The sequence below is a fragment of the Marinobacter sp. EVN1 genome, assembly GCF_000475375.1.
Classification (GTDB): domain Bacteria; phylum Pseudomonadota; class Gammaproteobacteria; order Pseudomonadales; family Oleiphilaceae; genus Marinobacter; species Marinobacter nauticus.
Genome location: NZ_AXCB01000034.1, coordinates 57,672 through 114,670, shown reverse-complemented (window position 1 = coordinate 114,670; position 56,999 = coordinate 57,672). Strand labels below are relative to the sequence as shown.

48 protein-coding genes (2 of these 48 cut by a window edge) are annotated in these 56,999 nt (G+C 58.9%); 27 read left to right on the top strand and 21 right to left on the bottom strand.

What is annotated here, in order from left to right; all coding sequences use genetic code 11:
• Together Q674_RS34440 and Q674_RS34435 are read right to left on the bottom strand one after the other, a co-directional pair.
• Positions 1 to 536, bottom strand: the beginning of a protein-coding gene (locus Q674_RS34440) for an isovaleryl-CoA dehydrogenase (protein ID WP_014420930.1). It extends 631 nt beyond the left edge of the window; the window shows 536 of its 1,167 coding nt (coding positions 1–536); the start codon lies at positions 534 to 536; its stop codon lies beyond the left edge, outside the window.
• Between the two features lie 51 nt (positions 537 to 587).
• On the bottom strand, positions 588 to 1,031 hold the full coding sequence (locus tag Q674_RS34435) for a MerR family transcriptional regulator (RefSeq protein ID WP_011785591.1): 444 nt from the start codon (positions 1,029 to 1,031) through the stop codon (positions 588 to 590).
• A gap of 117 nt (positions 1,032 to 1,148) precedes the next feature.
• Here Q674_RS34435 and Q674_RS34430 point away from each other — a divergent pair, with 117 nt between their 5' ends.
• The 3 genes from Q674_RS34430 (at position 1,149) to Q674_RS34420 (ending at position 4,510) form a co-directional block, all read left to right on the top strand.
• The gene (locus Q674_RS34430) at positions 1,149 to 1,910 is read left to right on the top strand and encodes a 3-hydroxyacyl-CoA dehydrogenase (protein WP_023009356.1); all 762 of its coding nucleotides are present in this window, start codon (positions 1,149 to 1,151) and stop codon (positions 1,908 to 1,910) included.
• Between the two features lie 77 nt (positions 1,911 to 1,987).
• A complete protein-coding gene (locus Q674_RS34425) occupies positions 1,988 to 3,136 on the top strand; it encodes an acyl-CoA dehydrogenase family protein (RefSeq protein ID WP_023009355.1) in 1,149 nt (382 codons plus the stop codon).
• A gap of 192 nt (positions 3,137 to 3,328) precedes the next feature.
• Entirely contained in the window at positions 3,329 to 4,510 is a 1,182-nt protein-coding gene (locus tag Q674_RS34420) for an acetyl-CoA C-acyltransferase (protein ID WP_023009354.1), read from the top strand.
• 160 nt (positions 4,511 to 4,670) lie between these two features.
• Here Q674_RS34420 and Q674_RS34415 read toward each other — a convergent pair whose 3' ends face one another.
• Positions 4,671 to 6,587, bottom strand: coding sequence for a sigma 54-interacting transcriptional regulator (locus Q674_RS34415; RefSeq protein WP_023009353.1), 1,917 nt, complete (start codon positions 6,585 to 6,587; stop codon positions 4,671 to 4,673).
• Between the two features lie 302 nt (positions 6,588 to 6,889).
• Here Q674_RS34415 and Q674_RS34410 point away from each other — a divergent pair, with 302 nt between their 5' ends.
• From Q674_RS34410 to cynS, 4 genes are read left to right on the top strand one after another with little or no spacing between them, the layout of a single operon-like run.
• A complete protein-coding gene (locus tag Q674_RS34410; protein WP_014420935.1) occupies positions 6,890 to 8,311 on the top strand; it encodes an ABC transporter substrate-binding protein in 1,422 nt (473 codons plus the stop codon).
• A gap of 2 nt (positions 8,312 to 8,313) precedes the next feature.
• Positions 8,314 to 9,141, top strand: coding sequence for a nitrate ABC transporter permease (ntrB, locus tag Q674_RS34405; protein WP_014420936.1), 828 nt, complete (start codon positions 8,314 to 8,316; stop codon positions 9,139 to 9,141).
• Between the two features lie 55 nt (positions 9,142 to 9,196).
• Positions 9,197 to 10,105, top strand: coding sequence for an ABC transporter ATP-binding protein (locus Q674_RS34400; RefSeq protein ID WP_023009352.1), 909 nt, complete (start codon positions 9,197 to 9,199; stop codon positions 10,103 to 10,105).
• Between the two features lie 27 nt (positions 10,106 to 10,132).
• A complete protein-coding gene (gene cynS / locus Q674_RS34395) occupies positions 10,133 to 10,576 on the top strand; it encodes a cyanase (RefSeq protein WP_014420938.1) in 444 nt (147 codons plus the stop codon).
• A gap of 324 nt (positions 10,577 to 10,900) precedes the next feature.
• Here cynS and ilvD read toward each other — a convergent pair whose 3' ends face one another.
• Genes ilvD through ilvG form a run of 3 tightly spaced genes read right to left on the bottom strand, consistent with a single transcriptional unit; the run spans position 10,901 to position 14,571 of the window.
• Entirely contained in the window at positions 10,901 to 12,577 is a 1,677-nt protein-coding gene (gene ilvD, locus Q674_RS34390; protein ID WP_023009351.1) for a dihydroxy-acid dehydratase, read from the bottom strand.
• Between the two features lie 21 nt (positions 12,578 to 12,598).
• Complete coding sequence (locus Q674_RS34385; RefSeq protein ID WP_011785586.1) at positions 12,599 to 12,877, bottom strand: ACT domain-containing protein; 279 nt, start codon at positions 12,875 to 12,877, stop codon at positions 12,599 to 12,601.
• Positions 12,874 to 14,571, bottom strand: coding sequence for an acetolactate synthase 2 catalytic subunit (ilvG, locus tag Q674_RS34380; RefSeq protein WP_023009350.1), 1,698 nt, complete (start codon positions 14,569 to 14,571; stop codon positions 12,874 to 12,876). Before ilvG ends, Q674_RS34385 begins: the two co-directional genes overlap by 4 nt.
• A 332-nt stretch (positions 14,572 to 14,903) precedes the next feature.
• Here ilvG and Q674_RS34375 point away from each other — a divergent pair, with 332 nt between their 5' ends.
• Complete coding sequence (locus tag Q674_RS34375) at positions 14,904 to 15,986, top strand: efflux RND transporter periplasmic adaptor subunit (protein ID WP_031210255.1); 1,083 nt, start codon at positions 14,904 to 14,906, stop codon at positions 15,984 to 15,986.
• A gap of 5 nt (positions 15,987 to 15,991) precedes the next feature.
• Positions 15,992 to 19,081: an efflux RND transporter permease subunit gene (locus tag Q674_RS34370; protein ID WP_023009348.1), complete on the top strand. Its 3,090-nt coding sequence runs from the start codon at positions 15,992 to 15,994 to the stop codon at positions 19,079 to 19,081.
• On the opposite strand, the gene Q674_RS34365 is transcribed toward Q674_RS34370, so the two are convergent.
• Complete coding sequence (locus Q674_RS34365; protein WP_023009347.1) at positions 19,075 to 20,700, bottom strand: methyl-accepting chemotaxis protein; 1,626 nt, start codon at positions 20,698 to 20,700, stop codon at positions 19,075 to 19,077. The genes Q674_RS34370 and Q674_RS34365 overlap by 7 nt on opposite strands.
• A gap of 92 nt (positions 20,701 to 20,792) precedes the next feature.
• On the opposite strand from Q674_RS34365, the gene Q674_RS34360 reads away from it, so the two are divergent.
• A complete protein-coding gene (locus Q674_RS34360; RefSeq protein ID WP_023009346.1) occupies positions 20,793 to 21,521 on the top strand; it encodes a pseudouridine synthase in 729 nt (242 codons plus the stop codon).
• A 151-nt stretch (positions 21,522 to 21,672) separates the two neighbouring features.
• On the top strand, positions 21,673 to 23,547 hold the full coding sequence (locus Q674_RS34355) for a diguanylate cyclase (RefSeq protein WP_023009345.1): 1,875 nt from the start codon (positions 21,673 to 21,675) through the stop codon (positions 23,545 to 23,547).
• On the opposite strand, the gene Q674_RS34350 is transcribed toward Q674_RS34355, so the two are convergent.
• The gene (locus Q674_RS34350) at positions 23,538 to 24,983 is read right to left on the bottom strand and encodes an amidase (protein WP_023009344.1); all 1,446 of its coding nucleotides are present in this window, start codon (positions 24,981 to 24,983) and stop codon (positions 23,538 to 23,540) included. The two genes, Q674_RS34355 and Q674_RS34350, sit on opposite strands and share 10 nt — an antisense overlap.
• A 188-nt stretch (positions 24,984 to 25,171) precedes the next feature.
• Here Q674_RS34350 and Q674_RS34345 point away from each other — a divergent pair, with 188 nt between their 5' ends.
• Positions 25,172 to 25,780 carry a methyltransferase family protein gene (locus Q674_RS34345; protein WP_023009343.1) on the top strand — a complete coding sequence of 203 codons (609 nt, stop codon included), beginning with the start codon at positions 25,172 to 25,174 and terminating at the stop codon, positions 25,778 to 25,780.
• Between the two features lie 9 nt (positions 25,781 to 25,789).
• On the opposite strand, the gene djlA is transcribed toward Q674_RS34345, so the two are convergent.
• Positions 25,790 to 26,572, bottom strand: a complete 783-nt coding sequence (djlA, locus tag Q674_RS34340) for a co-chaperone DjlA (RefSeq protein WP_011785578.1) — start codon at positions 26,570 to 26,572, stop codon at positions 25,790 to 25,792.
• Between the two features lie 49 nt (positions 26,573 to 26,621).
• Positions 26,622 to 29,438, bottom strand: coding sequence for an HD domain-containing phosphohydrolase (locus Q674_RS34335; RefSeq protein WP_031210253.1), 2,817 nt, complete (start codon positions 29,436 to 29,438; stop codon positions 26,622 to 26,624).
• Positions 29,439 to 29,528: 90 nt separating this feature from the next.
• Between Q674_RS34335 and alkB the strand changes: the two genes are divergently transcribed.
• Complete coding sequence (gene alkB / locus Q674_RS34330; RefSeq protein ID WP_023009341.1) at positions 29,529 to 30,179, top strand: DNA oxidative demethylase AlkB; 651 nt, start codon at positions 29,529 to 29,531, stop codon at positions 30,177 to 30,179.
• 4 nt (positions 30,180 to 30,183) lie between these two features.
• Here alkB and Q674_RS34325 read toward each other — a convergent pair whose 3' ends face one another.
• Complete coding sequence (locus Q674_RS34325) at positions 30,184 to 31,464, bottom strand: MgtC/SapB family protein (protein ID WP_023009340.1); 1,281 nt, start codon at positions 31,462 to 31,464, stop codon at positions 30,184 to 30,186.
• A 169-nt stretch (positions 31,465 to 31,633) separates the two neighbouring features.
• Here Q674_RS34325 and Q674_RS34320 point away from each other — a divergent pair, with 169 nt between their 5' ends.
• From Q674_RS34320 to Q674_RS34310, 3 genes are all read left to right on the top strand, one after another.
• Positions 31,634 to 33,121, top strand: a complete 1,488-nt coding sequence (locus Q674_RS34320; protein ID WP_011785574.1) for a SulP family inorganic anion transporter — start codon at positions 31,634 to 31,636, stop codon at positions 33,119 to 33,121.
• A 1-nt stretch (position 33,122) separates the two neighbouring features.
• Positions 33,123 to 34,061, top strand: a complete 939-nt coding sequence (locus Q674_RS34315) for a universal stress protein (protein WP_023009339.1) — start codon at positions 33,123 to 33,125, stop codon at positions 34,059 to 34,061.
• Between the two features lie 109 nt (positions 34,062 to 34,170).
• Positions 34,171 to 35,622, top strand: a complete 1,452-nt coding sequence (locus Q674_RS34310) for a phospholipase D family protein (RefSeq protein ID WP_023009338.1) — start codon at positions 34,171 to 34,173, stop codon at positions 35,620 to 35,622.
• Positions 35,623 to 35,628: 6 nt separating this feature from the next.
• Here the strand turns inward: Q674_RS34310 and Q674_RS34305 are convergent, their stop codons facing one another.
• The 3 genes from Q674_RS34305 to Q674_RS34295 are packed head-to-tail and all read right to left on the bottom strand — an operon-like array spanning position 35,629 to position 37,976.
• Complete coding sequence (locus Q674_RS34305; RefSeq protein ID WP_023009337.1) at positions 35,629 to 36,819, bottom strand: NAD(P)/FAD-dependent oxidoreductase; 1,191 nt, start codon at positions 36,817 to 36,819, stop codon at positions 35,629 to 35,631.
• 45 nt (positions 36,820 to 36,864) lie between these two features.
• Positions 36,865 to 37,674, bottom strand: a complete 810-nt coding sequence (locus tag Q674_RS34300; RefSeq protein ID WP_023009336.1) for a PhzF family phenazine biosynthesis protein — start codon at positions 37,672 to 37,674, stop codon at positions 36,865 to 36,867.
• The gene (locus Q674_RS34295) at positions 37,671 to 37,976 is read right to left on the bottom strand and encodes a hypothetical protein (protein WP_023009335.1); all 306 of its coding nucleotides are present in this window, start codon (positions 37,974 to 37,976) and stop codon (positions 37,671 to 37,673) included. The genes Q674_RS34300 and Q674_RS34295 overlap by 4 nt, the downstream gene beginning before the upstream one ends.
• A 205-nt stretch (positions 37,977 to 38,181) precedes the next feature.
• Here Q674_RS34295 and Q674_RS34290 point away from each other — a divergent pair, with 205 nt between their 5' ends.
• Positions 38,182 to 39,597, top strand: a complete 1,416-nt coding sequence (locus Q674_RS34290) for a PLP-dependent aminotransferase family protein (RefSeq protein WP_023009334.1) — start codon at positions 38,182 to 38,184, stop codon at positions 39,595 to 39,597.
• Here Q674_RS34290 and Q674_RS34285 read toward each other — a convergent pair.
• Together Q674_RS34285 and Q674_RS34280 are read right to left on the bottom strand one after the other, a co-directional pair.
• Positions 39,585 to 40,235 (bottom strand): response regulator transcription factor, encoded by a 651-nt coding sequence (locus Q674_RS34285; protein WP_014420959.1) that lies wholly within the window; start codon positions 40,233 to 40,235, stop codon positions 39,585 to 39,587. The genes Q674_RS34290 and Q674_RS34285 overlap by 13 nt on opposite strands.
• A complete protein-coding gene (locus tag Q674_RS34280) occupies positions 40,235 to 41,746 on the bottom strand; it encodes a PAS domain S-box protein (RefSeq protein WP_023009333.1) in 1,512 nt (503 codons plus the stop codon). The genes Q674_RS34285 and Q674_RS34280 overlap by 1 nt, the downstream gene beginning before the upstream one ends.
• A gap of 148 nt (positions 41,747 to 41,894) precedes the next feature.
• Here Q674_RS34280 and Q674_RS34275 point away from each other — a divergent pair, with 148 nt between their 5' ends.
• The 5 genes from Q674_RS34275 to Q674_RS34255 all read left to right on the top strand — a co-directional run bounded on the left by Q674_RS34275 (position 41,895) and on the right by Q674_RS34255 (position 48,285).
• Entirely contained in the window at positions 41,895 to 43,523 is a 1,629-nt protein-coding gene (locus Q674_RS34275) for an acyl-CoA synthetase (protein WP_022990962.1), read from the top strand.
• 93 nt (positions 43,524 to 43,616) lie between these two features.
• Positions 43,617 to 44,993, top strand: a complete 1,377-nt coding sequence (locus Q674_RS34270; RefSeq protein WP_023009332.1) for a solute carrier family 23 protein — start codon at positions 43,617 to 43,619, stop codon at positions 44,991 to 44,993.
• A 241-nt stretch (positions 44,994 to 45,234) separates the two neighbouring features.
• On the top strand, positions 45,235 to 46,053 hold the full coding sequence (locus Q674_RS34265) for a metal-dependent hydrolase (RefSeq protein WP_011785563.1): 819 nt from the start codon (positions 45,235 to 45,237) through the stop codon (positions 46,051 to 46,053).
• Between the two features lie 117 nt (positions 46,054 to 46,170).
• Positions 46,171 to 47,121: a DegV family protein gene (locus Q674_RS34260; protein WP_011785562.1), complete on the top strand. Its 951-nt coding sequence runs from the start codon at positions 46,171 to 46,173 to the stop codon at positions 47,119 to 47,121.
• Between the two features lie 129 nt (positions 47,122 to 47,250).
• Positions 47,251 to 48,285 carry a hypothetical protein gene (locus Q674_RS34255; RefSeq protein ID WP_023009331.1) on the top strand — a complete coding sequence of 345 codons (1,035 nt, stop codon included), beginning with the start codon at positions 47,251 to 47,253 and terminating at the stop codon, positions 48,283 to 48,285.
• Between the two features lie 74 nt (positions 48,286 to 48,359).
• Here the strand turns inward: Q674_RS34255 and fdxA are convergent, their stop codons facing one another.
• The 4 genes from fdxA to Q674_RS34235 all read right to left on the bottom strand — a co-directional run bounded on the left by fdxA (position 48,360) and on the right by Q674_RS34235 (position 52,907).
• Positions 48,360 to 48,683: a ferredoxin FdxA gene (fdxA, locus tag Q674_RS34250; RefSeq protein WP_023009330.1), complete on the bottom strand. Its 324-nt coding sequence runs from the start codon at positions 48,681 to 48,683 to the stop codon at positions 48,360 to 48,362.
• Between the two features lie 163 nt (positions 48,684 to 48,846).
• Complete coding sequence (gene mutS / locus Q674_RS34245; protein ID WP_023009329.1) at positions 48,847 to 51,471, bottom strand: DNA mismatch repair protein MutS; 2,625 nt, start codon at positions 51,469 to 51,471, stop codon at positions 48,847 to 48,849.
• A gap of 111 nt (positions 51,472 to 51,582) precedes the next feature.
• Positions 51,583 to 52,206: a TIGR04282 family arsenosugar biosynthesis glycosyltransferase gene (locus Q674_RS34240; RefSeq protein WP_023009328.1), complete on the bottom strand. Its 624-nt coding sequence runs from the start codon at positions 52,204 to 52,206 to the stop codon at positions 51,583 to 51,585.
• Complete coding sequence (locus tag Q674_RS34235) at positions 52,203 to 52,907, bottom strand: TIGR04283 family arsenosugar biosynthesis glycosyltransferase (protein WP_023009327.1); 705 nt, start codon at positions 52,905 to 52,907, stop codon at positions 52,203 to 52,205. The genes Q674_RS34240 and Q674_RS34235 overlap by 4 nt, the downstream gene beginning before the upstream one ends.
• A gap of 73 nt (positions 52,908 to 52,980) precedes the next feature.
• Here Q674_RS34235 and Q674_RS34230 point away from each other — a divergent pair, with 73 nt between their 5' ends.
• The 4 genes from Q674_RS34230 to Q674_RS34215 all read left to right on the top strand — a co-directional run bounded on the left by Q674_RS34230 (position 52,981) and on the right by Q674_RS34215 (position 56,314).
• Entirely contained in the window at positions 52,981 to 54,081 is a 1,101-nt protein-coding gene (locus Q674_RS34230) for an FAD-dependent oxidoreductase (protein ID WP_023009326.1), read from the top strand.
• Positions 54,082 to 54,118: 37 nt separating this feature from the next.
• Positions 54,119 to 54,619 (top strand): nicotinamide-nucleotide amidohydrolase family protein, encoded by a 501-nt coding sequence (locus tag Q674_RS34225; RefSeq protein ID WP_023009325.1) that lies wholly within the window; start codon positions 54,119 to 54,121, stop codon positions 54,617 to 54,619.
• 157 nt (positions 54,620 to 54,776) lie between these two features.
• Entirely contained in the window at positions 54,777 to 55,820 is a 1,044-nt protein-coding gene (recA, locus tag Q674_RS34220) for a recombinase RecA (protein ID WP_011785554.1), read from the top strand.
• A 32-nt stretch (positions 55,821 to 55,852) separates the two neighbouring features.
• Positions 55,853 to 56,314 carry a flavodoxin family protein gene (locus Q674_RS34215; RefSeq protein WP_023009324.1) on the top strand — a complete coding sequence of 154 codons (462 nt, stop codon included), beginning with the start codon at positions 55,853 to 55,855 and terminating at the stop codon, positions 56,312 to 56,314.
• Here Q674_RS34215 and Q674_RS34210 read toward each other — a convergent pair whose 3' ends face one another.
• Complete coding sequence (locus Q674_RS34210) at positions 56,315 to 56,692, bottom strand: PilZ domain-containing protein (RefSeq protein ID WP_031210250.1); 378 nt, start codon at positions 56,690 to 56,692, stop codon at positions 56,315 to 56,317.
• Positions 56,693 to 56,930: 238 nt separating this feature from the next.
• Here Q674_RS34210 and Q674_RS34205 point away from each other — a divergent pair, with 238 nt between their 5' ends.
• On the top strand, positions 56,931 to 56,999 hold the start of the coding sequence (locus Q674_RS34205) for a Lon protease family protein (RefSeq protein WP_011785551.1). Its footprint extends 2,340 nt past the window's final position; 69 of the gene's 2,409 nt are visible here — the first part of the coding sequence; it begins with the start codon at positions 56,931 to 56,933; the stop codon falls past the right edge of the window.

Genomic DNA, 56,999 nt, shown 5'->3' with positions numbered 1-56,999 from the left:
GTCTTGGCGTAGATAACGTAAGTGTGTGCGTCCGGACCGTTGGTGATCCACATCTTGTTGCCGTTGAGGACGTAGTGGTCGCCTTCGTCGCGGGCGTGGAGTTTCATGGAAATTACGTCGGAGCCGGCGTTGGGTTCGGACATGGCCAGGGCGCCGATGTGTTCACCGGTGACCAGCTTGGGCAGGTATTTCTGCTTCTGTTCTTCGGTGCCATTGCGGTGAATCTGGTTCACGCACAGGTTGGAGTGGGCACCGTAAGAGAGGCCAACGGAGGCCGAGGCGCGGCTGATTTCTTCCATGGCGATGACGTGGGCCACATAGCCCATGTCGGAGCCGCCGTACTCTTCGCTGACGGTAATGCCCAGCAGGCCCATGTCGCCCAGTTTGCGCCACAGGTCCATGGGGAATTCGTTGTTTTTGTCGATTTCCTCGGCCCGCGGGGCGATTTCGGTGGCGGCGAAGTTGTTCACCTGTTCCCGGAGCATGTCCAGGGTCTCGCCGAGGCCGAAATTGAGCTCTGAGTACTGTGATTTCATCGTTTGCTACCTTTTTGTTTTTAACGTCGGGTATCCGTTGGCTGCCAGGTGCTATTTGCTGACAGCGGTTTCTTTGGTGTTCGTCGTCAGGCCCTGCTCTTCCTTTTTCTTCTGCAGTTCGGTCAGGGCCTCGCGGCACCGTGCTTCGGCGGTGTCCATTTCCATCTCTGCCATGGCGATGTCTTCTTTCTGCTGTTCCAGCTGTTCCCGTCTTGCGCTGAGGATTTCCAGCATCTTCAGCAGCTGCTTTTCATTGCCGGTCAGCGTTTCGTCCCAGAGGTCGAACAGTTCTTTCGTTTCGGCCAGGGAAAAGCCCATGCGCTTGCCCCGGAGAATCAGCTTCAAGCGAACGCGGTCCTTGGTGCTGAAGATCCGGGTTTGCCCGCGCCGGGTGGGCTTGAGCAGCCCCTGGTCTTCATAGAACCGGATGCTCCGGGTGGTTACATCGAACTCCTGGGAAAGCTCGCTGATGCTGAAAGTTCGTTTTTCGCTCATGACGGATTTCCTTTTTTCACCAAGGTTAGTTAAAGTTTACGTAAACGTAAAGTGTTTTTGTGGTCCGAATGAATACCCGCGGATCAGACTTCGATCATTGTTAATAAGGAGTACCCGATGGAATTCCAGAATGTGCCGGCAATTGTAACAGGCGGTGCCTCCGGTCTGGGTGAGGGCGCTGCCCGTGCTCTAGCGGCGGCTGGCTGCAAGGTTGCGATTCTTGATGTGAACAAGGAGCAGGGCGAAAAGGTTGCGGCTGAGCTCGGCGGCATCTTTCTGCATTGCGATGTGACTTCGGCCGACAGTGCTGAGGCTGCTGTCAGTGCTGCGCGAGAGGCTCACGGCCCCTGCGGTGTCGCCGTGAACTGCGCGGGTATTGCGCCGGCGGCCAAGATTCTGGGCCGTGAGGGTGTGATGCCGCTGGAGAGCTTTAGCAAGGTGGTCCAGGTTAATCTGATCGGCACCTTCAATATCCTGCGGCTGGCGGCTGCCGATATGGCGCAACGGGAACCGAACGCTGACGGCGAGCGCGGTGTCATCATCAATACCGCTTCGGTTGCTGCCTACGAAGGCCAGATTGGCCAGGCGGCTTACAGCGCATCCAAAGGCGGTGTGGTGTCCCTGACCCTGCAGGCGGCCCGCGAGCTGGCCCGTGAAGGGATTCGGGTAAATACCATTGCTCCTGGCCTGTTTATGACACCAATGCTGGCGGGTATGCCCGAGGAAGTGCAGGACAGCCTTGCAGCCACGCTGCCGTTCCCGAAACGCCTCGGTAAACCGGAAGAGTTCGGGATGATGGTGGACCAGATGGTGCGCAACCCGATTCTTAATGGCGAAGTCATCCGGCTTGATTGTGCCCTGCGGATGGCGCCAAAGTGAGATTGAAATAACCTGCCAAAAGCAGGTTTCTGTAATGGTGTTCGCCAAAAGCGAACCGGTAACTACAGGTGAGTGATATGACTAACCCTGTCGATCAGGAAGAACTGGCTCTTTTCCGGGAGTCTGTGATCAAGGCTCTGGAAACCGAAGTGGCCCCGCATTACGAGGCCTGGGAGAAAAGCGGCATTGTGCCACGGGAGCTTTGGAACACTCTGGGCGATGCAGGCATGCTGTGTGTCGATGTGCCGGAAGACTGCGGCGGCTGCGGTGCACCCTTCCAGTACTCGGTCGTGGTGGGTGAGGAGCTTGCCCGGCTGGGATTCGGTGCGCTTTCCACCAACGTGATGGTGCATTCCGACATTGTCGCGCCCTATCTCAGCCATATCGGCAATGAAGAGCAGAAACAGCAGTGGCTGCCGAAGATGGTATCAGGTGAGGCGGTAGGCGCCATCGCCATGACCGAGCCGGGCGCCGGCAGCGACTTGCAGGCCATGCGCACCAGCGCTGTGAAAGACGGCGACGACTACATCCTCAATGGCTCCAAGACCTTCATCACCAACGGCCAACACGCCGATTTGGTCATCGTCGCCGCCAAAACCGATCCCAAAGCCGGAGCCAAAGGGATCAGCCTGTTCCTGGTCGATACGTCGCTGCCAGGATTCAGCAAAGGCCGGAACCTGGACAAGATTGGCCAGCACTCTGGCGATACCTCTGAACTGTTTTTCTCCGACATGCGCATACCTGCCTCGGCGTTGCTGGGCGAGGAAGGCCAGGGTTTCGTTTACCTGATGCGCGAGCTGCCCCGAGAGCGACTGGTGATCGGAGCGCTGGGTGTGGCAGCGGCCCGGGGCTCGCTGGACATGACCATCCAGTATGCCCAGGAGCGTGAGCTGTTTGGCCAGAAGCTCAGCCAGTTGCAGAACACACGCTTCGAAATTGCCCGCATGGAAACGGATTACCGCATCAACAAAGCGTTTGTGGACCAGTGCATTCGGGAATACGAAGAGGGCAAATTGGATGCCCCCACGGCGTCCATGGCCAAGTACAGCGCTACCGAGATGCAGTGTCGTGTTGCTGATGGCTGTTTGCAGCTGTTTGGCGGCTACGGCTACACCACGGAGTACCCGATTTCCAGGAACTTTATTGATGCCCGGGTGCAGCGGATTTATGGCGGCACGTCGGAAGTAATGAAGGAAATCATTGCCCGGTCGGTACTCGGAAGATAGTACCTCCTGAATCCAGCGCTAATTCTTTTTGAATGCGACTGAAATGTATGGGGTTCGAGCAGGGGGGTACCTTTCCGGGACCGTCAAAAGCCATGGATGGCTTTTGTCGAGCGTACAGGGATGTATTCACAGCGTGTCTCGGAAAGGTATCCCCCTGATCGAACCTGACTCCCAACATGGAGACCAGATTCAATGAACAACAATGACATCGTTATAGCAGGCTCCGCCCGAACCCCCATGGGCGGAATGATGGGCTCCCTGAGCTCGGTACGTTCACCGGACCTGGGCGCCGTCGCCATAAAGGCCGCCATTGAGGGCTCTGGCCTTCAGCCGGCAGACATCCAGGAAGTGGTCATGGGCTGCGTATTGCCCGGCGGCTTGGGCCAGGCGCCGGCGCGTCAGGCCTCGAGGGCCTCTGGCATCCCGGACAGCTCCGGCTGCACCACCATCAACAAAATGTGCGGCTCCGGCATGCAGGCCGTCATCATGGCCCACGACCAGATCAAAGCTGGCACCAATAACATCATGATCGCCGGCGGCATGGAAAACATGAGCCAGGCACCGTACCTGTTGCCGAAAGCCCGTGCCGGCATGCGCATGGGCCATGGCCAGGTACTCGACAGCATGTTCCTGGACGGTCTGGAGGATGCCTACGAGGGTGGGCTGATGGGCGTCTTCGCGCAGCGCACGGCTGACAAATTCGACATCACCCGCCAGGCCATGGATGAATTCGCCATCGGCTCCCTGCAGAAATCCCTGGCGGCCATCGAAAACGGCTGGTTCCGGGACGAAATCGTATCGGTAACGGTCCCGGGCCGGGGCGGTGACACCGAAGTGGATACCGATGAACAGCCGGGCAACGCCAAACCGGAGAAAATTCCACATCTCAAACCCGCGTTCGCCAGGGACGGTTCTGTCACCGCCGCCACCTCCAGCTCCATCAGTGATGGAGCTTCCGCGCTGGTACTGGCCTCCGCTGCCGAAGCCGATGCCCGGGGCCTGACCCCGCAGGCCCGCATCGTGGCGCATGCGACTCACGCCCGTTTACCGGCTGAATTCACCCTCGCGCCTATCGGTTCCATCGAAAAGGTGCTGAAGAAAGCAGGCTGGAGTGTGGATGATGTGGATCTGTTCGAGATCAACGAAGCCTTTGCCGTGGTCACCCTGGCCGCGATCAATGAGCTGAAGCTTCCTGCGGAGAAGGTCAACGTGCACGGCGGTGCCTGTGCACTGGGGCATCCGATTGGTTCCTCCGGCTCCCGGATCATCGTCACCCTGATCAATGCGCTGAAACAGCGTGGGCTTAAGCGTGGTGTAGCCTCGCTCTGCATCGGTGGTGGTGAAGCCACGGCTGTGGCTATTGAACTGATCTGATTTGGTTTACTGTTTCTCGTAGCCTTCCGGTTTTGGGGCGGGCTTGCGGGGTGGCCGGTGGATTTGTCTTGGAAAAAGAACTCGCTTCGCTCAGACACCTTTTTCCGGCGAAAAATCTACCGGCCACCCCGCGCCGAGATACTCTGGCGGGTTAGCAGGGTTAAAGATCCCTTTCCTGAAATTGTCGCGGTTCGATCTTCAACTTTTTCAGGCGTGAGGACAGGGTGGTCGGTTTGACACCCAGCAGCGCGGCGGCGCCATCGTCGCCGAACACCCGGCCGCCACTGATTTTCAGGGCTCGTCTCAGGTTGTTTGTCTCAAGCTCCCTGAGTTCGTGCTCTGTCATCAGTTCACCGTCGAAATGTCTGGCTGGCGGCATGGGTTCCAGCGTGTGTCTGGCGACAGAATCCGGACCCTGCAGGTCCAGATCCAGCCGGCCATCGGCTGTGATCACCTGACGTTCAATAACGTTTTCCAGCTCCCGAACATTGCCTGGCCACGGGTAAGCTTTGAGCGTTTCCACGTCCCGCTCCCGGAGTGCCAGCGGTGGCCGGTTGAATTTCTGGCACGCCCGGTTCAGAAACTCCTGGGCGAGAATGGGAATGTCCTCGATACGTCGGCGCAACGGCACCGACTCAATAGGGAACACATTCAGGCGAAAGTACAGATCCTCCCGGAAGTTCTTGTCCCGGACCTCGGTTTTCAGGTCGCGGTTGGTGGCGGCAATGACACGAACGTCCACGGCTCGGGTGTGGTTTTCCCCCACGCGTTCGAACTGTTGATCCTGCAAGACCCGCAGCAGCTTGCCCTGGAGCTCCAGTGGGATCTCGCCCACTTCATCCAGAAAAAGGGTACCCCCATCGGCGAGCTCGAAGCGACCAACCCGGTCACTGACGGCTCCGGTAAAGGCACCCTTTACATGGCCAAAGAACTCACTCTCAAACAGATCCTTGGGAATCGCTGCGCAGTTTACCCGGATCAGGGGGCGATCCCTCCGGCTGCTTGACTGATGAATGGCCCGGGCAATGAGTTCCTTGCCGGTACCGGATTCCCCGGTGATCAACACGTTGGCATCGGTTGGGGCGACCATTCCGATTCTGCGCACGATGGCTTTGATAGCATCGCTCTGGCCTAAAATTTCGTGAAAGTGGTATTCCGCACTGAGTTCTTCCTGAAGGTAGGCGTTTTCCATTTCCAGACGGTGTTTCAGGGTTTCCACTTCCTCCAGTGCTTTTTGCAATTCCTTCTGAGTCTCAAGCCGGGCAGAGATATCGCGAAACACCACCACGGCACCAACCGGGTGGCCATTGTCTATAATGGGCGTGCTGGTGTATTCCACCGGAAAGCCGGTGCCATCCTTGCGCCAGAACCAGTCCTCGCCAACCCGTTTTACACTGGCATCCCGAAACGCGGCATAGATAGGGCATTCTTTCAGTGGGAAGATGCTACCGTCTTCGTGGGAGTGGTGCACCACCCGGTGAATCACCCTTCCCATCAGCTCGTCAATGCGCCAGCCCAGCATGCGTTCCGCTGCCGGGTTGGCAAAGGTCGTCCGTCCCTCGGCATCCACCCCGTAAATGCCTTCGCCCACCGCGTGCAGGATCAACTGGTTTTCCCGCTCCATGTCCTTGAACAGTTCTTCTACCCGCCGCCATTCCAGCAGGCCACCCCGGTGGTAGTGGTTGGCGTCGTGTCGTTCCCGCAAGGTGCGCAGCTGGCGCCGGTCCCGAAGCAGTAGCAGGAGGCTCTGGGATTCGGCTTCACCCACCCGTGAGGAAGAAATCTCCAGCTCCACGTTGCGCCCATCCCGATGCTGCAGGATGAAATCCCGGCTCCAGCCATGACTGCGAAACAGGGTTTCCTCGGTAAAGGCGATGAGCTGAGGCCGCTGGTCGGTGAACAGGTGGGTACAGGGAGTACCAATCAGAGACTGTCTGTCGGTTCCGGCCAGCCGCCCCATGGCGCTGTTGGCAGCGATGATGAGATCGCGCCCGGCATCCACCAGCAGCGCCGCCTCCGGCAGGTGGTCAATCCAGCTGGTGGTACTGGTGGATGTTATCGCGGCTTTGATTGTCATCGGGTTGTCCTTTCTCTGGCCTGACAGAGACAGAACAAACCTTGTGCCAACTCTGAAATTTCGTAGTGGAGGCTACGAAATATCGTTAATTACGAAAGTTCGTAATTGGCAGGAAGCACCGAAGAAAAATAAAAGCAATATAAAACAAGGTGTTAAATATTTTTTTGGGGTTGGCACAAACCCTGCGATATCTCCTCCAGAACGTGTTGTCGGCCCGGGAGCAGATTCTCTCCGGGAGCCGAGCCACCACTTTACTGCACCGCAAGAGTGCATAAACGACCCGTACTTCAGGAGAGTGCCCCATGACGACAAAGAGCCTTGGTAATCCGTTTGATGGAGACAAATCGCTGATCCACGCCAAAACCTGTGGCTGCCCGGACTGTAAGCCCGGCCAGGACGCCCCGGCAATTTCGCTGGACCTAAAATCTTCCGTCAGCAGGCAGGATGCATCGGAGGCGCCACTGAATTCAGAAGAGATGATGGACCGAGCCATCGAGAGCGCCGTTGTCCGCTCCGTATTCGGCCACAACGACCACAGCCGCCGCAGCTTCATGAAAATGATGGGTGCGGGCACCGCCGCCGCGCTGCTGGGCAGCGTGTTCCCCATGGACAAGGCCAAGGCTGCGGTTAAGGAATCCCTCGGCAAGCTTGAGAAGACCAAACTGAACGTCGGCTTTGTACCCATTACCTGCGCCACGCCGATCATCATGGCTCACCCCATGGGCTTCTATGAGCGCTACGGCCTGGACGTGACCGTGACCAAGACCGCGGGCTGGGCGGTGGCCCGGGACAAGTCCCTGGCCGGTGAATACGACGCGTCCCATATGCTCACCCCAATGCCCCTGGCCATGACCATGGGTGCCGGTTCCACACCGGAACCGTTCATCATGCCGGCGGTGGAGAACATCAACGGCCAGGCCATCGTGCTGCACGTGGACCACAAGGACAAACGCGATCCCAAGCAGTGGAAGGGCTTCAAGTTCGGCGTGCCGTTCGAATACTCCATGCACAACTTCCTGCTGCGTTACTACCTGGCCGAGAACGGTATCGACCCGGACAAGGACGTGCAGATCCGAGTGGTTCCGCCACCCGAGATGGTGGCCAACCTGCGTGCCGGTAACCTCGATGGCTACCTGTCACCGGACCCGTTCAACCAGCGTGCCGTGTGGGAGAAGGTGGGCTTCATTCACATGCTTACCAAGGATATCTGGGAAGGCCACCCCTGCTGCGCCTTCGCCTGCAGCCAGCAGTTTGCGACTCAGAATCCGAATACCTATGGAGCCCTGCTGCGCGCCATCATTGATGCCACCCAATACTCCAACAACCCTGAAAACCGAAAGGAAATTTCCGAAGCCATCGCGCCCAAGAACTACCTGAACCAGCCGGTCCCGGTAATACAGCAGGTGCTGACCGGGTACTACGCGGACGGCCTGGGCGAGGTGAAGAATGTGCCGGATCGCATCGATTTCGATCCGTTCCCCTGGCATTCCATGGGTGTGTGGATCCTCACCCAGATGAAGCGCTGGGGCTACATCGAGGGCGACGTGGATTACAAGGGCATCGCCGAGCAGGTCTACCTGGCTGGAGAAACCGGCAAGCTCATGGAGGAGATGGGCTACAGCGCGCCGGACAAGACCTACAAGACCCACACCATCATGGGCAAGACTTTTGATCCGGACAGCGCGGAAGAGTATGCCCGCAGTTTTGCCATCGGGAGGGTATAACCATGGCTTCCCTGAACATACGGGCGGCGTTGCTGTCGGTGTCGTTCCTGATTGTGGCCCTGGGGCTATGGGAAATGGCAACCCAGCCGCCGGAAGCCCAGACCGGAATGAGCGAATACGAAATGCTCATGGGTGGCGCCGACCAGGAATCCCGGGTACCGCCACCTTCAGCGGTGATCAAGCTGGCTTGGGCCGAGCTGTCGAATCCGTTCTACGACGCCGGCGCCAACGACAAGGGTATCGGCATCCAGCTCGCTTATTCGGTGTACCGGGTACTTACCGGCTACCTGGCGGCCATGGCCATCGCCTTGCCCCTGGGGTTCCTGATCGGTATGTCTCCGCTGATGTACAAGGCCCTGAACCCCTACATCCAGGTTTTGCGGCCGATTTCGCCGCTGGCCTGGATGCCCCTGGCCCTGTTCATCATCCAGGACTCGGACGCCTCGGCCATCTTCGTGATCTTCATCTGCTCGATCTGGCCGATGCTGCTTAACACCGCCTTTGGTGTGGCCAATGTCCGGCAGGATTGGGTGAACGTGGCCAGAACCCACGAACTGGGGCCGATCAAAACCGCGTTAACCGTGATTCTGCCGGCGGCCGCGCCCACCATCCTGACCGGCATGCGCATCTCCATCGGTATTGCCTGGCTGGTCATCGTGGCGGCGGAAATGCTTGTGGGCGGCACCGGCATTGGCTACTACGTGTGGAACGAGTGGAACAACCTGGATCTGGCCAGTGTGATCTTCTCCATCCTGATGATCGGGGTGGTGGGCATGCTGCTGGACCTCGCCCTGGGCAAGGCCCAGAAATTGGTGGAGTACAAAGAATGAGCGGCCCGGCACCGGCCGCCGATGCCGGCCTCAACCCTCCGAACGGAGACCTGTTATGAGTAAACCATTCCTGGAAGTAGATGGCCTGTCCAAAGTCTATCCGGATGGCCAGGGCGGTGAACTGACCGTCTTCGAGGATATCCGCTTTGCCCTGGAGAAAGGCGAGTTCGTCTGCATCATCGGCCACTCCGGCTGCGGCAAATCCACCATCCTGAACGTGCTGGCTGGCCTGGACGAAGCCAGCGCCGGCAACGTGGTGATGAACGGCAAGGAAGTAAAGGGCCCGGGCCTGGAGCGCGGCGTGGTGTTTCAGAACTACAGCCTGCTGCCCTGGAAAACCGCCCTGAACAACATCGTATTTGCGGTGAAAGCCCGTTGGCCCGGCTGGTCCAAGGAAAAGGTGCGGGAGCACAGCGAGCGCTACCTGAAAATGGTGGGCCTGGAGCACGCCATGAACCGCAAGCCCTCACAGCTCTCAGGCGGCATGCGCCAACGAGTGAGCATCGCCCGGGCCTTCGCTACCCAGCCGGAACTCCTGCTGCTGGATGAACCCTTCGGCGCGCTGGATGCCCTTACGCGAGGAGTGATTCAGGATGAACTGGTGAAGATCTGGGAAGAAACCCGCCAGACCGTGTTCATGATCACCCACGATGTTGATGAAGCCATTCTCCTGTCCGACCGCATCTTTCTGATGTCCAACGGCCCCAATGCTCGCATCGCCGAGAGTGTGAAAGTGGACATCCCGCATCCGCGGGCGCGGGCCACCATTTTCCAGAACCCGGCTTACCACAAGACCCGGGACTACCTGGTTGACTTCCTGGTCAACCGAAGCGGCTCGGCCCTGCCGGAACAAGACGGCAGCCCGAAAGTTGTCGAGCCTGCCAAAGGTACCGCTCAGCCGGAACCGTCGGCGGCCGAACCTGAAACCGAATCCGAAACTGCCGCTCGTGCGGTGAATGCCTGACGTTAAAAGTGAAGAGAGGAACCAACCATGATGAACAAAGAACTGATGACCGCAAAAATCCTTGAAGCCAAAGTTGCCAAGGGCATGACCTGGGAAGCGATTGCCGAGGCAGTGGGGCTGTCGCCGGTGTTCACCACCTCTGCGGCTCTCGGGATGAACAGCCTCACCGAGGACAAGGCTTTCGCCCTCTGCGAAACCCTCGGCCTCGACAAGCCGGTAGCCGAAGCTCTGCAGGTCTGCCCCAAAAAAGCGTGGGATGGCGCTGTTCCCCAAGACCCGCTGATCTATCGCCTGTATGAAGTGGTAGGCGTGTATGGCGATACCATGAAAGCGCTGATTCACGAGAAGTTCGGGGATGGCATCATGAGTGCCATTGACTTCACCATGGACATTGAGAAGGAAGAGAATCCGAAGGGCGACCGGGTGGTGGTTACCATGAACGGGAAGTTTCTGCCTTATAAGGCCTGGTAGTCGTCGGACTTTGAGTTTGCCTCGTTCCTAGCCTTCTGGCTGCGGGGCGGCCGGTGGATTTGTCTTGGAAAAAGAACTCGCTTCGCTCAGACACCTTTTTCCGGCGAAAAACCCACCAACCACCCCGCGCCGACGGGCACTACGGGTAACGCAGTGATGTCTTTCAAAAAGGCTATATCTGTTCTGCACGTCGGTAGGGGGGTATGGGGTATTTTTCTGACAGGAAAAAGGTGTCTGAGCGAAGCGAGTTCTTTTTCCCGAAGAAAAATACCCCATACCCGCCGTACCTGCCCCATAACATCAAGGCTGCGAGCCCAACCCTAACTACGGCAAGTCGGTAACGGCCCCCGTAGATGCGGAACTCACCACACGGGCATACTTGGCCAGCACGCCCCGGGTAAATCTGGGTTCCGGTGGCGTCCAGGCTTTGCGCCGTTTTTCCATTTCCGCGTCAGAGATTTCCAGCACAATCGAGTTGCTCACGGCATCAATGGTAATGGTGTCGCCGTCTTCTACCAGCGCAATTGGCCCGCCCACGGCGGCCTCAGGTGTGATGTGGCCAACCACAAAACCATGGCTGCCACCGGAGAAGCGGCCGTCGGTAATCAAGGCTACATCGCTGCCCAGGCCTTTGCCCATAATCGCCGAGGTGGGGCTGAGCATTTCCCGCATGCCAGGCCCGCCCTTCGGGCCTTCGTATCGAATCACCAGCACGTCGCCAGCGACCACGGTGCCATTCAGGATTCGCTCCTGGGCTTCCTCTTCAGAGTGAAACACTCGGGCTCGACCGGAAAAATGCGTGCCTTCCTTACCGGTGATTTTCGCTACCGAGCCTTCCGGAGCCAGGTTGCCATAGAGAATGCGTAGATGACTGTCGGCTTTGATCGGGTTGTCGAAGGCGTGGATGATCTGCTGGCCTTCGGGGTAGGGCACCACGGTCTCGAGGTTCTCTGCCAGGGTCTTGCCGGTCACCGTGAGGCAGTCCCCATGCAGCAGCCCCTGGTCGAGCAGCATCTTCATTAGCGGTTGAATGCCACCAATGGCCACCAGCTCGGACATCATGTAGTGGCCGGAGGGGCGAAGGTCTGCCAGGACCGGTACCTGTTTGCCGATGCGTACGAAATCGTCCAGTGACAGCTCCACTCCCACCGTACTGGCCATACCCAGAAGGTGAAGCACGGCGTTGGTGGAACCGCCCAGCGCGATCACCACGGTGATGGCGTTCTCGAACGCTTCCCGGGTCATGATGTCGGAGGGCTTGATATCGGCTTCGAGCAGTTTCAGCACCGCGGCGCCTGCGGCTTCGCAATCCGCCAGTTTGCTGTCGGAAACGGCGTTCTGGGCGGAGCTGCCTGGCAGGCTCATGCCCATGGCCTCAATGGCGGAGGCCATGGTGTTGGCGGTGTACATCCCGCCACAGGAGCCTGGGCCGGGAATGGCGGTTTCCTCGATCTGTTTGACTTCGATCAGCTCCATGTTGCCGCGGGCATGGGCGCCCACTGCCTCGAACACGGAGATGATGTCGGTATGGTTTTCGCCGGGCATGATGGTTCCGCCGTAAACGAAGACCGAGGGCCGGTTCAGCCGGGCCAGGCCCATCATGCAGCCGGGCATATTCTTGTCGCAGCCACCGATGGCGACCAGTCCGTCGAAGCCCTCACAACCGGCCACGGTCTCAATGGAATCGGCAATCACCTCGCGCGACACCAGAGAATATTTCATGCCCTCGGTGCCGTTGGCGATGCCATCAGAGATGGTGATGGTGTTGAAGATCAGGCTCTTGCCCCCGGCTCCGTCGGCACCCTTGGCGGCCTCCCGGGCCAGGCCGTCAATGTGCATGTTGCAGGGCGTGAGGTTGCTCCAGGTGGAGGCAATGCCAATCTGAGGTTTTCGGAAATCCTCGTCGGTAAAACCTACCGCCCGGAGCATAGCCCGGCTGGCGGATTTATTGATCCCGTCTACCACCGGTGCCGAGTGTCGGCGTCGTTTATCGGTTGTCATGCGTTATCCCTCTCCGTCGTTTCAAGCCGATCGCGACCGTGCCATGGTATCGGAGACCAGTTCAACTCCGGCAACGGTATGCAGTTTCTCCAGCTGAGATTGAAGCATAGCAACTGGCCGGGAACCCTCCAGCGTGAGGGCAATGTCGAGGGTATCGCCAGTTGATTCCATGGCCATCCTGGAAATCCGGAAGCCGCGCACCCGCACCACCCGGCACAGCCGCTCCAGAGCTGCCGCTTCCTGGTTCATGCGGCAATTCAGGGTATATCGTTGACTGGCGCTTTCATGATTCGGCTTCATGCTACCTGCTCCTTGCGGCTGTTCGTTTTACGGGGTTCGTCAATCATTTCCTTGTTGCTGGCGCCGGCTTTGACGATGGGCCAGACGTTCTCTTCACGACTGATGGCAACGTGCAGCAGCATCGGGCCGTTGTACGCCAGAATGGTTTCGATGCCGCGGCGGATCTGGTCGGTCCGCTCAATGTGTAGGGCCGGGATATCGAACGCCCGGGCCATGGCGACAAAGTCCGGATTGTCGTCCAGATCGATCTGGCTCTCGCGGTTGTTGTAGAACAGTTCCTGTTGCTGACGAACCATGCCCAGGCACTGGTTGTCCAGAATGATCAGCTTCAACGGCAGGTTGTAGCGCCGTATGGTGGCCAGTTCCTGAGCGTTCATCATGAACGAACCATCACCGGTCACGTTGATGACGGTGCGCGTTCGGTCCGAGAACTGGGCGCCGATGGCCGCCGGAAGCCCGAAGCCCATGGTGCCCAGGCCTCCGCTGGTCAGGTGGTGGCGTGGATGGGCGAACTGGTAATACTGGGCAACCCACATCTGGTGCTGGCCAACATCGCAGGCGATGACGGTGTCGTCGCCGGTGATGCCGGAAAGCTGACGGATGAATGCGGGGCCGGTAATGGGTGCCAACGGTTCCTCGTTATCTGCGGCGCGAAAGCCTCCGGTGGTATGCCAGGTGCGGCATTGTTTCTGCCAGGCGTCGATAGCCAGTGGCTCAGCCGCAATGGCATCGGTCAATGCCGCCAGAATGGCGTTCAGGTCACCACGCAGAGACAGGTCTGCCGGCCGCAGTTTGTTGATCTCGGCGGCATCGGCATCAATATGGATCATCCGGGCATTAGGCGCGAACCCGTCCAGCTTGCCGGTGGCTCGGTCATCCAGCCGGGCACCGATCACGAACAGGAGGTCGCACTCGTCAACCGCCTTGTTGGCCGCCCGGGAACCGTGCATGCCGAGCATGCCCAGATCATTCGGGTTGTTTCGGCCGGCGTTGCCAATGCCTTTGAGGGTAACGACGCCCGGCAGCCCCGAGACTTCGGCAAAGGTACGAAAACGGTCTTCGGCTCCGGCCAGAGACACACCACCACCGCTGTAAAGCAGGGGCCGCCTGGCTGATCTCAGCATGGCCAGGGCCGGGCCGATCTCCGGGCAATCCGCTGGCGGTGCCTCGGTGCAGGCCGGGGCTGAAGCCTTAATCTCGGACAACAGAATGTCTTTGGGAATATCAATCCACACCGGCCCGGGGCGGCCAGCCTGGGCCAGGTCGATGGCGTCCTCCAGAATGCCCGGCAAGTCTTCGGGGTCGTCCACCAGGTAGCTGTGTTTGACGATGCCCAGGGTCATGCCAAGGATGTCGGTTTCCTGAAAGGCGTCGGTACCAATCAATCCGGAGGGGACCTGCCCGGTGATCACCAGCAGGGGGATGGAATCCATGTAGGCATTGGCAACGCCAGTGATCAGGTTGGTGGCGCCGGGGCCGGAGGTGGCAATACAAACTCCCAGTTGGCCACTGGCCCGGGCGTAACCGTCTGCCGCCAGGGCACAGGCCTGTTCGTGGCGGCACAGCACATGCTCCACACCCACGTCATCCACCAGCGCGTCATACAGGGGCATGATGCAGCCACCCGGATACCCGAAAACCGTGCTGATGTTATGGCGGTGGAACGCTGCAAGAATGTGCTGTGAGCCGTTCATGGTCGTTTTTCCCTTTTTCTTTGCCGCAAAAAAGAAACCCCCGGGACCTTGCGGTGCCGGGGGTTTCTGGTGTCGTTGTCAGGTTGTCGCTATCTCACCCGCTTGTCCACGCAAAAGCCCCCGGACGGTACCACGACCACCAGGACTAGCTTCACAAGGACCATAACTGCGTTGAGATTCATGAAATCGACAATCTGCTCTGAATTGAGTTGAACAATGCGTGTAGAATCTAACCCACGTTTTCAGGCGGATGCAAGGGCTTATTTCCGGAAATTCAACCGGTGCCGGCTTTTTCGCTTTCTCAAACCAAATCTGTTCACGGCGAGTGGTGCATGACAAGAGCAAAATGGAGCTCCCTGGGATTATCCCTTCTGGTCATCGTCTTATTGGTTGTATGGATGGCAACGGGTGAGGTAAAAGTCGCCAGTGAAGAGGCGCCGGAGGCGCCGGCTTCCGAACAGGTATCTGTCACCCGGGTTGAGGTAACACCGGTCAGCGCGCGGGCTTATCAGCCAGCCCTGAAGCTTCAGGGCCAACTGGAACCCTGGCAGTCGGTTCAGGTCAGTGCCCGCGTGGCTGGTACTGTTGAGCAACTGAACGTTGAGCTGGGGCAGCAGGTGAAAGCGGGTACGGTGCTTGCGACCTTGTCGACGGATGGTCGGGACACGGTGGTACAGCGCTGGCAGGCCAGTATTCGCAAGTTGGAAGCGGATCTGGCCGCCGCCCGGAAGCTGCGTTCCAGCAATCTGGCCGCCGATACTGAAATACTGCGTCTGCAGAGTGAACTCGCCGCGGCTCGAGCAGAACTCGCTGCGGCTGAACTGGCGCTGAATCACCTCAAGCCCATCGCACCGTTTGATGCCACTGTGAATCGTCGCGAAGTGGACGAAGGCAGTCTGGTGCAGGTGGGAACGCCCCTGTTTGAGCTGGTACAGATAGACCGCCTGAAAGCCACCGGACAGATCCCGCAACAATCGGCGGCGCTGGTTCAACCGGGGCAGGCCGTCGATATACAACTGCTGGACGGCTCCCGGCTGGCCGGCGTTGTCAGTTTTGTGGCCAGCGCTGCCAATTCGGACACCCGAAGTTTTGCGGTGGAAGTGGTGGTGGAGAATCCTGAATTGAAGCGGGCTGCGGGCGGCTCTGCCAGCCTGAGTATTCAACTGCCGGAACAACAGGCCACCTTCATATCGCCGGCTTATCTGGGGCTGGATGACGATGGCCGGCCCGGCGTGAAGTATGTCGATGCCGATAATCGAGTGGTGTTTGAGACCGTGCGGCTGCTGAGCGTCTCGACCGACGGTGCCTGGGTTGCCGGCTTGCCGCCGGAGATCCGCCTGATTACCCGGGGCGCCGGATTTGTCTCGCCGGGTGAGCAGGTGCGCCCTGTTGATACCTCAGACCAGCGGGGCTGACCGTCATGCGAGCTTTGATTGCCGCGGCCATGGACCGAAGCCGCACCACGCTGTTGTTGTTCCTGTTCCTGCTGTTGGGCGGTATGGCGGCCTACCAGGTGATTCCCAAGGAATCCAATCCGGACGTCACCATCCCGATGATCTATGTCTCGATGACGCTTGAAGGCATCAGCCCGGAAGACGCTGAGCGCCTGCTGGTCCGGCCCATGGAGCAGGAGCTGCGCTCGCTGGAAGGCATCAAGGAAATGCGGGGTACCGCCTCAGAAGGCCATGCCTCGGTGATGCTTGAATTCGACGCCGGTTTCGATCCGGACAAGGCCCTGCAGGATGTCCGGGAGAAGGTGGATACCGCCCGCAGCAAGCTACCCCAGGAAGCCGACGAACCCCGGGTCAATGAAATCAACGTGTCGCTGTTCCCGGTGTTGTCGGTAGGCCTGTCCGGTCCGCTGTCGGAACGCGAGCTGATTACCATTGCGCGCCGACTTCAGGATGCCATCGAAGCCATTCCCGAAGTGCTGGAGGTGGAAATTGGCGGCGACCGGGAGGATCTGCTGGAGATCGTGGTGGATCCCCAGGTGCTGGAAAGCTACGGCATCGATTTTGATCAGTTGGCCTCCCTGGTTACCCGGAACAACCAGCTGGTGGCTGCCGGCTCACTGGACACGGGTAATGGTCGGATGGCGCTGAAAGTGCCGGGAGTAATCGAAACCATCGAAGATGTGATGTCGATGCCTGTTAAGGTAGACGGCGACACTGTGGTTACCTTCGGTGATGTGGCCATGCTGCAGCGCACCTTCAAAGACCCGACCGGCTTCGCCCGCATCAACGGGGAGCCAGCCTTGGTACTGGAAGTTTCCAAGCGCTCGGGCGCCAACATTATTGAAACCATTGAGCAGATTCGCACCCTGATTGATGAGGCCCGGCCCCGGTTGCCGGAGACCCTCGATATCCGCTTCATCATGGACCAGTCCGAGGAAGTGCGCGATATCCTCTCGGATCTGCTCAACAACGTGCTGACTGCCATTGTGCTGGTAATCATCGTGGTGATCGCGGCCATGGGCCCACGATCAGCTGTGCTGGTGGGGCTCACCATCCCCGGGGCGTTTCTGACCGGCATCCTGGTGATCTGGAGCATGGGCCTGACGCTCAATATCGTCGTGCTGTTCAGCCTGATCCTCGTGGCGGGCATGCTGGTGGATGGCGCCATTGTGGTGTCTGAGCTGGCAGACCGGAATCTGTCGGACGGGCAGCCGGTCAAAGCCGCCTGGGTGGAAGCAGCCTCGCGCATGGCCTGGCCGGTTATTGCCTCCACGGCGACGACGCTTGCGGTCTTCGTGCCGCTGCTGTTCTGGCCCGGAGTGGTGGGCGAATTCATGAAATACCTGCCGATGACCGTGTTGATCTGCCTGATTGCTTCGCTGGCCATGGCGCTGGTTTTCCTCCCGGTTTTGGGTGGCGTGAGCGGTGGTCGCCGGCACCACGAGGATGCCAGTGAAGGGCGTTTCATGCGGGGCTACCGACAGGTGCTGGCCGCTCTTCTGCAGCGCCCGGGCCTGACCTTGCTCGGCACCCTGATGGTGATTGTTGTGATCTACGCCGCCTATGGGCGCTTTAACCATGGTGTCGAGTTTTTCCCGAGTGTCGAGCCCGAGTCGGCCCAGGTTCAGGTGCGGGCTCGTGGCGATCTTTCGGTGTGGGAACGGGATGCCATTGTGCGTGAAGTGGAGTCTCAGCTGCAGAATATGCCGGAGGTAAAGGCCCTGTATGCGCGCTCCATGGTGACCGCCAGCTCCCAGATGGCTCCGGATGTGATCGGCGTTCTGCAGTTCCAGTTCACGGACTGGTACACCCGCCGCACTGCCACGGATATTCTGGAAGACTTTCGGGAACGTACGGCAGATATCGCCGGTATTGAACTGGAGTTCCGCAAGCAGGAGGGTGGCCCGGCTGAAGGCAAGCCCATCGAGCTGCAGGTCAGCAGTATGGACAGCACACAGCTGGATGGCTATGTCGACAGCATTGAGAACCGCATGCGCGAACTCGGTGGTTTTGTCGATATTGAAGACGACCGGAGCCTGCCCGGGATCGAGTGGCGCCTGAATGTGGATCGTGAGGCGGCCGCTCGATTCGGTACCGATGTGTTGAGCATCGGCAGTGCGGTTCGGCTGGTAACCAATGGCCTGGTGCTGGCCACCTACCGGCCGGAAGATGTTCGCGATGAGGTGGACATTGCGGTGCGGGTGCCCAACAACTGGCGGGAGCTGGATCACCTGGAGCGCCAGACACTGAACACCCCTCGCGGTCAGGTGCCGCTGTCGGAATTCGTGGACCTGGAGCCAGGCGACAAGACCGGCTCAATCGTGCGGGTTGATGGCCAGCGCACGATCACCATCAAATCGGATATTGCGCCGGGCAGGCGAATGGACGAGCTGCTGCGGACCCTGCAGGCTGAGATGCCTGAGCCACCGGAAGGGGTGAGCGTGCGCTTTGCCGGCGAAAACGAGGATCAGCAGCAGGCCGCCAACTTCCTGACCTCCGCTTTTCTGGTTGCGGTTGGCCTGATGTTGCTGATTCTGGTGACCCAGTTCAATTCTCTTTACCAGACCCTTCTGATCCTGTCGGCGATTGTATTGTCCACCGCCGGAGTGCTGCTGGGCTTGCTGTTTTCCGGTCAGTCTTTCGGCGTGGTGATGGTGGGCATGGGCATTATTGCGCTGGCGGGTATTGTGGTGAACAACAACATCATCCTGATCGATACCTTCAACCAGATGAAGCGGGAGGGCAAAGCCGCCTACGAGGCCGCCCTGGAGACCGGATGTCTGCGTTTCCGGCCGGTGTTGCTGACGGCCATCACCACAATCCTTGGGCTTACCCCCATGGTGTTGGGGGTAAATGTGAATCTGTTGGAGCCATCATTGGGGCTAGGTGCGCCATCCACTCAGTGGTGGACGCAGCTGTCCAGCGCCATTGCAGGCGGCCTGGCCTTTGCGACGCTGCTCACTCTATTACTGACGCCGGCTTTGCTGGTTCTGGGAGAACGCACCGGCCAGCGGGTCAGGGGGCTGGTCCGGCGCATTTCACAGCGTGATCAGTAGCGGATTCGCCCAGCCAACTCCTGGGCCTTCCGGGCCATAGCCTCGAGCTCCGGAACCGTGCGCAGGTTCTGCTCTGCGGCATCGTGCATGGCTTCGGATATTTCGGCCACTTCTGTGACATTTCGGTTGATGTCTTCGCTGACACTGGTCTGCTCTTCAGCGGCGGTGGCCACCTGCGTTGTGGCGTCGTTTACCTTGATCATCCTCTGGGTAATGTCTGCCAGTGTGGTTCGTACTGCATCCACGGATTCGCTGCTCTCTTTGGCGACCACCTCAGAGGCCTGCATGTACTCTGTGGCGTCCCGGGAGCCATTCTGAATGGAGGCAATGATCTCATCTATTTCCACGGTGGCGTCCTGAGTTTTGGCTGCCAGGTTGCGAACCTCATCGGCAACGACCGCAAAACCCCTCCCGGCTTCTCCAGCTCTGGCAGCCTCTATTGCGGCGTTGAGCGCCAGTAGATTGGTCTGGTCGGCAATTTCCCGGATTACCCGCATGACGTCGCCGACCTGTTGGCCGCTTTTGGCCAGTTCAGCAACGGTGGCCGCGGAACTGCGGATCTGATCGGTCAATCGATTCATGCTGGCAACCGCCTGGTTGATCTGTTCGTCGGCGTGTCGCGTCTGGTTAGCGGTTTCGTCCACCTGGCTGGCAACAGAACTTGCGTGCTGTGCGACGTCCTGAGCGGTGGCTGACATCTCGTTCATCGCCGTAGCTATCTGGTCAATGCGTTGGTGCGCTTTGTCAGACTGAGAGGACACTGCGTCGGCGTTGGACCGAATCATCGCTCCGGTGTCGGCCAGCTGAGACGCGTTGTGTTGCATCATTTCGCCGGTTTCCCGCAGGAACCGGTGCAGGGTTCGGGCGGTGTCCGCCAGTCGACCCAGCTCGTCCGGGCGTTTCAGGGTTACCGGGTCTGTCAGGTCGCCCTCACCAATTCTGCTCAGTTTGGCAATCAGCTCCTGGGTCGGACGTACCACGGATGTCACCAGAACACCAAGACAGGCCAGCGTGCCCATCACGATGGCAGCGAGCAGCAAGCCACCCATCAGCCAGGTGGTTTCCGTTGCGCTGTCCCGCAATTCGCCGGAGTGGGAGACGGCCACGTCACGAATTTTGTTGGCCGCCTGCTCAATCAGTTGCGCGGGTTCACGATCAATTCCGGTCACCGCTTCATCGCCCTCGGTATGATCGTACCCCGAGGCCACGAAATCCTGGTATCCCGTCCGGTACGCTTCGCCCATCCGTTGATGGGCGGCCCTGAACCGGTCCATCAGCGCGCGGGCTTCCTGATCAGCGATTCTTGGGATCAATTGGTCCAGCTGTTGTTGGATACTGGACTCGGTCTTCTGGAACCGTTGCCAGTATTTATCGCGCTGGGCATCGTCGGCGCCGCGAATCAGGACGTTCTTCCATTCCTGAACCTGTGTCTTGAAATCGCTGAGAATGTCTTGCGCTTGCAGGGCCAGGACAATCTCATCACTGATCAGGTGCTCGTATTCATCCTGGCTGGAGAGTGATCGGTTGAAGTAAATGCCTGCAACAATCGCAATCAGAAGGTTGGAGACCACGATGATGGTAAGGATCCGGTTAAGGATGCTTTTGTTGTACCAGCGCATGGGCGGGGTCCTGTAAGATGCTAGGGATAATGGAGTATCGTGGCGGCCTCTGGCGGGCTGCCTGACTGGTTTATCGGCCGACATTTTATATTATGAACCCGCTCACAGAAATTTATCGTGATTCCCAGCTTCTGGTGGTTCACAAACCGGCCGGGTTGCTTATGCATCGCAGCCCGATTGACCGCCATGAGACGGAATTCGCGTTGCAGTACGCCCGTTCTATGAACGGCGGAGCGCATGTCTATCCGGTGCATCGGCTGGACCGGCCGACCTCTGGCATCGTTTTGTTCGCCAGGGATCAGGCAACGGCGAGGGTACTGGGGCTTGCAATGATGGCGGGCGAATTCAAGAAGACCTACCTTGCGTTGGTTCGAGGCTGGACGCCGGAACAGGGCGTGATCGATCATCCACTCCGGGAAGAGCCCGAAGACCGCCGATTGAAGGGAGAAGAACAGCCCGTCCGGCCGGCCCTGACTCGCTACCGTTGCATCGCCACCACGGAGTTGCCGGTCTCTATTGAGCGTTACCCCACCAGTCGTTACAGCCTGGTGGAGCTGAAGCCCGAAACCGGCCGGAAACATCAGCTCCGGCGGCACATGAAGCATATTAGTCATCCGATTATCGGGGATGCCAATCACGGGCGTGGCCGGCACAACCGGTATTTTGCTGAACGGTTCGGCTATGGGCGGTTGATGTTAGCGGCCACTGAGCTGGAACTTTCACACCCGGCCACCGGGGAAGTCCTGCGGTTCTCTGCCCCTCCCGAGGAGAGCTTCCGAACTGTGCTGGAAATATTTGAACAGGATACGGTGACGGGTTAAGGGCCGACGCCAGCCAGATCGGACAACTTGTGTAGCTTTTTATGTCAATTTGCGACAAATAGTACTTTCAGCAGACGTTGTCGCTACCTTGGTGCATACTCAGTCGTAAGCTTATAACAAATAACAAGTGCGTTTGACGCCCGAGAGTGCTATGCCACGGCTTTTTGTCTTCCTGACGCTGTTCTTTTATTTGGTGCTCCCTTCCATTGCCCATGCAGATGCCGGAGAGTGGGGGCCCTTTTCAAAACGCCTTGAGCTTTCACGGTTCGTCGATTACTGGAAGGAAACAGGGGCGCCATCGGTTGCTGACATACGGAACCTTCCGGACCAGGCCTGGACCCGAAACGGCAGTGACAGTGTCAGTCTGGGGTATGGCGAGGACATCTACTGGTTTCGGGTAAAGCTCACCAACACGCTTAAATCGGAAGCCAGTAATTTTCTGGAGATCGGTTATCCCGTCCTGGACCATATTGAGATCTACCGTGAGGTCAGGGGGAAGCTCCTCGAACCGCTGATCCTTGGGGATAAGCGTCCTTTCTACGATCGGCCGATCCACCACCGCAATTTCATTGTCCCGCTGGTGATGCCCGCGGAATCGTCCACAACGGTTTATCTTCGGGTGGACACCACCAGCTCTATGCAGGTGCCCATGACGCTCTGGGAGCAGGATGCCTTCTACGCGGCCGAACAGGCCCGTAGCCTGTTTGAGGGAATCTACTACGGCATCGTCCTGGTGATGATGCTTTACAACCTTTTCGTCTTCATGGCCGTGGGAGAGCGCAGTTTTCTCTACTACGTTGGCTATATTGCGGCGATGCCACTTTTCCTGGCGTCACTGCACGGTGTGGCGTTCCAGTACCTCTGGCCTGAGGCGACCTGGTGGAACGACCAATCCATTATTGTGTTCCTGAATCTGGTGGTGCTGTTCGGGGGAGCCTTCAGTATTCGCTTCATCAGTGTGACAAGAAAAAACCACCCGTGGCTGAACCGGTGGACGATGGCGATGATCATGACGGCCGGTCTGCTTGCCCTGGCGGGCCTTCTGATTCCCTACAGGCTGATGATTCTTCCGACCATTCTGGTTGCCTTTGTGGGATGCTCCACCATGCTTATGCTGAGTGTGGTGCGCTGGCTGAAGCGTGACCCAGCTGCCCGGTATTACACGGTGGCCTGGGTGTTTATGCTGTTCGGGGGCATCGTATTGGCGCTGAGCAAATTTACCATGCTGCCAAGGAACCTGCTGACTGAGAATGCCACTCAGGTTGGCTCGGCCCTTGGTGTGATTCTGTTATCACTTGCGCTGGCTGACAGGCTGAACCGGGAGAAGAAGAAGTCGTTTGCGGCCCAGCAGAAGTTATTGCGTGAGGAACGCAAAGCTCGACTGGCCCAGGAAAAATCGTTGCGTGTTCAGCAAGAGGCTAATGCTCTGTTGGAGGAGAGGGTGCAGGAGCGGACCCGTGACCTGGAATCCCTGAACGAACAACTACTGGAACTGAGTGCGACGGATCCCCTTACCGGACTCAAAAACCGGGGGCACTTTGACAAAAAGTTTCAGGCTGACGTGGTCCATGCCTATCGGTTTGAGGAGACGCTGTCGCTGCTGGTGGTAGATATTGATCACTTCAAGAGCTTTAACGATACCTACGGCCATCTGGTGGGCGATGACTGCCTGAAAATGGTCGCCGACTGCATCAAACGGCACGTCACCCGGCCGCAGGATCTGGCCGCCCGGTATGGCGGCGAGGAGTTTGTCGTCCTGTTGCCGGACACCCCGGAAGCCGGAGCTGTTCGGGTCGCCGAGAGAATCCGCGAGGAGATTCAGAAAACAGCTTTCCGGGTCTCGGATCAGGTACTTCATCTCACCGTCAGTATTGGTGTTTGCAGCTGCGCGCCCGCCCGGGCGGACGCCACCAAAGCGTTGTTTGCCTGCGCCGATGACGCGCTTTACCAGGCCAAGGCGGAGGGTCGTAACCGGGTAATTTCAAATACCCAGGCCGGGCGGGACCACGCAGTCTGTCAGGCCTGATTTGACCGGGCTGCCTGGTTAAGGGTTGGCCAGGGGTGGTTGGCTTCCAGCGCGTAGGCAATCTCGAGCAGCGTGCGCTCATCGCCATGCCGACCCATAAACTGCACCGAAATAGGCAGGTGCTGACTGCTTTCCCCCATAGGTAAGGCGATAGCCGGAGCACCAGTGGCGTTGGCCAGCGGCGTAAAACTCACATAGCGGGTCAGACGTTCGAACAGGGTATCGAAAGGTACGCCGGGGCTTAGATGGCCGAGCGGCGGTGTGGTATGTCCCAGGACGGGGGTCAGCACCGCGTCATAATCATTCATGTGCCTCTGATAGTCGTGCCAGGAGCGTTTCAGCCGCCAGATGACAGCGGGCAGGCGCCAGAACTGGCGGCGGAACATTTTGTCCAGGCCATTGGTCAGACCGTCCACTCGGGATTTGTCGAAATCCGGGTGATAGAGCTTCTTACCGCGGGCTTTTACACCGAACGCGAGCATCCCCCAGTAAAGCGCAAAGTCATCCGGAAATGAGCTGGCGACCGGCACATCCATGGGCTCGATAATGTGCCCCAGCTTTTCCAGGTAGCGGGCCGTCTGCTCCACCGTTTGCCGGGTTTCCGGGTCGGTGGGGTGGCCGTTGATGGAGTCCAGCACCAGGCCAATGCGCAACTGTCGGCCAGAGGGGCCCTGCACATGCCCGATGGCGGGTAGTTTCCGGTTCCTGAACCAGGACTCGGCGTACGCCAGGAAGCCGGCGGTATCGCGCACTGAACGCGTGACGACACCATCACTGATGATGTTGACGGGCAAATCCCGGGCGGCATCATTGTCCACTACGCGCCCCCTCGTCGGCTTCAGGCCCACCAATCCGCAACAGGCCGCCGGTATCCGGATAGAGCCGCCACCGTCATTGGCGTGGGCAATGGGCACCACGCCGGCTGCCACCAGGGCGGCAGCGCCGCCGGAGGAAGCGCCACAGGAATAGTCCAGGCTCCATGGGTTGCGTGTCGGGTCTCCCTGGGCGGGCTCAGTTGAGGCGTTAAAACCGAATTCCGGCAGTGTGGACTTGCCCAGGCAAATAAAGCCCTGGGCCAGCATCTGTTCGGCAAAAGGGCTGGTTCTTTTCGCCACCCGGGGCGTGACAGCCTGTGAGCCGTGCCCGGTGGGCAAACCCTCAACGTCCGTGTTGTCCTTGATATAGGTAGGCACACCGGCAAAGGGGCCAGTCTGGGCGCCCGGTCGCTGGCTCTGTGTCAGCGCTGGCTGATAACGTTCGGCCACCACACCATTGATCACCGGCGCCGCCAGCTGTGCCCGCTCAATCGCCGCCGCCGTCACTTCCTGCGCCGAAACCTCGCCTGAACGAATCCGTTCAGCAAGTGCGGTAGCGTCGTTGTCGGCCATCGCGTCGTTGCGGAAACAATGGAAGCGGGTACTGGGTGGCTGATTCATGGCGGCTCCTGAAAGCAAAAACAGAGGCTTACTAACATAACCCAGGCTTAAACGTGACGATATGTCATTTCAGGTATGGCGTCACAAAATGGGTGCAAAATATGGCAGCAAAGGATTGATCGGTGTCTCTTTCAATGCAGCCTCAAGCACAGTAAGCTGTTTGCCAACCTACTGAACCAGAATGAATAATGGATCTGATCGAGCCTGCTGTCCGGGTTTTTCTCGGCGTTTTTTTCCTGATGATTGGTCTGCAGTTTGCGGCCCGTACGCTCGGCCTGTATTCACGATTAGGCTTCTCTCACATCAACTATGGCAGGGCCGGTACGGCTACCTGGTGGCATCGCCACACCTTTAACCTGTTCCGGGCTGCGATTCTGCTGGTTTGCCTGGCCAGGATCTGGGTTGATCTGGACGCCTGGCTGGGCGTTTTCCCCCTGCTGTACCACTGGCCGGTGTTACTGGCCGGGGCTGTGCTTCTGCTGGTTTCCTACACCGCCGTGAACTATCTGCAGGCCTACATGCATGAGGACTGGCGTTCCGGCATTGATGACCAGCATGGCAGTGGGCACCTTCTGACCGATGGACCTTTTGGTCGCAGCCGGAACCCGCTGTTTCTGGCGGTGATGACGGGGCAGTTGGGGTTCTTTCTGGCGTTGCCCAGCGTGTTTTCGCTGGTGTGCCTGGTGACTGGCGTGCTGGTGATCATGCGCCAGGCCAGGGAGGAAGAGAAAGCCCTGGCCAGGCGTTTTGATGAACAGTACGAGGCCTATTGCAAACGGGTGCCCCGCTGGTTCTGACTGTCGGGTTCAGGATGCTTTGTTCCGCGCTTCCTTGATCACGTCGTAAGCGTGGCTGATTTCACGGGTTCGTTCTTCCGCCATTTCCCGCATACTTTCCGGCAAGCCGCGTCCGGCGAGTTTGTCCGGGTGGTTTTCACTCATCAGTTTGCGGTAAGCGCGCTTGATCTCGGCGTCTGAGGCCTCTGGCGAGACGCCAAGAACCTTGTAGGCATCATCGATCTGCTGGCTGCTGGAATAATTGCGGGTACCGCCCGCCTGGCCGGCATGGGCGCCACGCAGCATAGCTTCAAGCTGGTCGACCTGACTTTCCGGCAGCCCCAGCCCACGGGCGATACGAACCAGCATTTCGTGCTCGGCCGGATGCACCTGCCCGTCTGCGGCAACCGCAGACACCTGTACCTGCAGAAACATCTGCAACAGTACCGGCTGGCGGCCGGAAGCCTGCATGAAGCGCTGGAGTTCGGCGTCCAGGTCGAAGTCCGATGCTTTACCACGGTTGAACGCTTCCTTGGCCATGGCTTTCTGGGATTCGTTCAGGCGAAAGCGAACGAACATGGCCTCTGCCATCTGAATCTCATCCCGTGAGACCACACCATCGGCCTTGCACAGGGCGCCCATCACCGCGAACACGGATTCAATGAAACCGGCCTGCAGCCCCTGAAGCTTGCCCAGCAGTCGGCTTTTCATGCGCTGGAACAGGAACGCACCAATGGCTGCGCCAACCAGAAAGCCGGGGAATCGACCAAAGGCATAACCGATCAGACCGCCAAAAATGATTGCGAACAGCATTCTCTATCCTTCGTTGAGTAAACAGTCCTGAGAATATACGTGTTTTTGGTCAGGGCTTCATGAACAGGCTTTCATCCACGGCATCAATCTGCTCGGCCTTCAGGTGCTGGGCGCCGTAGCGCCGATAGGTTCCGGAGCGTACGAAGAGCAGGAATACGTCCCGGTCTATATGGCCCTGTCTGGTCATTTTATCCATGATGTTCAGCGCTTCAGACAGTGTCTTGCCCTGCTTGTAAGGGCGATCCACGGCGGTCAGCGCCTCGAAGATGTCAGCCACGGCCATGATTTTCTCGGGAATGCTCATGTCCTCACCGCTCAGGCCGAAGGGGTAGCCCTTGCCGTCCACACGCTCGTGGTGAGTGCCGGCCAGCCGGGGCACACGGGCCAGACGGTCTGGCAGGGGCAGGGCATCCAGCATGCAGATGGTCTGCACGATGTGTTCGTTGATACGGAAGCGCTCTTCTTCCGTCAGGGTGCCGTACTGGATGGTCAGATTGTGGAGTTCTCCCCGGTTGTAGGCATACTCAGGCAGCTTCATGTCAAAGCCCCAGAGATTGCGCGGGTCGTCCCGCTGGACCGGAGGCACCCGGTCGCCCCAGGTGCGAATATGCCAGGGTTTGTCTGCCAGCAGTGGCTCTGTGGCGGGCAGTGCCGCTTCCGGAGAATCCGCCAGGGCTTGCTGCTCATCGCCGGAGAGGCCCAGCCGGTCACTGAAATGGCGTTGCCAGGTCTGGGCTCCGATCTGGCGAATGCGCGCTACATCCTCGTCCGACATGGACTCACTGCCCACATTGGCGTTTGCCAGGAAGCCAAAGTCAGCCTGCAGTTTTGCCTGGGCCTCATCTCTGTAACGGGCAGCCTGGGTCGGGTCTTCTCCATTCAGGCAGGCTTGAAGGTAACGGACCTCGGCATCCCGGTGCAGGATTTCAAAGCGGGCCCGGATTTCGTGGATGCGGTTGTAGATGGTTTCCAGCTTTACGGCTTTGTCGACCACATATTCCGGGCTGGTGATCTTGCCGCAGTCGTGCAACCAGGCCGCCAGGTGAAATTCGTAACGTTCGTCTTCGTTCATGCGGAAATGGGCAAAAGGCCCTTCCGATGCCTGCTCTGCCACCTCCGTGATCATCTGGGCGAGCTTGGGCACCCGCTCGCAATGGCCGCCGGTGTAGGGCGACTTGGCATCAATGGCGCTGGCCACCAGGCGGATAAACCCATCGAGCAGGGCCTGCTGGCTTTCGATCAGTTCACGGGTTTCGATGGCAACTGCGGCGGAGCCGGCAATTTCATCCACGAAAACAATCAGGTCATCACTGAGGTGGGTGTGGTCGCCCACTTCCATCTCGATGATCAATGCACCAATGAGTTTCTTGCGTCGATTACGCAGGATGGCAAACACCGGGTGGCCGGATATGTGGTTTCTGAGCTGTCGAATGATCTCGTTATCGTCTGCCGCCTGGTTGATGGCTGGCAGGCTGGCGGGCAGTTCAAGTCCGCGGTTAACAGCCAGGTCGAGCTTATGTTCATGGCTGCTGTACAGGTAAATCGCGCCCCGTTCCTGGCTGACGATGGCGATGATCTGATCAAGAATGTCGCGTAACAACTGGTTCAGATCCTGGCCCCGGTTGAGCACCGTGGCGATGTTCTGGAAGCTTCGGATGGTGCGGGCCATGTCATCCAGGGCAATGCTGAGTTCCGAGGCTTCCCGGATATGGGACTCCGAGCGGATTGGCGTGTCAAAGCGGAAGCGGGAGAGGCTGCTGACCCGGTCGGTCAGGCGTTCAAGGGGTTTGCCCACCTGGCGCCCCATAAACCAGCCAAGTATCAACAGCAGAAGCGCTATGGCGCCGGCGATCGCGGTCTGGCGGGCAAGGGCAGCCCAGACATCGGCCAGCAGTTCATCCGAGGGAATGGCGACAACTACGGAGAGTGCTTCATCGGGCAGGGTTCCAAGTTGCTCGGCCATGCCATACCAGTCACGGCCCTGCTGACGAAAGCGGCGGATTTCCCGGTTGGTGCCCGGCTCAAGCACCTGGCGGATCACGGCATCGGGTTCGGTGTTACCGTCGGCGTCTGCAAGGAGTTCCCCGGAAGCGCTGACAATGGCCAGCCGGCTTCCTGCGGTCTGTTTCAGTTCCGCCAGTTGCGAGCCCAGGTCGGTCACGGTGACATCAACACCCAGCACGGTACCCGGGATACTGGCGGCCCTCTGAGACAGGGTCAGCCCGGTTTCCTGGGTGGTGAAAAACACATAAGGCGCTGATAGCTGGAGCGAATCTCCGGCCCTGGCTGCCTGATACCAGGGGCGCTGGCGGGGATCATAGTCGTAATCCGGCAGCGAGCGGCGTTCGAGCAGTTCCAGGTCGCTGTTATAGAATTGCCAGATGCCCTTGCGCAGGTTGCCCTGGTATTCCAGGCTTTGCAGCAGATAGCGACTGGTTGCGGGGGCGTCCGGAAACTGGAGTGAGCCCGAACTGCGAATCTTACGGAACAGGAAAAAATCGCCATTGTCATAGCCTGCGTATACCGCACTGACAATATCGCTGCTGGTGAGCACATCGGCAATCACCGGCAGGCGTTGCAGTCGTTGCTCAAGGGTGGAACTCTGGGTGAGTGGGTCGTGCCGCAACAAGGCCAGCGCCGTAGCCGGCGGTTGGGTAATGGCATTGATACGATCGTCCACGCTGAGAGCCAGCTGTCGGGCAGTGGCGGCGGCAGCGGTGACCTTGGCCTGTTCCATGCCCCGATAACTCTGGGCCACCAGTGTGATGGCCAGTATCAGCATTCCCAGGGTGATGGCAGACGCAATCAGGAATGCCAGTGATACCCGGGCGGTCTGTTTGTTGTGTGGCGGTTTTGTCTGTCTCACAGCGTCGGGATCCAACGACGGATGAAGGGTTCTCTAAGTGTAGACGCTCTGCGGGCGTTATTCTGATTTCAGAAGATAAACGGGTGGCTTATGACGCCAGATCTGTTTTCCGGGTTGAATGATCAACCGACAGTGGAAGCCTTTGACGAGGGTGTGGTTGTGCTACGGCGCCATGCCGTGAAGCACCAGCAGGCCTTGATGCGAGATATAGATCAGGTGACGCGACTCGCGCCGTTCCGCCATATGAAAACGCCGGGTGGCCATCAGATGTCGGCCGCCATGACCTGTTGCGGCCCCCTGGGGTGGGTGACTGACGAGACAGGGTATCGCTACCAGCCCCAGGATCCGTTATCCGGGCTTCGGTGGCCGGCTATGCCCGATAGCTTTGTCTCATTGGCCCGCAAGTCGGCCCAGGAAGCGGGATTTCCCGGCTTTGACCCGGATGCCTGCCTGATTAATCGCTATCAGCCAGGGGCCAAAATGGGACTGCATCAGGATAAGAATGAAAAAGACTTTGCCTGGCCCATTGTGTCGGTGTCCCTGGGGCTGCCCATTGTGTTTCAGCTTGGTGGACTCAAGCGCAGCGACCGCCCCGCGCGTATTCTGCTGGAACATGGTGATGTGGTGGTCTGGGGCGGCCCGGCCCGTTTGCGTTACCACGGCGTTCTGACTCTGAAAGCCGGTGAACACCCGGTGACCGGCTCGGCCCGCTACAATCTGACCTTCCGTAAGGCTGGCTGATACCTCATTGCAGCCAGGCGACCAACAGGCCTGCGGCCAGAGATAACACCATCGGGCCAGCCACCAGCAGACCGGTTTGTCGGTTGCCGATACTCCAGGCGATGCCCGATTTCACCAGATTATTCACCGCTGCCGCGATGACAATCCCCAGCACGGCTGCATCCATGCCCAGGCCATCGTTGGACATCCGGGTAAGAGACAGGGTGATGGCATCGACATCCGCCACGCCAGAGGTGGCGGCCAGGGCGTAAATGCCGACATCGCCAAAGGCATTCTTGAGGAATTCCCCCAGTAACAGAATGGCGGTCAGCAAGAAACCGAACACCAGTGCGGAAGAGAGATCCAGCGGGTTCTGGTTCATGGTGGGCTGGCTCACCTGCAGTTGCCGGGCGTTGCGGCGCCAAATGATCAGCGCGGGCACGTAGAGGAGGGTGGTCATCATGGCGACCGGCCAGATCAGGCTGGCCAGCAGTGCCTTGTTGATGACCAGGCAATAAACCAGAATCCGGGGGAACATGGTGCCGCAGGCAATCAGGATGCCGGCAGCAAACTGCGGGCTGAAGTCGGGATTTTTCGCCGATTGCCGGGCGAAGTGCAGGCTCAGGGCGGTAGATGAACTCAGCCCGGCAAACAGGCTGGTGAACAGAATGCCTTTGCGGGCTCCGGCCACCCGGATGGCAAAGTAACCGACAAATGAGATGGAGGCGATCATCACCACCATCCACCAGATTTCCCGGGGGTTGAGCACGCCACCCGGGCCCATGGCCTCGTTTGGCAGCAGAGGCAGCATCACCACCGAGATCAAAAGCAGTTTAAGGGCAGCGTCGAGTTCGCTGGCCTGAAGCTTGTGCACCCAGCCGTGGATTTCTTCCTTGTTGTCCAGAATGATGGCGGTGACCACCGCAGCAGCGGTGGCGATCACCGGATCCACCGCCACGGCAACAGCGCCGAAACAGAAGGTCAGCAACATGCCGACCATGCCGGTAATGCTGAAATTGCGGATGTGTTCCAGGCGCTCGCTGTAGGCCACCAGCCCCATGGCCACTACACTGAGTAGCAATACCGGAAAGGCCCAGGGGGTAATCTGCTCCGACAATACGGCGGCAATACCGCCCAACAGCCCGACCAGTGAGAAGGTGCGGATACCGGCAATGCGTTCCCCGGATTTCTGCTCCCGGGCATCCCAGCCCCGCTCCAGGCCAATGATGGCCCCGAGCAGCAAGGCCACGGCCAGATTGATGGTGGTCTGGTTGGCGTTTAGGAACTGGCTTGCTACATCATCCATGTACTTGTCACCACAAAGATTATTTAAACGCATTCTAGGCAATTAGCGGCCCCGGCGGCACCCCCGGTCTGTCTGGATAGCCAGTCTGGCCATACTTTCAGGACGGTTTCTGGTACCCTTCGCGGCCCCGATCTGATATCCCCAGGAATTGAAAGCGACACCCCTGACCATGACAAACGCACTCAAGCAGAACTGGTTTTCGAACATCCGTGGCGACTTACTCGCCGGAACCGTGGTTGCGCTGGCACTGATTCCGGAGGCGATTGCCTTCTCTATCATTGCCGGGGTTGACCCGAAAGTGGGCTTGTATGCCTCCTTCTGTATTGCCGTGATTATTGCCTTTGTAGGTGGCCGCCCGGGAATGATCTCGGCGGCCACCGGCGCCATGGCGCTGCTGATGGTGACGCTGGTCAAAGAGCATGGCCTGCAATACCTGCTGGCGGCAACCCTGCTGACCGGTGTGATCCAGATTGCCGCCGGCTACCTGAAACTGGGCGGCTTGATGCGGTTTGTATCCCGTTCAGTGGTGACCGGTTTCGTGAACGCTCTGGCCATCCTGATTTTTATGGCCCAGTTGCCGGAACTCACCAATGTGACCTGGCATGTCTACGCCATGACCGCCGCTGGTCTGGCTATTATCTATCTCTTCCCGCTGATACCCACTGTGGGCAAGTTGATTCCGTCTCCGCTGGTTTGCATCGTCGGTTTGACCATTGTCTCCATGGTTATGGGGCTGGATATTCGTACCGTAGGTGATATGGGTGAATTGCCGGATACCTTGCCGATTTTTCTGTGGCCAGACGTACCGCTGACGCTGGAAACCCTGATGATCATCCTGCCCTATTCACTCGGTCTTGCCGTGGTAGGGCTGCTGGAATCCTTGATGACGGCGACGATTGTCGATGATCTTACGGACACGACCAGCGACCGTAACCGCGAGTGCAAGGGCCAGGGCATTGCCAATATCGGTTCCGGCTTGCTGGGCGGCATGGCAGGCTGCGCGATGATCGGTCAGTCCATCATCAACGTGAAATCCGGTGGTCGCACACGTTTATCCACGCTCACGGCCGGTGTCTTTCTGCTGATTCTGGTGCTTGTGCTCGACAAGTGGCTGGTGCAGATTCCGATGGCCGCCCTGGTGGCCGTGATGATTATGGTCTCCATCGGTACCTTTAGCTGGGATTCCATCCGTAATCTCAGGGAGCATCCATTGTCTACCAATATCGTGATGCTGGTTACGGTCATTGTGGTCGTCGCCACCCACAACCTGGCTTTCGGCGTGCTGGCCGGTGTCCTGCTGGCGGCCCTGTTCTTCGCCAACAAGGTTGGCCATTACATGCTGGTGACCTCCGAGCTGGACGAGGCAACAGACACCCGTCGCTATACCGTGGTGGGCCAGGTGTTTTTCAGTTCCTCGGAAAAATTCCTGGAATCCTTTGACTTCAAGGAAGCGGTGGACAATGTTGTGATAGACCTCAGCCGCGCGCACTTCTGGGACATTACCGCCGTTGGCGCGTTGGACAAGGCAGTGATCAAATTCCGCCGTGAGGGTGCGGATGTGGAAGTGATTGGCCTGAATGAGGCCAGTGCCACCATCGTTGACCGCTTCGGGGTGCACGACAAGCCCGACGCCGTTGACCAGCTGATGGGGCACTGATATGACTCAGACCAAAGAAAACTCTGACATTCGCAGCAATAATAACAGCCAGAATCAGGCGCAAGGCGAGGCAGCTATGACGGCAGACAAGTTGAGAATTGTGGCGTGTATTGACGGTTCCCGGGCCGCCCCTGCAGTGTGCGACTTTGCCTCCTGGGCCAGCCGCCACATGGACACGCCGCTGATGCTGCTGCATGTTCTGGATGAAGAACGGTATCCGGCCGAGCCGGATCTGGCTGGCAGCATCGGCCTTGGCAGCCGCGAGCATTTGCTGGATGAGCTGGCGGAGCTGGACCGTAAGCGCTCCAAGCTTGCCCTGGAGCATGGCCACCACATGCTGGACGAAGCAGAGGCCAGGGTAAAAACTGCGGGTATTGGCGAGACGGTCAAGCGCCAGCGCCATGACAACCTGGCCGAGGCCCTGACCGCGCTGGAAAAAGAAACCCGGCTATTTGTGATGGGGTTGCACGGTGAAAGCAGTTCCGATCGCGATGTGCACATCGGTAGCCAGCTTGAGACCGTGATCCGTAGTGTGCATCGTCCGATTCTACTGGTGCCAGATGAATACAGCGAGCCGAAAAGTGCCATGGTGGCCTTTGATGGTTCCGCGACCGCCTTCAAGGGCATTGAGATGATTGCGGCCAGCCCGGTGTTACGGGGCATGCCTTTGCACCTGGTGATGGTTGGAGCCGACACGGCCGATCGTTGGGAGCAACTGAAAAAAGCGGAAAAAATGCTGGAAGGCCTCGGTGTTGAGATCACGCTGGCTATCCGCGCTGGCGATGTGGAGCCCACGCTGCACGCCTATCAGGAAGAGCACAGCATCGACATTCTGGTGATGGGGGCTTACGGCCACTCGCGAATCCGCCAGTTTCTGGTGGGCAGTACAACAACCACCATGCTGAAAACCGCGCACAAGCCGCTGGTTATTCTCAGATAAGGAGCAACCATTGCTCACAGGCAGCCGAGAGGGGAAGCCGATGATCAGAAGGTTATTGCCCCTGATATCCCTGGTTGTCCTTGCTGGCTGTGCAGGAGGGATCAAGCCGATGGAACACGGGCTGGCAATACCGGTCGCCTCGGAGCCAGACGCTTTTCTGCAGGCACAGAGCGAAGAGCGGGTCGGCGCCGGGTTGCCGGCGGTAAAACTGCTGAACACAGGCCAGGATGCCTTTCTGGCCCGGGCCGCACTGATCGAGACTGCCAGCCAGCGCATCGACGCCCAGTATTACATCTGGAACGACGATGACAGCGGCCGCTACCTGGCCAGCCGCTTGGTTGCGGCCGCGGATCGCGGAGTGGTGATTCGCCTGCTGCTGGACGATATAAACGTCGCTGGCAAGGAATCCCTGTTCGCCCTCCTGGATGCCCATGCCAATATCCGCGTGCGTATTTTCAACCCATCCCGGTCCCGGGATGGCTTTGGCCGCTGGCTCTCGTTTATCACTGACTTTGATCGCATCAACCGGCGCATGCACAACAAAACCTTTGTGGTGGACGGTCTTGTGGGTATTGCCGGGGGCAGGAACATCGGGGATGAGTACTTCGATCAGCATCCGACACTGAACTTCCGGGATCGCGATGTTCTGGTGCTGGGGCCGTTGGCGGGGGACATGACCGTCAATTTCGAGGCCTACTGGGACAGTCCCTGGACTTTGCCGCTGGTAGAGCTTTATCCCAAGCCTGAACAGGCACAACCGAAGCTCAGCGTCCTGATTAAATCTGCCGCCTCGCGGCATTACCAGATCGAGCCACCAGGAAACCGGCAAACGGCAAGAAGCTATCTGGAGACTTTGTTTGCCAACACCGTTTCTGCACCCGCCGAACTGGTGTTTGATCCGCCTCCCGAAGACCCGGATGCACCCGCAGAGGCTCCCCAGCGAACCGCACAAACCCTGTATGAACTGGTAGAGGACGCTCGCTCCGAGATTTTGATTGAATCGGCGTATCTGATCCTCACCGACAACCAGCTGAAAGCGGTTGACGGAATTGGCAACGGTCGCCTGGAGGTCGCTGCACTGACCAACTCCCTGGCGACGAATGATCTGGTGACCAATCATTCGGGTTATGCCCGCTGGCGCCGGGCGATGCTGGAACAGGGTATTGAGCTGCACGAATTGCGACCGGATGCCCCTGCCTGCCAACGTTGGGTGGCCGCGAGCGCGGCCTGTGACGGCGGTGAGGTAAGCCTTCATTCCAAAGCGGTGGTGTTTGATCGGGAAACCCTGTTTATCGGTTCCTTTAACGTGAATCTGCGTTCCATTTATCTCAATGGTGAGACGGTGCTGGTGATCAAAAGCCCGGAGCTCGCCGGTGCCGTGGCGGACGATATCCGTTACGCCATGGAGCCCCGGAACAGCTGGCGGGTTGAGCTGAATGGCCAGGATGAACTGGTCTGGCGGTCAGAGGGGCAGGAGGTGCAGCACGAGCCGGAGGTGGGTTTCTGGCGCCGGGCCATGTCGCGGATGCTGTCTTGGCTGCCTATCGAGAAGTACCTGTAGCGGCGCTCAGGCCTCGTTGCCGGCAGCGACACCAGACGCCCAGGCCCACTGGAAATTGTGACCACCCAGGTGCCCGGTCACGTCCACCACTTCGCCAATAAAGAACAGATTCGGCCGATCCAGAACCGCCATGGTTTTGGAAGAGAGTTGGCGTGTATCAACTCCGCCCAAGGTCACTTCTGCGGTTCGATAACCCTCGGTGCCGGCCGGTTTCACCGTCCAGTTGCCCAGAGTGTCGGCAATCTGTTCGATGTCCTGATTGCTGCAGCCCTGCAGTGGGCCATGCCAGCCCTGAAGCTCATTAAATGCCTGGGCAAAACGTTTGGGCAGATGCTGGTTGAGATACTGCGCTGGAGTGGATTGCGGCTTTTGCTTGCGAAGTGCCAGCAGGTCCTCCCGAATTGGCTGGCCCGGTAACAGGTTGATGTGCACCTCCTCCCCCGGCCTCCAGTAGCTGGACACCTGCAACATGGCCGGGCCACTCAGCCCCCGGTGCGTCACCAGCATGGGCTCACGGAAGTGCTCGTTATGGCAGTGGGCATCGACCGGACAACTGACCCCCGAGAGTGGCGCCAGTTGCTGTTTCAGCTCCGGTTGCAGGGTAAAGGGCACCAGCCCGGCCCGGGTCGGCAGGACGTTCAACCCGAACGTTTTGGCGAGCTCATAACCGAATCCGGTCGCGCCCATGGTGGGAATGGACAGGCCGCCGCAGGCAACCACCAGAGATTCGCAGCTCAGCACGCCGCTGCCGGTCACAACCTGATAGCCACCGTTCACTTCCCGTACCTTTTGAATCTGGGTCTTCAGCCGGATCTCCGCGCCCGCCCATTCACATTCGGTCAGCAGAACATTGAGGACGTCTTTGGCGCTGTCCCGGCAGAACAACTGACCGGGCGCTTTCTCCTCGTACTCGACGTCGTGGCGATCTACGAGTTCGAGGAAATCCTGGGGTGTGTACCGCTTCAACGCCGAGATACAGTAATGGGGATTATCCGAGAGGAAATTGGCGGGTGTGCTGTTCAGATTGGTGAAATTACAGCGCCCGCCGCCGGACATCAGGATCTTCTTGCCCGGTTTGTTGGCATGGTCCAGTACCAGCACACGCCGGCCCCGGTAGCCAGCGGTTGCCGCACACATCAGCCCTGCTGCGCCGGCGCCGATGATGATTACGTCATACGCTGAGGATGAACCTGCCATGATACTACCCGCCGTTGGTGAAGAACGCCGGGCAGTATACCAGCCTCACGGCAGGTGAACGGAGCCTTCCATGTAGAAGGCTGCCTGGCCAGAAATGGCCACCCGCTCGCCCCGGAGCTCGCAGCGCAGTTCGCCGCCGCGGGCAGAAACCTGGCGAGCCCTGAGTTCGGTTTTACCAAGCTTCTCAGCCCAGTAGGGCACCAACACACTGTGGATGGAGCCGGTCACAGGGTCTTCGTCGATACCGGCGCCGGGAGCAAAATAGCGGCTGACAAAATCACAGTCCGTTCCCGGGGCGGTCACAATCAGGCCCTGGTTGCCCAGCTCGGCCAGCTTGCGGTTATCCGGGTTTGCGTTCCGTACCTCGTCTTCGGAACCCAGTACCACCATGTAATTGGTGTCGTTAGGCACGAAGAAAGACTCGGCCGGCGCCCCGGGCAAAGCCTCCAGAATCAGCGCCGGCGTTGGCCTGTGCTCGAAGGGCAGGTTCGGGAAATCCAGCTCCAGCCAGCCTTCTGCCCGGCGGGTAACGGCCAATGGGCCACTTCTGGAGTGAAAATGCACGGTGTCGGCCGACCAGCTCAGCCGGTTGAACACCACCCACGCCGAGGCCAGTGTGGCATGGCCGCACAGCGGTACTTCCACCGCAGGGGTGAACCAGCGGATGTGGAAATCCGCCGGGTCAGACTCTGGCAACGGCACCAGAAACGCGGTTTCCGACAGGTTGTTCTCCAGTGCGATTGCCTGCATCCGCTCGTCTGGCAGCCATTGGTCCAGCGGCATAACGGCTGCCGGATTACCGCCGAACAGGGTGTTGGTAAAGGCATCGACCTGATAAATCGGTGTGGTGTTCATAGGTTCTCCCTGTTGGAGTTGGTCAGATAATGTCTGGCTCGCGAACGGGCGAAGCGCTGTAATTCCTGCTCACTGTAGCAGTGGACTTCCGGCTGCGGGCGGTTGCCGGTGAGAATCCAGTGGTTGTGGCCGGCCGGGATTACCCGGATGCCATCCCGGGCCAGGCCTTGTATGGTTTTGAGGTGATGACCGTTGCCTGTCGTAGCGCCTGCTCCGGCAAGGTTGAACAGGTCTTTCTGACTGGCTCTGGATCTATCCGGTTGTTGTTTAAAGCGCTCGTCGGTTTTCTGTACCTGTGCCATGGTGAAACCCCTTCTTCAGTGGATGGCTCTATTGTTCGCTTATCCGTGTTGCCATAACAGATTCAGTTAACCAGGCATTGAATCGGTACAGATGATCTATAATCTGAACTGTGCTGGCCGAAAAGTAGCCAATCTGTACTGCCTGAATTGGCGCTGGATCTGCTGCAATAGACCTCGATTGGCCACTGCAAACAGGGAGAAGACCATGGGTGTGCTTTATAACCAGGTAGCAGATCAGCTGCAGGGGCTGATCCGTGATGGCGTTTACCGGGAGGGTGAGCGTTTGCCCGGGGTTCGGGTGCTCAGCCGTCAGTTTGGTGTCAGCATTTCCACGGTGCTTCAGGCCCACCAGACGCTGGAAGCCCGTGGCTATCTGCAGGCCAGGGAGCGTAGTGGCTATTTCGTAAGGTTGCCTGCCAGGGACGTGCCGGAACCCAGAATGTCGGAACAACGCAGCCAGCCGCTGCCGGTGTCTGCCCGGGAAATGACACTGGATCTGTGCGCGGACGAGCAGAAGCGCATGGTGCCGTTGGCAACCGCCATACCACACCCGGATTACCTGCCGCTGCGGCAGATCCAGCAGAGCACCCTGTGGGCTGCCCGGCGGGGCCTGGAAACCCTGGACTACGCCTTCCCCGGCAAGGAATCCTTTCGCCGGCAGATTGCCCAGCGCATGGCGAGCCTCGGCGTGCCGATCTCGCCAGACGATGTACTAGCCACCAACGGTGCCCAGGAGGCCATCATCCTGGCCCTGCGAGCGGTCACCCAGCCCGGCGACATTGTGGCCGTGGAATCGCCTTCCTTTCCGGGAATCCTGCAGGCGCTGGAAGTGGTGGGGCTCCGGGTGATTGAGATTCCGACCCATCCCTCCGATGGTATCAGTCTGGAGGGGCTTCAGCTGGCCCTGGAGCAGTGGCCTCTGAAAGCCTGCGTGGTGGTGCCGAATCACAGTAATCCTATGGGTGCCAGGATGACGGACGAGCGCAAGCAACAACTGGTGGCCATGCTGGCGGCCGCCAATGTGCCGTTGATTGAAGACGATATCTATGGCGATCTGTACCACACGGGTGAGCGCCCGCGGCCGGCCAAGGCTTTTGATCGCGCAGACAACGTGATCTACTGCAGTTCCTTCTCCAAAACCATTTCACCGGGCCTGAGACTGGGCTGGATGATCCCCGGTCGACACATGGCCAGTGCCCGCCAGCACAAATATTTTGTGAACCTGGCAACCTCGTCCATTCCACAGCTGGCGGTGGCGCATTTTCTGGAGCAGGGCGGTTACGATCGTTATTTGCGCGCTGCCCGCCAACACTACCGTGAGGCGACCGAACGGCTGCGTTCGTCCGTGGCCCGGTCGTTCCCGGAGGGCACGGCGGTCAGCCGGCCACAGGGAGGGTTTGTGCTCTGGGTGCAGCTGCCGGACGGTGTGTCCGGTACTGAAGTGTATCGGCGCGCCCGGGCCGAAAACATCAACGTGGCACCGGGGCTGATGTTCTCAACCACCAACAAGTTCGAGAACTGCCTGCGACTGAACGGTGGCAATCCCTGGACAGACCGGCTGGAGACCGCGGTGATACGACTTGGCTCCCTGGCCCACGAAGTCCAGCGTCATTCTGGCTGAGCGGGCTGCCTGAGTTCGAGCGGGTTCAACAGACCCGCGGCAATGGCCAGGCCGGTCACGTCTGGCAGGCGCTCGGCACCAAGGCGCTTCATCACCCGGGCCCGGTACAGGTCGATGGTCTTGACGCTGACATCCAGTTGCTCGGCAATTTCCTTGCTGGTGTAACCCTGGGCCAGGGGCAGGAATACATCCTTTTCCCGGCGGGTCATGCTGGCAATCAATGCTTCGGTACTGGCAGCAGGCGTTGCGTTTGGTACAGGATCGTCGGCGTCCTGAAGGGCTTGTTGCACACTGTCCAGCAACAATTGTTCGTTGAATGGTTTTTCGATGAAGTCAAAAGCCCCGGACTTGAAGGCCCGTACCACAATGGGCACGTCGGCGTGGCCGGAAACAAAGATGATCGGCACGTCCAGGCCTCGTTTCTGCAACTCTTCCTGTACGTTCAACCCCCCCAGCCCCGGCATACGGATATCCAGAACCACGCAGCCAGGGCGCTGGTCTTCCACCGCATCCAGAAACTGGCGGCCATCGCTGTAGGCTTTCACCTTCAGCCCCACTGATTCCAGTAGCCACTGGGTGGATTCAAGCATGCCGGCGTCGTCGTCGACCACGTAGACCGTGTTGTGCGTGTCTGGCATCAGGGTTTTTCTCCTGGAGGATGTGCGAAATCTGCGGTGCGATTTGGGGCGAGTCGGTGCTGGTTAGGCGGGAATCGACAGATCAATGTCAGCCCGCCGGTTTCGGCGGGTATGGCGTCGAGAAAGCCGCCAAAACCTTCGATAATCGAACGGCTCATGGAAAGCCCGAGCCCCAGGCCTTTGGGTTTGCTGGTGAAAAACGGCTGAAACATCTGGCGTATGCCTTCGTCATCCAGGCCCGTGCCCTCGTCGGTGACCTGGATCAGGGTTTCGCGCTGATCGTTGATGCAGGTGGTCACCACGATATGGGACAGCCGGCCGGTTTCGCCACGGGCTTCGACATTGGCTTCTATGCCGTTACGGACCAGGTTGATCAACACCTGCTCCAGCAGAACCGGGTCTGCGGTAATCACGGGAGAATCGGCGGCCAGATACTCCTGTAACCGGACCCCGTTTTTTTCAGCTTCCCACTGGCACAGTTTCACCACGTCGCTGATAACGGCATTGAGCGAGACCGGTGCCATGCGCTTCTGGCCTTTGCGCAGGAAAGCTCGTAGCCGTTTGATGACTTCTGAGGCCCGGTTGGCATGATGTACGATCTTCTGCAGACCGTCGTCCACTTTCAGCAGACGGTCCGGATGTTTGTCCGCTTCCTTGAGAAAACGCTGGCTGGCGCTGGCGAAATTGACGATGGAGGCCAGCGGCTGGTTCATTTCATGAGCAATGCTCGAGGCGAGCTCGCCCAGGGTGGCCAGGCGGGCGGTATGGGCCAGCTCGTCTGCCAGTCGGCGGTTCTGCTCTTCCGATTCTACCCGGGCCGTAATATCACGGGAGACACTGATCACTTCGACTACGGCACCGGTGTATGTCTCGCGGATGGCCCGGCTGGCAATTTCGAACCAGCGGCGGCTGCCGTCCCGGTGATGGAGTTCCAGAGTGAGGGTGGCGTAGCCGTCTTCCCGCAGGCAGTGGCGGGTTTGTGCCAGCTCTTCGGCCAGATTCTCCCCCTGGAAAACGTCTTCCAGGGCTTTGCCGCGCAGCTCTTCGGGCCAGTATCCCAGCAGCCGCCAGGAGGCGGGCGTGGCGTCGATAAAACGGCCATCCGGGGCATGCCGGGAGATCAGGTCGGTGGTGTTCTCAGTGATCAGGCGGTAAAGCCGGTTGGAGCGGACCGCCTGCTCCTGATCCCGAATGTCGTTGGTGGCATCGCGCCCGCGCACCAGAACCTGCGTGCCCTCTGGCAGGGGAATAAAGCTCCACAGAACGATTCGATCACTGAACCGTGACTCCACATCCTCAATGGCCCGGCCCTGGCCGATGGCCGCCTGCAGCAGCGCCTGAGTGTTTACCGGTAACAAAGCATCTGGTGTAGGTGCTTTACTGATAGTGAGCAACTCACGGGTGGCACGGTTGCAGTCGGATACCGTTGCGTCGGCTGCCAGAATCAGCGTGGGTTGCGGGTCGCTGTCCAGTAGGAGATTGATTTGTCGAGAATTGTTGGGATCTGTCATGTTTTATAGAAGTATTACCATAATACCATGGTAGAGTTTCTAGTAGTTTTGCTGTGGTCTACCATTTTCGGCAATGCTGAGTATAGCTGCTTTAGCGATTCTTCTGAATACGCCATAAGAACAACATCCGAGTTAGAGGACCACGCCAATGACGTCGATCTTTGACCAGGGCCTAGAGCCCCGGGACGCGAACTACGCTGTTCAATCCCCCATAGATTTTATCGAGCGCACGGCCAGTGTGTATCCGGATTACCCGGCCATCATTCACGGTGCTATCCGCCGCACCTGGGCTGAAACCTACGACCGCTGTCTGCGCCTGGCATCTGCCCTGAAAGGCCGTGGAATCGGCCGGGGCGACACCGTTGCCGTGATGCTGCCGAACATTCCGGCCATGGTGGAGTGCCATTTCGGCATCCCTATGATCGGTGCCGTGCTCAATACCCTGAACGTTCGCCTGGATGCCGAAGCCATCGCCTTCATGCTGGAGCATGGCGAAGCCAAGGTGGTGATTGCTGACCGGGAGTTCGGTCAGGTGATCAAGGATGCGGTGCGCCATCTGGAGCACAAGCCGCTGGTGATTGACGTGGATGACCCGGAATATGGTGAGGGCGTTCAGGTCAGCGACCTGGATTACGAGGCCTTCCTGCAGGAAGGGGACCCGCAGTTCCAGTGGAGTTTCCCGGAAAATGAGTGGGATGCCATTTCCCTGAACTACACCTCCGGCACTACCGGTAATCCCAAAGGCGTGGTGTACCACCACCGCGGTGCCTACATCAACGCGCTGGGCAACCAGACGGTGTGGTCCATGGACATGCACCCGGTGTACCTGTGGACGCTGCCGATGTTTCACTGCAATGGCTGGTGTTTCCCCTGGACCATTACTGCCATGGCCGGTACCCACGTGTGCCTGCGCCGGGTAGACCCGGAGAAGATTCTGCAGCTGATTCGTGACCATCAGGTTACCCACATGTGTGGTGCCCCGATCGTCCTCAATGCCTTGCTGAATGCCTCACCGGAAGCCAAGGCGGGCATCGACCACGAAGTGAAGTCCATGACTGCCGGCGCTGCGCCCCCTGCCCAGGTGATTGGCTCCATCGAAGAAATGGGCATCAAGGTTACGCACGTGTATGGCCTGACCGAAGTCTATGGACCGGTCACTGTGTGTGCCTGGAAATCCGAGTGGGACGAGCTGCCTCTGCATGATCGCGCCAAGATCAAAGCCCGCCAGGGTGTGCGTTACCACACGCTGGGCGGCACCATGGTGGCTGATCCCAACACCATGCAGCCAGTCCCCAAGGACGGCAAAACCATCGGTGAGATCTTCCTGCGTGGTAACACCGTGATGAAGGGGTACCTGAAAAACCCGACCGCCACGGAAGAGGCGTTCCGTGGTGGCTGGTTCCACACTGGCGACCTGGCGGTGTGGCACGAAGACGGCTACATGGAAATCAAGGATCGCCTGAAGGACATCATCATCTCCGGTGGCGAGAACATCTCCACCATCGAGGTGGAAGATACCCTCTATCGCCATCCGGCCGTACTGGAAGCGGCGGTGGTTGCCCGGCCTGATGAGAAGTGGGGCGAAACCCCCTGTGCCTTCATCACCCTGAAGCCGGAAGCCGGGGATGTGTCTGAAGACGACATCATCAACTTCTGCCGCGAGCACCTGGCCCGCTTCAAGGTGCCCAAGACCGTGGTCTTCACGGAGCTGCCGAAAACCTCAACCGGCAAGATCCAGAAGTTCGTACTGAGGGACCAGGCCAAAGACCTGAACTGAATCCTTTAACGGCTGCGCCTGCCGGCGCAGCCATACCTCTCCACAAAAACAACACTGGCTGGCGCCTGAAACACGGTGTCTGGAGGTTTCTTTATGCAAATGTTCCACAGAAAAAATGGTGAAGAGCAGCCGTACTGGCCTGCTGGTCCCTTCAAGGTTCGTCTTCCGTTTGTGCATTACCGCTGGGAATTCGCGGAGATGGTGCAGGCGTTGATCATGTTTGTGGTCAGTCTGGCCATGATTCCGCTGCTGGAAAAATATCTCGGTGTTCCCTACGATGTGGCCCTTGCTTACGTGGTGATCTGCGGTATCGGCTTTATGCTGCCAGCCTTGCTGGGTGTGCCTCTGGTGCCCGGCTGGATTACCCCGGGTATTCCGGTGGTGCTGCTGTTCCTTTCCGATTATGAACCCGGTCCTGAGGCCATCCAGGCGCTGTTTGCATTGCAGTTCCTGGTGTTCCTGATCTTCCTGATTCTGGGCGTGACCCGGCTGGGCAGTAAACTGGTTAACTGGATCCCGCGCTCTATGAAGGGCGGCATCATTATCGGTGCCGGTATTGCGGCATTGATGGGTGAAATCGAGGCCGGCGGCCGCCTGGCCAACACGCCGATCTCCCTGATCGTGGGTGGCCTGGTGTGTCTGTATCTGATGTTCTCCGTCTCGTTCAAAGGCTTTGTCGACAAGAACGTGCTGGCCCGCAAGATTGCCAACTACGGCATGGTGCCGGGCATGGTGGTGGCCATTCTGGTGGGCTTTGCCACCGGCGAATACGATGTGCCGAATGTTGAGTGGGGGATCACCAAGCCAGCGTTCGACCAGTTGTGGAACTACCTGCCGTTTAGTGTTGGTTTCCCGGATCTGAATGTATTCCTGTATGCGATTCCGACCGCAGTCATTGCCTACGTCATTGCCTTCGGTGACATCGTGGTTGGTCAGTCCCTGATGAACCGTGTCGACCACCTGCGCAAAGACGAAGACATCGACAACAGCGTGGACCGCGTGCACCTGGTGACCGCTATCCGTAATGGCGGCCACGCATTCTTCGCGCCTTACCCTGGCCTGGCTGGCCCGATCTGGACGGCGGTGACCGCCACCATGGCCGAGCGCTACAAGTATGGCCGTAATGCCATGGATTCCATCTACAGCGGTGGTGGCACCTTCTGGATTACAGGCTTCATCGCACTGTTTGTGCTGCCGCTCGTGAGCTTCTTCCAGCCGGTGCTGCCGATTGCCCTGTCGCTGACACTGCTGCTGACTGGCTACATCTGTCTGATGGTGGGCCTGGAGCAACTGGAAAACAACACTGAACGTGGTATTGCTGGCACGATGGGCGTAGTACTCGCGGTTTACGGCGCGGGCTGGGGCCTGGCCACTGGTGCGGTGTTGTACTTCCTGATCGAGCGCACTCATATTCTCGGCTTTACCCCCGACCCGGAAGCACCGGGCACGGAGCCGGTCAACGAGCACTGAACCTGATGCCGCCGTGTTCGGCGGCGGCATCTACCCACTGTGTGTCCTTGGGAGGCCTGAGCGCCTCCCTTTTTTGTTTCTGTCAAGGTTTCTGACAAGTTGTCATATTGTGACAAAGCGTCTTTTTTTCTTGAGGTATGCCTTCCGGTTTGCAGTTACGTGGGGGTAAACTGATTCCGTTGATTAAAAATTATCCGCAGTCAAACTCCCGATAACAACAAACAGACCACAGGAGGCTGCCATGACGATCAGCTCCACCCCCGATGGTGTCACGGTCAAACCCCGGCACCTGCGGTTCGATGTTCGTACCGAACTGAGAACGCTCTGGCATGGCAACGATGCCTTTCGAACGGCCTTTTTCAATGCCTTGTCCCTGCAGTTTCCGGATGGCGAGCAACAGTTTATCAACGCAGTCCGGCTCTACCGGGATCAGATTACCGATCCCAAGTTGAAGGAGGAGATCAAGGGCTTTATCGGCCAGGAGGCTCTGCATAGCCGCGAGCACAAGGAATACAACGAGGCTCTGAAAGCCCGGGGCTACGATATTGATGCCCTGGACGAACGGTTCCGCAAACATATGGAGTGGGTCGGGCGCCTGCCGCCGAGTCGGCAGCTGGCCGGAACCTGTGGTGCTGAGCACTACACGGCCGTTCTGGCCAACGCCATTCTTAGTCACCCGGAGTGGATGGAAGGGGCGACTCCAACCATGAAGAGGCTGTGGCGCTGGCATGCCATTGAGGAAACCGAACACAAGTCGGTGGCTTTCGACGTATACCGTGCCTGTATTGGCAACGACAAGCTTCGCCGGATCGTGTTCCTGTTCGTAACCTGGAATTTCTTCCGCTACACCTTCCTTAATACCTGCAGCCTTCTGAAAACCGACGGCAAGCTCTGGAGCCTGAGAACCTGGTTGGGCGGGCTGAATTTCCTGTGGGGCAAGCCGGGGGTTCTGCGCAAGTGCCTGCCGGATTTTCTGGCCTATTTCCGGCGGGATTTTCATCCGTGGCAGCAGGACAATCGCGGTTTGCTGGAAGCCAATCTGAGGGAACTGGAAGCCTGATCCGGTTCCCGGGTTGCTGAAATTTTCATCAGCCTGTGTAACACTGGGGCGCTGCAAAATAATCATAAGAAAGGGCGTACCCGCCAGAGGACGCGCCCGAACCCGGAGACATTCAGCATGCGAGTTGGTCTGATCGTTGATAGCGCCTGTGATCTACCCTATGAATTCGCCCGCAAACACGACCTGTTTGTGCTGCCCGTCACGGCCATTATTGATGGCCAGACCTACATCGATAACCACGATCCTGTCCGTACTCAGGAGTTCTATCAGAGCGGCCTGCTCGATAAGGGGCACCAGGCGGAAACGGAGGCGTTCAGCGCCGAGCAGATTCATGATCTTTTCATGGAAAAAATTGTCACCGAATTTGATGTCGCCATCTGCGAAACCGTTACCCGCAGCCGGAGCCTGATTTACCAGAACGCATCTGAAGCCATGAACTCTGTGATGGCGCATTATGAAGAGGCGCGCAAGGCTGCAGGCCGGGATGGTAAGTTTTCCATGCGGGTGATCGACAGCAAACAGATCTTTGCCGGCCAGGGGCTGCTGGCGGCTCACACGCTGAAGCTGATTGGCCAGAAAGTATCGAAGAATGCGCTTCGCCATGAAGTGGAAACCTTCACCGACAAAATCTACACCTGTGTCATTCCCCGGGATCTGCATTACATCCGTGAACGCGCCCGGCGCCGAGGGGACAAAAGCGTGTCTGCGGTGGCGGCTTTCCTGGGTAAGGCGCTGAACATCATCCCGGTGATTTTCGGGCAGGGTGTGGAAGGCAAACCGGTTGCCAAGACCCGTAACTTCGACATGGCTGTAGAGAAGGTGATGAATTACGCGGTCGCCCGGGTGGAAGCTGGTTTGCTGACGCCGTATGTCAGCCTTTCCTGTGGCCTGAGCTGGACCGAAATCGAGGATCTGCCGGGCCTGAATCGGCTTCGCGACGCCTGCGAGCAGAACGGCGTTGAGCTGTTGTTGTCCCAGATGGGCATTACCAGTGCCATTTATGTGGGGCCGGGCAGTATTTGTCTGGCGCTGGCGGCGGAGCCTCACGAGTTCAGCGATTTTCAGTAAACCCTCCGGGCCGGTTTCCGGACTGGCCCTGCATCATGTCGGATACTGTAGTTCGGGCAAACCCGCCATGCCCCGGAACGTGTTAGCCTCTTTGCCTGACAAGAAAACCTGGCAAAGGAAAACAGGCTTATGACCGAGACCACTTCAACCCTGGCTGACCAATTACTCGAAGCCCACGTTCGGCACGAGCTGAATGCCCTGAAAGGCGCCAAACTGAAAAAGTTTCTGCATCAGGAAGTGGATGAGCTGCTGGAGCATGCCAACAGCATTACCCTGGAACGCGCTGTCAGTGCCGAGCAGATTATGGGCCTGATCCGGCGGGTGGTGGTGAGCATGGAGCTGGATGCCGGCATTCCCGAACTGGCGGCGGATCTGGCAACCGAAGTGTTGAATGCTCCGGTTCAGAGGCAGACCCGGTTGGGCGATATTCTGTCCCGGGAGCAGGCCAGTGCGTTTGTTGAGGAAGCTCTGGAGTTGCGCCACCAACGGGAGCGGGTGATCAGCGAGATTATGGCTCACCCGGTTTATCAGGAGCTGGTCTCGAATGTGGTTTATCACGGCCTGGTGAACTATCTGTACGAAGATAATCTGATTACCCGCTCAGTACCCGGAGTGGGCTCGATGATGAAATTCGGCAAGAAAATGGCCAACAAGGCGGTACCGGGGCTGGATGAAACCTTTGAACGCCGGATCAAGGCCTGGCTCTCCGACAGCCTGCCGAGCTTGATTGCCCGGAGTGAGCAGTTCCTCCACAAGGCACTCAGCGACGATGAATTGCGTGACACGGTCATGGCGGCCTGGGTATCTCTCGAAGACAGCACCATCGAGGATCTGCAGGACGGACTGGGCGATGTTCAGCTGCAGGAGTTTGTGGTACTGGGCTATGACTTCTGGCTGCATTTCCGCCAGACCCCGTATTTTGAGGGCTGTGTCCAGGCAGTGGTGGAAGGCTTGTATGCCCGCTATGGTAACCAACCGGTGATGAACCTGCTGGCGGATATCGGCGTCACGCGGGAGGTGATTGTCACAGAACTTGAAGCGGTGGGCTTGCCGCTGGTGGATCTGCTGAGGCAGGAGGGCTATCTGGAAGCGCTGTTGCGGCGCCGGCTGGAACCGTTCTATCGCTCGGCGGCGACGAAAAAGCTGCTGGCGGCCACTGACTGAAAGACGGCAGGGCCGACAACGCAAAAGGCCGGAGGTGATCCCTCCGGCCTTTTTTGTATTTGTGCGGCCTGGCCTCAGCGCTCCAGGTACTGGAGTTTGTCGGGCTTGCCGTCCCACTCTTCGGCGTCTGGCAGTGGGTCTTTCTTCTCTGTGATGTTGGGCCACTTGCCGGCCAGGTCTGCGTTAATTTCCACAAAGGCTTCCTGGCCTGCCGGCAGCTCGTCTTCCGAGAAGATGGCCTCGGCCGGGCACTCTGGCTCACACAGGGCGCAGTCAATGCACTCGTCCGGGTCGATGACCAGAAAGTTAGGGCCTTCGTAGAAGCAGTCCACGGGGCAGACTTCCACGCAGTCGGTGTATTTACACTTGATGCAGTTATCAGTAACGATAAACGCCATAGTCAGATCCCTGGTTCGTAGAAGATTCAGTCTCATCAGGAGCCTGTCAGTGACCCGGCCCCGGTTATAATTTGGAGCGATATTGTAGGGAGCCCCCCACACTGCCGCAAGCGTTGGCCTGCTATATCGTTATTACCCAGATCAAGTTTGGCGCAGAATGCTGTTATTTTTCCAGTAACCCCTTGAGTTCATAGAGCTGGTTCAGGGCGTCTCTCGGGGTGATGCCGTCCAGATCGAGCTTTTCCAGGGCCTGTTCCACCACGCTCGGCTCGGCCATGGCAAACATGTCGCCCTGGTACACCGCGTCGACACTGGCGGCCTTTGTCGCAGATGGTGCAGCCGGTTTCGGCTCGTTAACGCTCACGGGTGCCGGCGACGGGTTGCTGCCTGCTTCCAGGCCTTCCAGATGCGCCAGCTGGGTCTTGGCGTTGCGGATCACATCCTGGGGTACACCGGCCAGTTTTGCCACCTGCAGCCCGTAACTCTGGCTTGCCGGGCCATCGTGCACATTGTGCAGAAACACGATGGAATCGTCGTGCTCGGTGGCGGTCAAATGCACGTTAACCGCATGTTCCAGGTCATCGGCCAGCTGGGTCAGCTCGAAGTAGTGGGTGGCGAACAGGGTATAACATCGGATGTTCTTCGCCAGGTGCTCGGCCGTGGCCCAGGCCAGCGACAGGCCATCGAAGGTGCTGGTGCCCCGGCCCACTTCATCCATCAACACCAGGCTGTGTTCGGTGGCATTGTGCAGGATATTGGCGGTTTCGGTCATTTCCACCATGAAGGTGGAGCGGCCACCGGCAATGTCATCCGAGGAGCCCATGCGGGTGAAGATCCGGTCCACCGGGCCAAGCACGGCTCGGTTGGCGGGCACGAAACTGCCGGTGTAGGCCAGCAGGGCAATCAGGGCGGCCTGGCGCATGTAGGTGGACTTACCGCCCATGTTCGGGCCGGTGATCACCAGCATGCGGCGTTTGGTATCCATCAACAGGTTGTTGGGCACAAACGGCTCGTCCAGCAGCTGCTCCACCACCGGGTGCCGGCCTTCCTCCACATCAAATCCTGGCTGGTCGGTAAATTCCGGCGCGGTGAAGCGCAAGGACGTGGCCCGTTCGGCGAAGTTGCTCAGTACGTCGAGTTCGGCCAGGGCCTGGGCGGCGTCCTGCAGCGGGGCGAGTTGTTCGGCCACGGTTTCCAGTACGTCGTCGTACAGGCCTTTTTCCCGGGCCAGGGCACGGCTTTTGGCGCTCAGTGCCTTGTCCTCAAACTCTTTCAGTTCCGGGGTGATGAAGCGTTCGGCGTTTTTCAGGGTCTGGCGGCGGATATAGTCCACGGGTGCCTGGTCAGACTGCGCCCGGCTGATTTCGATGTAGTAACCATGCACCCGGTTGTAGCCCACTTTCAGGGTGGAAATGCCGGTGCGTTCACGCTCCCGGGTTTCCACATCCAGCAGATACTGGCCGGCGTTTTCACTGATGTTGCGGAGTTCATCCAATTCTTCGTCGAAGCCTTCGGCAATCACACCGCCATCACGAATTACCACCGGCGGGTTGTCGATGATGGCGCGTTCCAGCAGGTCGGCCAGTTCCGGGTATTCACCGATGACGGTGGCCAGCTTCACGATATGGTGTGAGTTGACCGGTTTCAGTGCCTCCTGCAGTTCTGGCAGGGCATGAAAAGCGTCGCGCAGGCGCGCAAGGTCCCTGGGGCGGGCAGAACGCAGGGCAACCCGGGCCAGAATCCGTTCGATATCACCCACCCGTTTCAGTAGATCGTGCACCGGCTCATAGTGGAAACCGTCCAGCAGCGCAGATACTGCCTGCTGGCGCTGGCGCACGCGCTCAACATCCCGAAGTGGACGATTCAGCCAGCGTCGGAGCTCCCGGGCTCCCATGGCAGTGGCGGTGCGGTCCATCACCCAGGCCAGGGTGTGTTGTTGGCCACCCATCAGGTTGGTGTCGATTTCCAGATTACGGCGGCTGGCGGCATCCAGTATCACGGCGTCTTCCCGGCGTTCGCGGGTCAGTTTGCGGATATGCGGCAGCGCCGTGCGCTGGGTCTCCTTGGCGTATTGCAACAGGCAGCCTGCAGCGCAAACGGCCAGGGTCAGGTCTTCGCAGCCAAAGCCGGTGAGATCGCGTACCTGCAACTGCTGGGTGATCACCCGGAGGGCGGTGTCCGATTCAAACAGCCAGGGGCCCTGACGGCGTACGCCGGTGAAACCCTCAAGGATGTCGGTATAGGGAAAATCCTCGCTGATCAGGATCTCAGCGGGTCGCAGGCGCTGGAGCTCACCCTGCAGGGCTTCAAGGCTCTCCAGTTCCGACACCGCGAACCGGCCACTGGAAATATCCAGAGAGGCAAAGCCGAACTGCTCTTTGTGATGGTAGATGGCTGCCAGCAGGTTATCGCGGCGGTCTTCCAGAAACGCCTCGTCACTCAGTGTACCGGGAGTGACAATGCGCACGACCTTGCGTTCCACCGGGCCCTTGCTAGTGGCAGGATCACCAATCTGCTCGCAGATAGCGATGGACTGGCCCGCGCGAACCATGCGGGCAATGTAGCCTTCGGCCGAATGGAAGGGTACCCCTGCCATGGGAATCGGATTACCTCCGGACTGGCCACGTGCGGTCAGGGTAATGTCCAGCAACTCTGCGGCTTTTTTAGCGTCGTCGTAAAACAGCTCGTAGAAGTCCCCCATGCGGTAGAACACCATCTCGTTCGGGTGTTCTCCCTTGATTTTCAGGTACTGCTGCATCATCGGGGTGTGCTTGGACAGGTCCGTCATAGTTCCTCAATTCTTCCGGGTAAACATCGGCAAGGGTGGTGGCACGCCGTTCGGGATACCAAAACCCGCGATGGTACCATGGTCCGGAGGTGTCGGCAGCCGGTCAGTCACTCAGGGCATCATCAGTCCGGGATAGTCTGTCGCCAGCCTTTGCAGGTCAGCCGGCTCGTCGACGTCGTTCAGGGTTTCGCTCTCCGCCAGGCGCCACCCCAGGGCCGCCAGACGCTGTCGGGTGATGGCGGCCACCTGCTCGGTACTCCAGGGTATATCCGTGAAGAGGGTCGGGCTGAAACGCCGGAGCCCCAGCAGGGCATAGCCGCCGTCGGCGACCGGGCACAGGCAGGCATCGTGGTTCAGGAGGTCGCCGGCCATTTGCTTCAGTCGGTTGGCGTCAAGATCCGGGCAGTCCGTTCCGATCAGGATCACCGGTAAGCCGGCTGTCAGGGCATGCCTGGCCGCTTCCGCCATGCGATGGCCCAGGTCACCTTCAGCCTGGGAAGACAGGATGGCTCGGTCACCAGGGTCCAACTGTTGCCAGTATTCTGCCGCAGGATCCGGGCTGACACAGAGCTCCACCGGGCCGATACTGGCGTCGAGGGCCTGCGCCAGAGTGTGGCGCAGCATGCGGTCTGCCAGCCGGGCGGCACCGGCCTCACCCAGCGCCGGGATCAGACGGGTTTTTACCTTCCCGGGCCGGGGTTCTTTGGCGATAACAATAATGCGTGTCTGGTTCATCGGTAACGGACTGCCAGTTGGTCTGCGGGAACGCCGCGCCAATAGGCCCAGCGCAACTGCCACATTAAACAGATCGTCCGCCAGCCGCCGCGCTGATCCCAGCGCCGGCCGGAGGTGACCACTCTGTCCCTCAGACACACCGGGGGCGTGATGTGTTTCAGGCGTTTGCAGATTTCCACATCTTCCATCAGTGGTTGTTCCGGAAACCCTCCGACCTGCTCGAACAGGGTTCGAGTCATAAACAGGGCCTGATCGCCCGTGGCGATGCCGGTCAGTCTCGAGCGCAGATTCATCATGGCGCCAACGATCGGCAACAGGCGGGAGCGGCCGTCGATACAAACATCAAAACGGCCCCAGCTGGTTTCTGAGCGTGCCAGGTGAGTCATCACTTGCGTGTCCGCATGCTCCGGCAGCCGGGTGTCCGAGTGCAGGAATATCAGGAAAGGCGATTGGCTGCTTCGTGCTCCAGCATTCATCTGGGTTGCGCGTCCGCGGGCAGAGCGAATCAGGGGAAACCCCCTTGCTTCAATGAGACTGTCCGATTTGTCGTCGCTGCCGCCATCCACCACAATGATTTCGGCGCCCCGCTGACGCCAGATTTCCAGGTGGCTCAGCAGTGGTTCGATACCGTCAATCTCGTTGAGAACGGGGACGATGATTGCGAGCCGGGGATCTTCTTCGCGTATTGGGTGTCGCAACATGGATTTTGGTGACCTCCTGAGAGGAGCATATCAGAGCTCGGGATGGTGAGCATGGCAGGCGAGAGATGAGAATATGAAGCGACTGGTTTTGCTGGGTGCCGGCCACGCTCACATGGTGGCGTTGCGTCAGTTCGCGCGCGATCCGTTGCCGGAGACTGAGCTGGTGGTGGTGTCACCGTCCCGGTGGCAGTACTACTCCGGGATGATTCCGGGCTGGTTGGCCAGGCACTATCGCTTCGATCAGTGCCGTGTCCTGGTCGAGCCCACGGTGACCGCCGCTGGCGGCAGGCTGGTGCTCGATCGGGCGGTTGAACTGCGGGCGGCCGAGCAGGAGGTTGTGTTGGCAAGTGGTGAACGGCTGCCCTACGATTTGCTCTCGGTCGATGTTGGCTCGGCCAGTGACAGTGCCGGGCTGAACGAATCGGACAGTGTGATCCTGGGTGTTAAGCCCATTGAACGCTTTGCTGAAAACTGGCCGGCAACCGAGCGATCCCTGAACGCCAGGGCGCGCCCACGCATTGTTGTTCTTGGTGGGGGCGCTGGAGGTGCGGAGATCGCCATGGCCCTGGCCCGGCGGTCGGCAGACTGCGACCAGACGGGCGTTGTTCTGGTGGCCGGCAGCAATGGTGTGGTACCGGGCTTTCGTCCCCGCTTTCGCCGCCTGGTGCGGCGGGCGCTGATGCGCTGCGGTGTCGAGATTGTTGAGGAGTATGGAGAGCCGGTGGTTGACGGGGTTCGGTTGGCCGGCGGGCGACGAATGCGGGCCGATGCGGTTCTGGTATCTACCGGTGGCAGGGCTCTGCCCTTTCTGGGAGCCAGCGGCCTGGCCGTAGACGAAGCCGGTTTTGTCAGGGTAGACGCCAGCCATCGCAGTACGTCTCACCACAATGTGTTTGTGGCCGGAGATGCCTGTAGCCGGGTTGACCAACGGCTGGACCGTTCCGGGGTACACGCGGTTCGTGCCGGGCCGATACTGGCCCGTAATCTTGCTGCTGCGATATCGGGTAAACCGTTGGCGCGTTTCTATCCGCGAAGGTTTTCGTTGTACCTGTTGGCGGCGGGAGACTGCACGGCGATTGGTAGTTATGGCCCTTTGACGTTTTCGGGGGCCTGGGTCTGGAAGTGGAAAGACCGCATTGATCGCGGATTTGTTGACAGTTTTCCCGGAGCCTGAGACTGGCGACGGGCATTATAGGAAACGGGAGAACAATATGAATGTGACCGACGGACAATTGGCCAAGGCTGGTGACGCGCTGGCGGTGGCGCTTGAGCGTAAGGGGATGACCATCGCCACCGCTGAAAGCTGCACCGGTGGCTGGGTGGCCAAGGTGCTGACTGACCGGGCGGGGTCGTCCGCCTATATTATGGCGGGTCTGGTGACCTACAGTAACGCCGCCAAGCAGGCCATCCTTGGCGTACAGGCTGATACTCTGGAGCAGTGCGGGGCGGTCAGTGAACCGGTGGTGCGACAGATGGTGACAGGTGCCATACGTGCCACAGGCGTGGATATTGCCGTCGCTATCAGCGGTGTTGCCGGGCCGGGTGGGGGTAGTGCAGACAAGCCGGTTGGTACGGTCTGGTTTGCCTGGGGCAGCCGGGCTGGCAACATCGAAGCCCGGGTAGCGCATTTCGATGGCGATCGGGATCAGGTGCGCCGGCAGTCGGTTTTGTATGTATTAGAAGGAGTTACCGGATTTGTCGAAACCCTGTGAGGATTTTCACCTTTCCGGGGGTTGGTCTCCTTCTGGCCATATGTTTTAATACTGTTCAAATATACAGGAAAACACTGGATGGCTATTCAGGTTTTCTCCGGATTCTGCCGCATTGGCCGACAAGGTTGAGCGGCCCTGGTAACGAGGGTTTGCAAGAATGGAAGATAACCGCAAGAAAGCACTCGGCGCAGCGTTGAGCCAGATCGAACGCCAGTTCGGTAAAGGTGCCGTAATGAAGATGGGCGACCAGCCCCGTGAGGCGATTCCTGCCGTATCCACCGGCTCTCTTGGGCTGGATGTTGCTCTGGGTATTGGTGGTCTTCCTTACGGTCGGATCGTTGAGATTTACGGCCCGGAGAGCTCCGGTAAAACCACGCTGACTTTGCAGGTTATCGCGGAAGCGCAAAAACAGGGTAAAACCTGTGCCTTTGTGGATGCCGAGCACGCTCTGGACCCGGTTTATGCGGAAAAGCTGGGTGTTAACGTTGATGAGCTGCTGGTTTCCCAGCCGGATACCGGTGAGCAGGCGCTGGAAATCGCCGACATGCTCGTGCGCTCGAACGCGGTGGACGTGATCATTGTCGATTCGGTTGCGGCGCTGACCCCGAAAGCGGAAATTGAAGGCGAAATGGGCGACAGCCACGTGGGTCTTCAGGCTCGCCTGATGTCACAGGCACTGCGCAAGCTTACCGGTAATGTGAAGCACGCCAATTGCCTGATGGTGTTCATCAACCAGATCCGTATGAAGATTGGCGTTATGTTCGGTAGCCCCGAGACTACCACCGGTGGTAACGCCCTGAAATTCTACTCCTCTGTGCGCCTTGATATTCGCCGTATCGGTTCGGTGAAAGACGGCGACGAAGTGGTGGGCAACGAAACCCGCGTAAAAGTCGTCAAGAACAAGGTATCGCCGCCGTTCCGGCAGGCAGAATTCCAGATCATGTACGGTAAGGGCATCTACCACATGGCGGAAGTGCTCGACATGGGCGTGAAAGAAGGCTTTGTGGACAAGTCCGGTGCCTGGTACGCCTATAACGGCGACAAGATCGGCCAGGGCAAAGCAAACGCTTGTAAGTTCCTGGAAGAGAACCTGGATATCGCCAATGAAATCGAGGCCAAGGTGCGTGACAAGCTGATGCCCAAGCCGGTCAAGAAAGAAACGGCGGAGGCTCCTGCTGAAGCCAATGGCGAACTGCTGTAAATTCTAAAAAGAGAAAGATAAGGAGGCGTGACATGAAGCGACTGCTGATTGTGGCCAATGCCCCGTCTCCGAATACCCTGGGATTACGGAGCGCCATCGAAAATGGCGCCCGTAATCCGGACATCGAAGCGGTAGATGTGGTGGTAAAGGCGCCTCTCGAAGCTGGCCCCGAAGACATCCTCGCATGCGACGCCATTATCCTGGGCACCACGGAAAACCTCGGCTACATGTCTGGCGCCCTGAAAGACTTTTTCGACCGCAGCTACTATCCCTGCCTGGAGAAAACCCAGGGCCTGCCTTTTGCCTTTTATATCCGTGCCGGCCATGATGGTACCGGAACCCGCCGAGCTATTGAGGCCATAACCACAGGGCTGCGCTGGAAGCTGGTGCAGGATGCACTGGTATGCCGGGGTGAATTCCGGCCCGAGTTTGAAGAGCAGTGTTACGAGTTGGGTATGACAGTGGCGGCCAGCCTTGACGCCGGCCTGATCTGATCAACTGGCGTAGCGGTTGTAGAAGCCTTCAATACGGGACAGTGCGTTGTCCATCGTTCGTGAGTAGGCATTTTTATCCAGGCAATAGGCAAACTGCAGGCTGACCCGATATCCCGCCTGGTAGGGCTGGCAGGCGATAACCCGGGCGCCGACCCGGGATTCACTGATGTACTTGCCCTCGATATCAAGAAACAGTCGCACACCTACATCCACTGGCCGGGGGCAGAGAACCGCCATACCATAGCGGTTCATGTCCAGGCAGGTAACTGCCACAGGCTGTTTGCCACGGCCGAAGAAACCGCGCTCACGCAGTTGAACCCTCAGGCAGGACGCCGGAAAACGATCCTTGATACGGCGATCTGCGGAATTATTCGTCATGTTTTCAGTCATCACGTGTCTTGTACTTGTTGTGGCCGGATTCCGTCCGGGAGATGAAGTGTAGTAATCGACGGCTTGCATGAAAAATGACCACGGCCGGATTTGTGACCAAGTTGGCACTTGCTGTCGGCTCTGGCCCCTTTCGATAAAACCGGACGAGGTACGCGACAGACCCGGCCCCAGGCACTACAATGGCGGGCCTGAAATCCGACAAAACTGACCGTTACGGGAAGCCAATTTGAAGTCTCTGCCCCTGCATCAGCTGTATAAAGCCTGCGTCCTCAAAGACCTGCCATTCAAGACCACA

What these genes read in the sequence shown, in the direction of transcription:
- Q674_RS34275 (WP_022990962.1), top strand. Translation starts at nt 41,895, where the DNA reads ATGACGTCGATCTTTGACCAGGGCCTAGAGCCCCGGGACGCGAACTAC.
- Q674_RS34225 (WP_023009325.1), top strand. Translation starts at nt 54,119, where the DNA reads ATGAATGTGACCGACGGACAATTGGCCAAGGCTGGTGACGCGCTGGCG.
- Q674_RS34420 (WP_023009354.1), top strand. Translation starts at nt 3,329, where the DNA reads ATGAACAACAATGACATCGTTATAGCAGGCTCCGCCCGAACCCCCATG.
- Q674_RS34375 (WP_031210255.1), top strand. Translation starts at nt 14,904, where the DNA reads ATGACAAGAGCAAAATGGAGCTCCCTGGGATTATCCCTTCTGGTCATC.
- djlA (WP_011785578.1), bottom strand. Translation starts at nt 26,572, where the DNA reads ATGCTGTTCGCAATCATTTTTGGCGGTCTGATCGGTTATGCCTTTGGT.
- Q674_RS34350 (WP_023009344.1), bottom strand. Translation starts at nt 24,983, where the DNA reads ATGAATCAGCCACCCAGTACCCGCTTCCATTGTTTCCGCAACGACGCG.
- Q674_RS34240 (WP_023009328.1), bottom strand. Translation starts at nt 52,206, where the DNA reads ATGAACCAGACACGCATTATTGTTATCGCCAAAGAACCCCGGCCCGGG.
- Q674_RS34210 (WP_031210250.1), bottom strand. Translation starts at nt 56,692, where the DNA reads ATGACGAATAATTCCGCAGATCGCCGTATCAAGGATCGTTTTCCGGCG.
- Q674_RS34235 (WP_023009327.1), bottom strand. Translation starts at nt 52,907, where the DNA reads ATGTTGCGACACCCAATACGCGAAGAAGATCCCCGGCTCGCAATCATC.
- Q674_RS34265 (WP_011785563.1), top strand. Translation starts at nt 45,235, where the DNA reads ATGACGATCAGCTCCACCCCCGATGGTGTCACGGTCAAACCCCGGCAC.
- Q674_RS34290 (WP_023009334.1), top strand. Translation starts at nt 38,182, where the DNA reads ATGGGTGTGCTTTATAACCAGGTAGCAGATCAGCTGCAGGGGCTGATC.
- Q674_RS34365 (WP_023009347.1), bottom strand. Translation starts at nt 20,700, where the DNA reads ATGCGCTGGTACAACAAAAGCATCCTTAACCGGATCCTTACCATCATC.
- Q674_RS34305 (WP_023009337.1), bottom strand. Translation starts at nt 36,819, where the DNA reads ATGGCAGGTTCATCCTCAGCGTATGACGTAATCATCATCGGCGCCGGC.
- fdxA (WP_023009330.1), bottom strand. Translation starts at nt 48,683, where the DNA reads ATGGCGTTTATCGTTACTGATAACTGCATCAAGTGTAAATACACCGAC.
- Q674_RS34415 (WP_023009353.1), bottom strand. Translation starts at nt 6,587, where the DNA reads ATGACAATCAAAGCCGCGATAACATCCACCAGTACCACCAGCTGGATT.
- mutS (WP_023009329.1), bottom strand. Translation starts at nt 51,471, where the DNA reads ATGACGGACCTGTCCAAGCACACCCCGATGATGCAGCAGTACCTGAAA.
- Q674_RS34310 (WP_023009338.1), top strand. Translation starts at nt 34,171, where the DNA reads ATGGAACACGGGCTGGCAATACCGGTCGCCTCGGAGCCAGACGCTTTT.
- Q674_RS34230 (WP_023009326.1), top strand. Translation starts at nt 52,981, where the DNA reads ATGAAGCGACTGGTTTTGCTGGGTGCCGGCCACGCTCACATGGTGGCG.
- Q674_RS34280 (WP_023009333.1), bottom strand. Translation starts at nt 41,746, where the DNA reads ATGACAGATCCCAACAATTCTCGACAAATCAATCTCCTACTGGACAGC.
- Q674_RS34355 (WP_023009345.1), top strand. Translation starts at nt 21,673, where the DNA reads ATGCCACGGCTTTTTGTCTTCCTGACGCTGTTCTTTTATTTGGTGCTC.
- Q674_RS34400 (WP_023009352.1), top strand. Translation starts at nt 9,197, where the DNA reads ATGAGTAAACCATTCCTGGAAGTAGATGGCCTGTCCAAAGTCTATCCG.
- Q674_RS34430 (WP_023009356.1), top strand. Translation starts at nt 1,149, where the DNA reads ATGGAATTCCAGAATGTGCCGGCAATTGTAACAGGCGGTGCCTCCGGT.
- Q674_RS34260 (WP_011785562.1), top strand. Translation starts at nt 46,171, where the DNA reads ATGCGAGTTGGTCTGATCGTTGATAGCGCCTGTGATCTACCCTATGAA.
- Q674_RS34370 (WP_023009348.1), top strand. Translation starts at nt 15,992, where the DNA reads ATGCGAGCTTTGATTGCCGCGGCCATGGACCGAAGCCGCACCACGCTG.
- Q674_RS34320 (WP_011785574.1), top strand. Translation starts at nt 31,634, where the DNA reads ATGACAAACGCACTCAAGCAGAACTGGTTTTCGAACATCCGTGGCGAC.
- Q674_RS34315 (WP_023009339.1), top strand. Translation starts at nt 33,123, where the DNA reads ATGACTCAGACCAAAGAAAACTCTGACATTCGCAGCAATAATAACAGC.
- cynS (WP_014420938.1), top strand. Translation starts at nt 10,133, where the DNA reads ATGATGAACAAAGAACTGATGACCGCAAAAATCCTTGAAGCCAAAGTT.
- Q674_RS34270 (WP_023009332.1), top strand. Translation starts at nt 43,617, where the DNA reads ATGCAAATGTTCCACAGAAAAAATGGTGAAGAGCAGCCGTACTGGCCT.
- recA (WP_011785554.1), top strand. Translation starts at nt 54,777, where the DNA reads ATGGAAGATAACCGCAAGAAAGCACTCGGCGCAGCGTTGAGCCAGATC.
- alkB (WP_023009341.1), top strand. Translation starts at nt 29,529, where the DNA reads ATGACGCCAGATCTGTTTTCCGGGTTGAATGATCAACCGACAGTGGAA.
- Q674_RS34425 (WP_023009355.1), top strand. Translation starts at nt 1,988, where the DNA reads ATGACTAACCCTGTCGATCAGGAAGAACTGGCTCTTTTCCGGGAGTCT.
- Q674_RS34300 (WP_023009336.1), bottom strand. Translation starts at nt 37,674, where the DNA reads ATGAACACCACACCGATTTATCAGGTCGATGCCTTTACCAACACCCTG.
- ilvD (WP_023009351.1), bottom strand. Translation starts at nt 12,577, where the DNA reads ATGACAACCGATAAACGACGCCGACACTCGGCACCGGTGGTAGACGGG.
- Q674_RS34325 (WP_023009340.1), bottom strand. Translation starts at nt 31,464, where the DNA reads ATGGATGATGTAGCAAGCCAGTTCCTAAACGCCAACCAGACCACCATC.
- Q674_RS34285 (WP_014420959.1), bottom strand. Translation starts at nt 40,235, where the DNA reads ATGCCAGACACGCACAACACGGTCTACGTGGTCGACGACGACGCCGGC.
- Q674_RS34410 (WP_014420935.1), top strand. Translation starts at nt 6,890, where the DNA reads ATGACGACAAAGAGCCTTGGTAATCCGTTTGATGGAGACAAATCGCTG.
- Q674_RS34435 (WP_011785591.1), bottom strand. Translation starts at nt 1,031, where the DNA reads ATGAGCGAAAAACGAACTTTCAGCATCAGCGAGCTTTCCCAGGAGTTC.
- Q674_RS34385 (WP_011785586.1), bottom strand. Translation starts at nt 12,877, where the DNA reads ATGAAGCCGAATCATGAAAGCGCCAGTCAACGATATACCCTGAATTGC.
- ntrB (WP_014420936.1), top strand. Translation starts at nt 8,314, where the DNA reads ATGGCTTCCCTGAACATACGGGCGGCGTTGCTGTCGGTGTCGTTCCTG.
- Q674_RS34295 (WP_023009335.1), bottom strand. Translation starts at nt 37,976, where the DNA reads ATGGCACAGGTACAGAAAACCGACGAGCGCTTTAAACAACAACCGGAT.
- Q674_RS34360 (WP_023009346.1), top strand. Translation starts at nt 20,793, where the DNA reads ATGAACCCGCTCACAGAAATTTATCGTGATTCCCAGCTTCTGGTGGTT.
- Q674_RS34345 (WP_023009343.1), top strand. Translation starts at nt 25,172, where the DNA reads ATGGATCTGATCGAGCCTGCTGTCCGGGTTTTTCTCGGCGTTTTTTTC.
- Q674_RS34215 (WP_023009324.1), top strand. Translation starts at nt 55,853, where the DNA reads ATGAAGCGACTGCTGATTGTGGCCAATGCCCCGTCTCCGAATACCCTG.
- ilvG (WP_023009350.1), bottom strand. Translation starts at nt 14,571, where the DNA reads ATGAACGGCTCACAGCACATTCTTGCAGCGTTCCACCGCCATAACATC.
- Q674_RS34255 (WP_023009331.1), top strand. Translation starts at nt 47,251, where the DNA reads ATGACCGAGACCACTTCAACCCTGGCTGACCAATTACTCGAAGCCCAC.